Raw genomic sequence first — 54990 nt, 5'->3', positions numbered from 1 at the left:
ACCCGTTCCGCTATGCTTCCCCGATGAAAGTGAACCATGCGACCGTGATCGAGGTCAGTTGCTGTGATAATCAGGGGAAGTTGTAGCTCTTCCAGATTTTTTGCTTTTAAGTTAGTCCGGAGAAAATCAATAAATTCACAGAGGTCAAATAGTCCCTTCTTGGGAATCACCAGTTTGGTTAAATCCTGGAATTTATGTCCGGAGAAATAATCAAGTACTTTGTGCGGCTCGTTGCCGTCCGCGTAAAAGACACCTGCAAGTGCCCCTGCACTTACTCCAGAGATGATTTCCGGTTTAATATCATGTTCCAAAAGAGCTTGCATGACTCCCAAATGGGCAAATCCTTTAATAAATCCTCCGCTTAGTGCATAGCCAATCTGATATTTCCGGCTATTCCAGTTATTTGTGAATACCTCCATGAATTGCTTTCTTTAGTTCGCCACGAATTTAGTGAATTTATTGAAAGTAGGAGGAATATAATGGATAGTTTTTTTAAATCCATACCATCTGTCTTGTTCACATTTGAAATAAACCGTCATAGAACATAAAACACGGATGGAAACTCTGCTCCGGCACCATGTCGGTCAGAATCCGAAATCGTCTATCTCAACTTTGTGCTCTTCGCTTTCTTTGAATGGTTTTGCTTCTTTTTGTACGGGATTTCCTTCGATATAGATGGCACGGAATGGACGGGCGGGACAAACATATTCACATCCTCCACAACCTACACATATTTCTTTATTTACATGGGGAATTGTCAATCCATCCTTATACGGCACCATTGCCACAGCTTGTGTGGGGCAGTGTTCGGAGCAGGCTCCGCAACTGGTTCCATCAGTATAAACAATGCAATTTTCCTCGATGAAAACAACATATCCCATTTGTGTAAGATGTTTTTGCTCTACATTTATGGGAAGAATTGCTCCATTGGGACAGGCATCTCCACAGACAGTACAGTCAAAGTTACAAAATCCTTTCTCAAAGCTAATAGTAGGTTGCATCATGCCTGCCAAGCCATATTCCATAAAAGCCGGTTTCAAGATATGAGAAGGGCATTTGCTGACACAAAGATGACAGGATGTGCATTGCTGTTGGAAGTGTTCCCGACTGATAGACCCCGGAGGAGTGATCGGATTTTCCTTTTTGTATGCCTTCTTACCTTCCAAGCTTGCTACAGATTCCTTGGCTTGGGAGATGAGTTTGGGGGTTGCTCCGGCAGTAACAAGACCGGCAACCAAAAAACGGCGTTTGGATGAATCCAAATCCGGTGATGATGGTGCAGAAGTTTCTACATCAGACTGTTTTTTTAAAGAAGGGGCGTAAACTAATGCTTTTTGTTTGCATACTCCCAAACAGTTGAAACAATCTACACAACGACTATAATCAATAGCGTGTTCTTTACTATTGATGCAAGCTGCTTTGCATTTGGTGGCACAAAGCCCGCATCCATTACATTTGGCAGTATCAATACGGACTTTGAATAATGAAAATCGGCTCAATAACCCCAATATTGTTCCTACGGGACAAATCGTATTGCACCATGTCCGTCCATGTTTCCATGCCATTACAAAGATGACTGCAAGAGTAATAATAGCGATGAGAAGGGAAGAAATGCTCAAGATGGAGGTGTCTACCTGATAAAATGTATAATTATCAAATCTGGCAAAGAGTGATTCCAGCAGATTATTCCCCAGCATATAGATAGGTTTGAATATGTGCACTACTACACGTCCATACGCACTGTACGGATCGAGCAAACCAACAATAAATGTAAATCCACATAGAAACCCGACCACTGTCAGTCCGAGCACGCCCCAGCGCAATTTGTTTTTTGCAGGACTGTAACTATATCTTTTTTTCTTTTTTCCCGTTGCTTTGGAAATTCGTGCAATCACATCCTGCAAGATACCCATAGGGCAGATTGTAGAACAATATACACGCCCGAATAAAAGCGTTAACACAATGAGAAATAATAAGATACCTATACTTAGTGAAAGGATGGCTGGAATAAATTGTAAATGTGCCAGCCGATGAAAACTGTTCGGTAATATTTCTGCGAAATCGAGAAAAAAGAAAGAAATCAGCACAAATAAAAGTGCTGATATTCCAATACGTAGCCTTCTTAACATGGTTGTTTTACATCTTAATTCGCTTGACATTCAATTTGTCAATGTTCATGGTTCCTATTTTCAATGCTTCCCCATTGGCGAGATGTCCTACTGTATCCAGTGGCATCTCACGTACTTGATTGAAGAACTTGGCAGCAGCCGTATCCACGGCTACAATATCCGGTGAGATAAACAATCCTTTTGCCAGTACAACATCGGATGCAGAGCGTCCCCGGGGACCGTTTGTTTTCATGATCCGGTAGGCGTCTACTACGTTGAGTACAGCTTTCTTCTGTAATGTACAGATATCTGCGATGCATTGTTGCAAATCGTTCTGGTGGAAGAATCCGCGATCCCACACAATCCCCATGTGATTTTTCATGGAGATAGTCAGATTGGCACCTCCGTGATTCTTCAGAATAGGAACATTGATCCATACATCACAATCCAGAATCGCTTCGTGCACTTTGGCTTTCTTCATCTTTTTGCCTTTTGGCAGATCAATTGGTTTGTAATACGACTCCAGATGTGCAGGCATTACTTTGGCTCCGGCTTTTTTGGCAGCAGCTTCAATACCACTGTTTTTGTAGCATTTCTGCCAATCGTCACAAGTATGGTCGAACACGACCACTTCTTTAGCTCCGGCGGCAAAACATTGTCTGACGATTTCTTCAATCAGTTTCGGATTCGTATTTCCTGCCAGTTCCGGCACTTTATCCCAACCGATATTAGGTTTTACAACCACTTTCTGTCCCGGTTTCACGAATTGCTTCATACCCCCCAGTTCGCTTATGGCACGGCGGAACATCTCTTCGGGTTCTCCGCCCATAACGGCCACCAGATCAGGATTGCTTCCGTTTGCTTTATTGATTGTTTGAGTTAACACCTCCATAGCCTCCGAACGCTGTATAGTCAAGGCGGCTCCGGTGATAGCTACTGTTTTTAAAAAATCCCTTCTGTCCATCTTTCTATATTAGTTTAGAGTTTGGCAATTGCTTTCAGGAGGGCGTATCCGCCGAACCATTGCAGTAACATTCCCGGAATACCGATACGGAAGTCCTGTACTGCTTCGTAGAAACTTCCGACGATGGCCCATTCAAATGCAACGCCTATGACCTGATAAGTGAGTACGACACCAAGAATGGCCAGTAATGAAACCGATTTTATAGTACGTGCTGCAAGAGCTGAAGCTCCGGCGAGTAAGGACGATTTGATTAATAGGATGGGAAGTACCGCTTCCGAGGGCATGGCAAACAATAAATGATTGATGACTGGTGAAAGAATAGCAGTCAATAATCCTACAAGAAAACCATATTTATAAGCCGCAATCAGCGTGAAAAAATAAATAGGTAACAGGGTAGGACCACCATAAGGTACAAGATGGCATAATTGTGGAAGTGCAATGTTACCCGCTACGAATAGTAAGGCGAACAGGTAGGTTTTCACATTGCTGTGTTTCAGCGAATAGAGTTTGACGGATGTTTCCATTTTCGTTGATACTTTAATGTTGAATAGAACGATAATATATTAATAATAAGACTTTTCTCCAGATAAAAGGTTTAATCCGACTGATATATTATTTTAATCCTGTAGGAAAATAGGACAGGCAGGGATTGATATTCAGAAAATATCTGTCTTGATAATGAATTGTCAGTATCAAGTGGCAGTTTCTTCCTATAACAACGAAAGAGAAGCCTTGTATGTTCGGAATAAGCATACCTAATGTCCCGATAATTGTATAATAATATGCAATTTCGTTATGGGAGATTATCCGTTCATTCTTTCTTTAATCTTTCCCCATGCATGCGTATCGAATAGACAACTTTGGCGCATCGTCTCATACATCTCTTTAAATCTGGACATAGGTATGGTATAGCTTAGTTTGTCTGCTTCGAAATGAGGGCGAACCGATGGGTCGAAGAAACCGAGGAAAGTGCGTTTGCCTCCTTTACGATTCTCTATCGTGGCTTGCGTCACTACAGCACTACAGCCGGAACCAAAGGTAGAAACGACGCAATCTGCTGCGTTATTATCATAAAAAGCCCAAGTGGTCAAGCCCGAAAGCATATCCGGATTTGCCAGAAATACGACACCTTCTATTTCTTCAAGGCTTTCTACCTTATCTATACGTGCAAAATGAAGATACTTGTTTTCTGTTCGGGGAACTCCGATTTGCTGTATAAAGTCGATGACCATTTCAGGAGTCTGTTTGTATTTCTCTTTGAGCGAAACGAAAGTCGGTACACGTTCTGGCATTTCGGTGAAGCCAGTATAGAATTTACCGCCGCCACAACCGATGTTTTCGGCATTCAGGCTGATAATACCACCATCTCTTACCGTTCTCATACCTTTGAAGAAGCAACCGTTTATCTTTTCTGTTTCTCCTTTTTGTTCGTCCGAGTACCAGAAGACAAGAGGCAATTCAGCATTTTTTCCGAATGCCTCTCTGAAATTTTGAATAAAAGTTTGGATGTCCATAAGCTTATCAATTTTGGTTCTTTATGTAGGTCTTTCTACAAAGTTAGAATAAAAAAGGATAAGCGCAAGTGATTTAAAAGTTAATGTTTGATACACTTTTCTTACACTCTTCCAGCCTCTCCAATCCCTCTTTCGACAGTTTGGGGTAATGTAAATCCAATTGCTGCATCCGGTCACAAATAATTCGTCCTACTGCGTAACGCATGAACCATTTATTATCGGCAGGGATTACATACCATGGAGCCAGTTCCGTTGATGTCTCCGTCAGTACATCGGCATAAGCATTCATATAGTCCTCCCAGAATTGACGCTCTTTGATGTCCGCCGAAGAGAATTTCCAGTTTTTAGATGCATCGTCCAGTCGCTCCATGAATCGATTTTTCTGTTCGGCTTTCGATACATTGAGAAAGAATTTCAGGACAATCGTTCCATTCTCCGTCAGATAGCGTTCAAAATCGTTGATCTGTCGATAACGACGCTTCCAGAAGTCGGGATCAATGTCATTTATGGTTTCGACACCTGGTAACTTGTTGGATAGAATAATTTCCGGATGCACTTTGGCAATCAGCACATCTTCGTAGTGCGAACGGTTGAAAATGCCGATTCGTCCTCTTTCCGGGAGAGAGCGATTGATACGCCAGAGATAATCATGGTCCAGTTCTTCAGCAGACGGTTGTTTGAACGAATACACCTGGCATCCCTGTGGGTTAATGCCGGACATCACATGCTTGATAGTCCCGTCTTTTCCTGCAGCATCCATCGCCTGAAAGATAATCAGGATTGAATACCGGTCTTGTGCATAAAGCATACTTTGCAGCTCCGAAAGCTTCTCAATATCCTTTGCCAGTTGCTCTTTAGCGTCTTGTTTGGATAAATCGCCAGTGAATGACGAGTCAAAATCCGATACCAAATGTTTCTTTCCGGGCTTTGCCAGCAGGTCTTTTAGAATATCCTTTTTCATGTGACGGTAGTTTTAATAGTTCTATTCAAATAAAACAGTTGAGGCAGTCAATTGGTTTTTATAATCAGTATGTTTGAGACATTTCATGAGAAAGAGGCTTCTTGACGGATAATGACCAAAAATGAACGGATATTGCTCTGGTATCATGAAGGAATTTATCCGAAATTTGCAATCGAATTAGTACTATATAATAAAAGAAACAATGAAGTATTTGAATAAAGAAACCAATGGTATCACCCTTTCACGTATCGGACTGGGTGCCATGAGAATGGCTGACGTTCAGCAGGGAGTCGACACGATACATGCCGCGCTGGACAGTGGAATTACGTATCTGAACACAGGGGACTTTTATGGTCACGGAGAAAGTGAACTGGTGATCCGCGAGGCTTTGAAAACCCGGAAGCGCGAAGACATTTTTATCGCCGTCAAGTTTGGTGGAATGCTCACTCCAGATGATCGGTTCTATGGTATTGACGTCCGTCCGCAGAACGTACAAAATTATCTGGCTTACACCTTGAAACGATTAGGCACAGATTATGTTGACCTCTATCAGCCAGCACGTATCAATCCGCACATCCCGGTGGAAGATACTATTGGTGCCGTTGCCGATCTTGTAAAAGCTGGTTATGTGCGTAGTGTCGGGATCACCGAGATAGATGCTGAAACGTTGCGTCGGGCGCATGCCGTTCATCCTATCAGTTTGGTTGAAGTACGATATTCCTTGCTGGATCGTGACATTGAAGAGGGGATTCTACCCACTGCACGAGAATTGGGTATTGATGTGGTTACATTCGCCAACCTCTTTCATGGAGTAATTGGAGGTAGCAATCCTGCCGGAAAAGTTGCGGGATTGAGTCAACGGATGCCACCGCAAGCTGCCGAGAAATTAAAGCAAGCCGTTTCACGGCTCGAACTGTTGAAAGAAATGGCCGATGAGAAGAACGTATCTGTATCGCAACTCGCCATTGCATGGGTATTGGCGCAGGGGGATGACATATTGGCTTTGGTAGGCTCGCGTACTGTCGATCAGCTTCACGATACCGTGAAAGCGATTGATATTAACCTTAGTCCGGAGGATTTGCAACGTATCGAGCAGATAATCCCTAAAGAATATGCTTCCAATTCGGCAATGTTACCGATTAATCTGGACGAGAACGGGCTGTTTAAATTCTAACGCCATTCGTTGTCTTTTCACCTTTCTTGTACTCCAATGGTGAGAGACCTGTATTCCTTTTAAAGAACTTCCCGAATGTAGACTGATCCGGGAAGTTCAATTCTATTGCGATTTGGTTGATCGTCTTGTCCGGTTCACGAAGTAGAATTTTAGCTTCTGTAATCACTGCATTGATAATCCACTTTGCTGCTGACTGCCCATCATATTCTCTGACCACTTTCGATAAATAATCAGAAGTAACACAAAGTTTGTCTGCATAAAAAGTGACTTCTCTGTGCATCCGGCATTCTTCCATAAGTAATTCCCTGAACCGTTGACGGAGGGTTTCACTGCGGGATAGTCCCAGCTCTCCGTCGCCATACCTATGCCAGCGGCAGTTGTCAAGGTCAAAGAATAGATTTATAATCTGATTCTTGATGACGTAAGAGTGGTAGACGTGTTCTTTATCAGGAATATAACTTTTAATGAGTTCAACCTGTTTTCTCAAACGCAGGCTTTCTTCCTCACTCAACTCTTGCCTGGTATGTAATTTCTTCAACTGACCCGCCTGTTGCAGACGGATGCCGGATGTCATAGCCATTATTTCCTTTTTCAATTCAGCAGAATGAATGATGAGATAGCCCTTGAAATCGGCTGAATAAGCTGTGTGCTCTATAATATCATCCGGATACACCTGCATCACCGTGTTCTTTTTCAGTGTATGCGATAAATAGTTTATTCCTATTGTAATTTCTCCGGAAAGAACAAAGATGAGGGAATAGCCTTTCAAACGTATCGGATAGTTTTTGACTTGAACCGGTGAACGACGGGAGTTATCCATATCTATGACGGACAATTGCTCCTGAAAGGTAGCTTCTGCGGATATTCTTTCAAAGTATTCGGGCAAAGCTAAATCTACCACCTGTTCCATAAAAACACTATTATAATTTGTGGAAAACAAAGTTCGTACTATTCTTACAGAAAAAAGAGAGTATAGGCCACTTTGTTTTAGTCAGAATCCGATATTACATATTTTTAAGACGATAGCGTCTTCAATCGGGAGAAAAACAGACATTCAACTTCGTTTTCCATAATAATTACTTATATTTGTCCGGATATGGAATAAGAAAAACCGATATGAAGTATTTGTTAATGTGTGCAGGCTTACTTTTCACAGTCTTTCAGTCATGGGGACAGGAGAGGCTTGCAGATAGAATCGCTCCTCCGTCAGGATATGTTAGAGAGACCTGCTCCGATAATTCGTTTACAACTTATTTGCGCAATTTGTCATTATTGCCTAAAGGCAGTAAAGTGTTACTTTACAATGGAAAAGAAAAAGCCAATCAGGCAGCCGCATTTGCAGTCGTAGATATGGAGATAGGCAATCGTGATTTGCAGCAGTGTGCCGATGCAGTGATACGCCTGCGGGCGGAATATCTGTGGAAACATAAACGGTATACAGATATAAAATTCAACTTCACAAGTGGATTTACTGCCGAATACAAGAAATGGGCGGAGGGAAATCGAATAAAAGTCAGCGGTAATCAGGTTCAATGGTATGCTTCGGGAAAAGGAGTGGATTATTCCTATAAAACTTTCCGTAACTATCTCGATATGGTTTTTATGTATGCCGGAACTGCCTCTTTATCTCGTGAGCTCCCAGCTGTGCTTTATACTTCCTTGCAACCCGGGGATGTCTTTATTAAAGGCGGTTCACCCGGTCATGCTGTGATTGTTATGGATATTGCCATTCATCCGAATACCGGAAAGAAAGTATTCCTTCTGGCGCAAAGCTATATGCCTGCCCAACAGATTCATATCCTGGTCAATCCAACCAGCCGGAACCTTTCTCCCTGGTACGAGCTGACCGAAACGGATACTGGGAAACTATACACTCCGGAATGGATTTTTGAGAAGAAAGACCTGAAGCGTTTTAAATAGGAGAATAGATATAAATGCAACATAACAAAGAAATAATTAAATCTTTTCTTACTTGATTTTCCATCTTTTCCTTATCTTTGGCATTCAACAAACCGTTTTAATCATACAACAACGAAAAACAACCGATTATGAATTATGATTTATCAATGAATGCTAACCAGTTGGTGGCATTCCTTCAAAAACCAACTTCAGAGTTTACAAAAGCTGACATTATCTCATTTATCCAGCAAAAAGATATCCGCATGGTTAATTTTATGTATCCGGCGGGAGACGGGCGTCTGAAAACTCTGAACTTTGTCATCAACAATCAAGCTTATCTGGAAGCTATTCTCACATGTGGAGAACGGGTAGACGGTTCCAGTCTTTTCTCATTTATAGAAGCGGGCAGTAGTGACCTTTATGTAATTCCCCGTTTTTGCACAGCATTCGTTGATCCGTTTGCCGAGATTCCGACGCTGTCTATGCTGTGCTCTTTCTTCAATAAAGACGGCGAACCCCTCGAAAGTGCACCAGAACACACTCTTTACAAAGCAAGCAAGACTTTTACAGAAGTTACCGGAATGGAATTTCAGGCAATGGGCGAATTGGAATATTATGTAATAGCTCCGGACACCGGTATGTTCCAGGCAACCGATCAACGTGGTTATCATGAATCGGGCCCTTATGCTAAATTCAATGAATTCCGTACCCAATGTATGTCTTACATCGCACAGACAGGCGGACAAATAAAGTATGGACACTCCGAAGTAGGTAATTTTACGCTGGATGGTTATATCTATGAGCAGAATGAAATAGAATTCCTGCCGGTTCCCGTATCGCAGGCAGCAGATCAATTAATGATTGCCAAATGGGTGATTCGTAACCTGGGATTTAGATATGGATACAATGTAACTTTTGCTCCAAAGATTACCGCAGGTAAAGCAGGTTCGGGCTTGCATATCCACATGCGTATCATGAAAGACGGAAAGAACCAGATGCTGAAAGACGGTGTTTTGTCGGAAACAGCACGCAAGGCAATTGCCGGAATGATGGTGCTTGCTCCGTCAATTACTGCCTTCGGAAATACCAATCCTACTTCTTATTTCCGTCTCGTTCCTCATCAGGAAGCACCTACCAACGTTTGCTGGGGAGATCGCAACCGTTCCGTATTGGTGCGTGTACCTCTGGGATGGGCTGCAAAAACAGATATGTGTACATTGGCAAATCCGTTGGAAGCTGAAAGTCATTTTGACACCAGTCAGAAGCAGACTGTAGAAATGCGCTCTCCGGATGGTTCGGCAGATTTGTATCAACTGTTGGCTGGTTTGGCTGTTGCCTGCCGTCATGGTTTTGAGATTGAAAATGCGCTGGACATTGCTGAAAAAACTTATGTAAATGTGAATATCCATCAGAAAGAAAACGAAGATAAGCTGAAATCACTGGCGCAACTGCCGGATAGCTGTGAAGCTTCTGCCGATTGTCTGCAACAACAACGGGCAATCTTTGAACAATATAATGTATTCAGCCCGGCAATGATTGACGGTATCATCCGCAGACTTCGTGGTTATGAAGATAAAACATTGCGTGCGGATTTGGAAGGAAAGCCGATGGAGATGTTAGATCTCGTACATAAGTATTTCCATTGTGGATAATTAAAAAATGATATATGAATAAAAGACTATCTTCGGTTGAAAGGTAGTCTTTTATTTTTTTATATAATACATTCAGACCAAACAGGCTACAAATTTACAGGTTTGGTCTACTTAATGCCGGGTTTGGTCTACAAACTCTCTACGCAGATCGGTAAAACTCTACTTTTGTCTCATTCAAACCCTAAAACTGATAAAAGAATGAGGATTATTTTGTTAAGTGCGTTCGCCTTGTTTCTATTACTTCCTGAAAATATACAGGCACAGGTTACTGTGAAAACCGGGTATATATCTTCTTCCCGATATAAAGATGAAAACGGACAGTATCCCGGGAAAGGGGATATGTGCTTTGTGGAAGGGAACGTCAATATTCCCGTATCACAGAAAATGAATGAAAGAAATCAGCCAACTCTTTGGATGATTTCGGCAGGAGGAAGCTATACGGCAATGAATAATAAGAATCTTCAATCTTACATAGACATAGATCAAATTATAAATATGCAGTTGAGCGTAACCAATATTCGCCCTATCAGCAAAAAATGGCTTTTGTTGACGACTGTCGGTGCAGGCGTCTATACCTCTTCTGATGTAAAACTGAAGAATGTTCTGGGACAGGGAGGAGTTATTTTCATCCGGCAGTTCAAGTCCAATTTATCTCTTGGAGCCGGATTGGCTGTGAACAACACATTTGGTTATCCGATGGTATTTCCTGCTATTTATTTTGATTGGAGCACTGAAGGACGTTATCAAATTAAAGTTTCGATGCTGAATGCCATGGAAGTATCGGCAGGAATGAAAATGAATAAATATCTGAATCTAAGGATCGTGGCAGAGATGAACGGGTCATTGGCATTGTTGGAAAGAGAAGGAAAAGATACTATGTTTTCCCAGCAATTCATTATTGTAGGTTTACAACCGGAAGTAAGTATGGGGAATTCTTTTTCAATCACTGCTACTGCCGGTGTGTCGTGTAGCAGAATAGCTTATTACACTACCCGCACTTTAAAGGCTTTCTTCGAAGATATGTCTAAAGATACTGATCCATATTTTAAACCGGCAATGTATGTTTCGGTGGGAATGAAGTATAAGTTCTAAAAAATGGTAACTTTATCGCCTGATGTCAGTTAAGATACTATTATATACGTTACTGAAGCAAATTGGGATATTTCTTGTAGTCTCCTTTTTAGTGTTCAGAGGCACTTTTGTCGAAAGCGATAGTTTAGGGCTAAATCTTTCTACGGGAGTTAGTCTTTTACTTTCTGTCATTCTATGGGGAATCATAAATCTGCATACTTACTGGTTAATTCCCGGTTATCTGTTTCAGCGTAGATATAAAAAGTATATCATATATTTGAGTTGCCTTGTTGGATTTATGCTGACCGCCATGGTTGGTGCTATTTGTTTTCTAGGGCAATATTATGTTATACCCGAACAGATGCAAAGACTAAACAGTGATCTCCCTTTCTTTCTGTTGATAAATGCATTGGCACTGATACTCTATTTCCTGGCTTTTTCTTTTACTATTTTTCTGCATCGTTGGGTGGCCTATCAACAACGATTAAATGAATTGGAGAATATTAGCATACAGACTGATCTAAATCATTTGAAAGATCAACTCCAACCGGAGTTTTTTTCGAGAATATTGAATAAGGTACGAACCTTGCTGGGAGAAGATGGAGAAAAGGCGTCATTGCTTATCTTTAAATTAAGTCGGTTGCTTAGATACCAACTTTATGAAAGTGAACGGCAACAGGTATTGTTGGGAGATGATATCGATTTTATGACTGATTATATGAAGTTGGAGAAACTATGTAATCCGGAGTTTAATTTTGAAGTCAACATCCTGAATGAAGTGCGTTATATACAAGTTCCTCCTTTATTGTTTATGCCTGTGATAGAATATGTGATTCGGACAACTGTATGTGGAGAGAATGGAAAGGGAGAAAATATAAGGATCGATTTTCAAATGGAAGAGAATCAGCTTCGATTCATTTGTACATACTGTCTGCGAAAAAAGGAAAGTCTGCAAGTAGCACCTGCTTTTGACAAGTTACGGCAACGATTGGACTTGTTATATCCGGGAGGTTATCAATTAAAAAGTGGCTATAATGATGAGGCACTGTGTACCATTGGTTTAATGTTGGAATTATGAAAGATACCTGGAATGTATACGATTGGGGGAAGAATCTGGTAAATGACCGTTTCAGGCTTATCAGTAATTTACTATTGCTATTTATTATACTCTTTTTGGGCTTTCAGAATGTATATGGAGATTTTACTAGAGAAGGTTTCCTATATGCATATCCGGTTAGTATATTGGTTTTTGCATTTCCTATCTATCTGAATATATATTGGTTAGTGCCCCGTTTCCTGTATAAGGCCAAGCGCAAGTTATGGTGTTATTGGATTTCGTTTCTCGGAGTCAATTTAGTGAGTGTATTATTAGGATTTATATTTCTGTCTCCATTATATCAACGATACGGTATTCGTGGGTTTTGTATACAGGATAACCACGCTGTTTCTTTTGATAGTATTGCTTATGGAGTATTAGTACTGCTATTAAGTGCAGGTGGCTGTACGAGCTTTGAACTATTCCGCCGTTGGGTTGTCTCCGATAAAAAGATTCTTGAATTGGAGAAGGCGACTAAACAGACAGAATTGCAACAATTAAAGAAACAGATCAATCCGCATTTTCTTTTTAATATGCTGAATAATGCCAATATTTTGGTAAAGGATGCTCCGGATGAGGCTTCACAGATATTGGAGAAACTGGACAATCTACTTCGCTACCAGTTGAATGACAGTACAAGAAGAGAAGTATTTCTTACTGCAGATATACAGTTTCTCACCAGCTTTCTTGAATTGGAGAAGGTGAGAAGGGATCATTTTGAATATACAATCTTTCAAGAGGGAAATATGGAGAATATCTGTATTCCTCCGTTATTGTTTATCCCTTTTGTAGAGAATGCGGTGAAACATAATTTGGATAGCGACAATTTATCTTATGTTCACTTGTATTTTTCTGTGCATAATAAACAGTTGACGTTTCGTTGCGAAAATTCTAAGCCCCGTGTTCCTGTTAAGCGGGAAGGGGGAATAGGGTTGGCCAATGTGAAACGCAGACTGGATTTACTTTATGAATCACGGTATACGCTACAGATAGAAGATAAAGAAACAACTTATAATGTCAACTTACATCTAAACTTATGAATTGTATTATTGTTGATGACGAGCCGGTAGCTCGCAAAGGTATGAAGTCATTGGTGGAGCAGATTCCACAACTGACATTGGTGGGTAGCTTTAATAATGCTATCGCAGCGTCTGCTTATATAAATGAATATACGGTTGATCTGATTTTCCTTGATATTCAGATGCCGGGAATTACCGGAATAGAATTTGCGCAAAGCATTCCCGTGAATACGTTGATTGTCTTTACAACGGCGTATGCGGAATATGCACTCGATAGTTATGAAGTAAGTGCCATTGATTATCTGGTGAAGCCCATTGAAATGAACCGTTTTCTGAAAGCAGTCAATAAGGCAATAGCATATCATAAACTGTTATTGTCGGAAACAGCCGAAAGAGTGGAGGAGATACAGGAAGAATATATCTTCATCAAATCGGAACGACGCTATATCAAGATAAACTTCAGTGATATTCTTTTTATTGAAGGACTAAAGGATTATTCCATTCTCCAATTGGAAGATCAGCGGGTGATTACTAAGATGAATCTGAAAAATATTCATGAGCAACTGCCCGCTAAACAGTTTCTCCGGATAAACAAGTCCTATATTGTCAATACCTCACGGATTGACTCTTTTGATACCAATGATATTTTTATTAAGTCTTATGAGATAGGAATAGGAGGTGGAAACTATAAGAAAACGTTTTTTGAGGAATTTGTAGCGAAGAATTTGCAGAAAGACTAATCCGGTAGTTTACATGGAATGGCTTGGTATAAAAAGAATAAGAACGTTAAGTATTGGCCTATTTTCATAAAAAAGATGTTTTGCAGAAAGAAAAAGGAGAGAATATAGTGCAATATCCCCAAATAATGCTTTCCTTTGTACCAACAACAATAAAGAGGTTTATTACGATTTGATTTTTTTACATGAATCTTCTCATTTATTTGAGCATATCCATCTCTAATTAAGATCTTCCTAAAACTTTCTTATTGAATTATTAATTTTTTATATTTGTATTTTATGAATTTGTACATTGGAAATCTTAGCTATAATGTTAAGGAATCAGATTTGAGACATGTAATGGAAGAGTATGGAACAGTTGCTTCAGTAAAGTTAATCACAGATCGTGAAACTAGAAGATCAAAAGGTTTTGCGTTTATCGAAATGCCGGATGATGCAGAAGCTGCTAAAGCTATCGAACAATTGAACGGTGCAGAATATGTAGGTCGTTCAATGGTAGTAAAAGAAGCATTGCCAAAGAATTAATACTGAATACATATACAGTAATAGAGAAAGGCGCACTAGGTAACTAGCGCGCCTTTCTTCTGTTAATCCTCATTGTTATCTTCTTCATCATCCACCATATTATTGAGTTCCAATTCCAGGTCTACCAGCTCTTGTTCCCATAATTTCAGGATATCCTTCGGTGTATCTTTTGCAGCTTTCTTTATTCTTTCTTGAGCAACAGATACTTCATGCTCTAATTGTCTACGTCTGCTCATAATTCTATTGTTTTGATTATAAAATGATAACAACTCGTGTGGGGAATAGTTCGACGGGATAAAATTAAAAGTAATGGGGTGAACTATTCACAAATAAAGGATGTTTTGTAATCTGAATCTTTAAAAAACATACAGCCATGCTCAATTTAATAGCCGTTTTCTTAGTATGTTCAGGTATCGGAATTGCAGTACATATTGCCATAGACCTGACACATCGTCCGCAATCAATGAAGATAATGAATGCAGTCTGGATATTATCTGCATTATGGGGAAGTTATTTAGCTTTATGGGCGTATAATAAGTTTGGACGGAGTAGTCCGATGAAAGCTGAGGATGATGGGATGAAAATGGATATGTCTGGCATGAAAGATATGTCTGATATGAAGGGAATGGATATGTCCGGTATGAAAGATAATATGGAGATGGATATGGCCATGCAGGGAGAAATGTCGATGCAAGGAATGCAACGTCCTTATTGGCAATCGGTAGCTTTGTCGGCGCTTCATTGTGGTGCAGGATGTACATTGGCAGATATCATAGGAGAGTGGTTTACAAACTATGTTCCTGTAACTGTGGCAGGAAGTCAGCTCTTTGGTAATTGGGTACTTGACTTTATTCTGGCTTTGATGATTGGTGTTTATTTCCAATTCTATGCTATTCGGGAGATGGAAAAAATATCGGTAGGTAATGCCTTGGCTCGTGCTTTCAAAGCGGATTTCTTTTCTCTTTTGTCCTGGCAGGTAGGAATGTATGGCTGGATGGCGATTGTCTATTTTGTATTGTTCATCAATGAACCGTTACCCAAAGACACATGGATATTCTGGTTTATGATGCAGTTGGCTATGCTTTTCGGCTTCTTCTGTGCATATCCTATGAATGCTCTTCTTATAAAATTAGGTATAAAGAAAGGTATGTAAAATAAATGCAGATTTACTCTAAACGATAAGTATGTAATTACTTATTTGAGGGAGTGAATCTGCATCTGTTATGATATGACTACTTTTGTCTTTTCTTTCTCTTTGGGAGTTTATCTTTTCAATAATTTCGGTATATCCGAAGGTTCTTGTGCTACCCGGATACCGGCAGCTTCTAAAGATTTAATCTTCTCTTTTGCCGAACCGGAACTTCCCGAAATGATAGCTCCTGCATGTCCCATCTGCTTTCCCGGAGGAGCTGATTGCCCGGCAATAAATGCTACCACAGGTTTGGTTACATTATTGCGGATATATTCGGCCGCTTGCTCTTCCGCATTTCCTCCAATCTCTCCAATCAGAACGATTGCTTCTGTTTCCGGATCATTTTGGAACATCTCCAGCAGTTGACGGAAATGAAGACCTACAACAGGATCGCCCCCGATGCCGATAGCGGTGGATTGTCCCATACCATTAGCTGTTAAGTGATACACAATCTCGTAAGTAAGTGTTCCGCTACGACTGATAACTCCGACATTCCCTTCTAAAAAGACCTGTCCCGGTAAAATGCCTACCATGCTTTTTCCCGGAGAGATCAGTCCCGGACAGTTGGGGCCGATCAGCATAGCACCTTTTTGTTCGACAAACTGGTGCGCCTTAATTACATCCAGCGTGGGGATTCCTTCCGCAATACAGACAATTAACCGGATGCCCGCATCTGCTGCCTCCATAATGGCATCTGCCGCAAAACGTGCTGGAACGAAAATGATGGAGGTATTAGCCTTTGTCTGCTCGACAGCGTCATACATGGTGTTGAATACGGGGATTCCGTCCACATCTGTTCCTCCTTTGCCCGGAGAAGTACCCCCGACCACTTTGGTTCCATATTCTTTCATCTTCTTGGCATGGAAAAGCCCGTCTCTGCCAGTGATTCCTTGCACAATCAAACGGGTGGATTTATCTATTAGTATGCTCATAATTGCTTTATTTTTTTAGTGATTTGGTACGTATTATGCTTTCAGAGCCATAAGAGCAGCCTCTTTCATCGTTGTGGCTATTTGGAAGCGGCTGTGATTTCGTAACAGTTCCCGTCCGATATGTTCATTGGTGCCTGTAAGCCGGACGATGACGGGGACATTGCTGTTTATCTGCTCGAATGCCTGAAGAAGTCCCATTGCCACATCATCGCAACGAGTGATCCCACCGAAAATATTAATCAGGACCACTTTTACTTTCTCATCCTGCAATAAGAGTTTCATAGCTTCAATAACCTTGACAGGATTGGAGCTGCCACCGATGTCGAGAAAATTAGCAGGCTGACCGCCGTAAAGTTTAATCATGTCCATAGTAGCCATGGCAAGTCCGGCGCCATTTACCATACAACCGATATTGCCGTCCATGTGGACATAACTGAATCCTTTATCTTTGGCATCTGTTTCCACTTTTTCTTCTTCCGTCGGATCAAACAAAGCATGAATCTCCGGATGCCGATAGAGCGCATTGTCATCAAAAACGATCTTTGCGTCAATGGCCATTAATGTACCTTTCTTTGTAAGTGCCAGCGGATTTACTTCCACTAACGACGCGTCATTCTCCACAAAGATTTTATAAAGTTCCTGAAGGATGGCAGCCATTTTACCTGCCTGTTCCATTTGTGGGAAGAGAGCGAAAGCGAAACGCCTTGCCAGATAGTCGGGAAGGCCAATGAATGGATTGATTGAATATCGGATGATTTTCTCCGGTGTCTGACGGGCTACCTCTTCAATATCCATACCACCGGATGCACTCATCATCAGAACGACAGAACGTGTATTCCGGTCGATGGTATAACTGACGTAATATTCTGCAGCAATATCAACCGCTTCGCTGACCAGAACTTGATTGACTGGAAGACCTTTAATGCTCATTCCGAGAATGTTCTTGGCTTCCTGATAAACATCTTCCGTATTGTTTACCAGTTTCACTCCTCCGGCTTTTCCCCGGCCTCCGGTTAGTACTTGTGCTTTTATAACCACTCTGTCTGTTCCCATCCTCCGGTATGCAGCCAGGACGCCTGCGGCAGTACGGCATAAAGTGTGCCTCTCGACAGGTATTCCGTACTTGGAGAAAATCTCTTTCGCTTGATATTCATGTATTTTCATGGCTCATAAATTTGAGTAAATGATTCCTATAATAAAAACAAAAGAAAGATTCGGAAAGTTTGCCGGAAAAGAAAAGTATCAGGGTGTTTTACAACATGTTCGTTTGTATTCCATTTATGGTTTTCATATAAAAAAAAACGTGTTGGCAATAGTTACCAACACGCTCTATATCACTTAAAGATAAAGTCTGCTTACGGATATTTATGCAATACCGTGAGCATTGACAGTACCGTCAATCTTTTTAATCAATCCTTGAAGTACGGCACCCGGGCCACATTCTGTAAAATCAGTAGCACCGTCAGCAACCATATTCTTTACTGATTGTGTCCAACGTACGGAAGCAGTCAATTGGGCAACCAGATTCTTTTTGATTTCTGCAGGGTCAGTGTGAGGAAGCGCATCCACATTCTGATATACCGGACATTTAGGAGTATGTATTTCGGTAGCTTTAATAGCAGCTTCCAGTTCTATTTTAGCAGGATCCATTAATGGAGAATGGAAAGCACCACCCACTTTCAGCGGAAGAGCACGTTTTGCTCCGGCAGCTTTCATCAGTTCGCAAGCCTTTTCGATACCCGGTACAGAGCCGGAGATAACGATTTGTCCCGGGCAGTTGTAGTTGGCCGGTACGCAAACTTCACCTTCTGCATTTACTGCTGCACAGATTTCTTCTACTTTTTCATCCGGCAATGCGATAATAGCAGCCATGGTGGAAGGAGTAGCTTCGCAAGCTTTCTGCATAGCCATTGCACGTGCATACACAAGTTTCAATCCATCTTCAAAACTCAATGCACCGGCAGCAACCAATGCAGAGAACTCACCAAGTGAGTGGCCGGCAGTCATTTCCGGTTTGAAGTCGTCGCCCATGCAAAGAGCAGAAATAACAGAGTGAAGGAAAACGGCAGGTTGAGTAACCTTTGTCTGACGAAGATCTTCATCTGTGCCATCGAACATGATATCTGTAATGCGATATCCGAGGATATCATTTGCTTTTTCAAACAATTCTTTTGCTAAAGCTGAGTTTTCATACAGGTCTTTACCCATTCCTACAAATTGAGCGCCTTGACCGGGAAATACAAATGCTTTCATATTTTTATTATTTAATTGATTTTTAATTGCGGGTGCAAAGTTACGTATTTTTATGATACAACCGCACAAAATGTACACATTTGTGCAACGGTGTCCGGAAAATGCCATAAAGGGCCGTTACCATGGCCGATATTTAATTCTTTTCCTGCGATAATGGCTTGAGTGATATATGTTTTCGCATGCTGGATGGATTCTCGCATGGGGTAGCCTTTGGCTAGATAGGTGGCAATAGCGGAAGAGAGGGTGCATCCCGTTCCATGCAGATTATGGCTTTCTATTTTTTTCTCCTCATATATATGGTAGATAAATTCGGACGTATGCAAAAGGTCGCACATATTGTCTCCTTCCAGATGTCCGCCTTTTAGTAAGACATTAGTCTGATAATCATCCGTCAGCATTTTGGCAGCGGTCTGCATATCCTGAATGTTGTGAATACTTTTACCTGTAAGTACTTTTGCTTCATCAATATTAGGGGTGATTAATGTGACAAGCGGTAAAAGTTCTTTTTTGATTTCTTCTATCGCTTCATCTGTCATAAGTTTCCTTCCGCTGGTAGACACCATTACCGGATCGTAAACGACGTATGCAGGTGAATATTTTTGTAGACAGTCGGAAATTACACGAACGATTTGAATGTCATTTATCATTCCTATTTTGATGGCAACCGGTTGCAGGTCGTCCATCACGGCTTCTATTTGCCCACGAACCATATCCGGAGAGATAGACTGTACGGCGCGTACTCCCAGTGTGTTTTGTACGGTGATGGCAGTGATAGCCGATGCTGCATAGCCTCCTAAAGCCGAGATTGTTTTTATGTCTGCCTGAATACCTGCGCCTCCCGAACAATCGGAGCCGGCAATGGATAAAATGACTGGATGACGTTCCATTTTAGATTTTTTAATATTTACCCGACAAAGATAGAATAAAAAACGATAAGGTACAAAATGACATATCGTTTAAAATACAATAAGTACCTTTCCGGGTGTCTGTTGGAAAAGATATGAAAAGTACTGATAATAAAGCGTCCATCTAGTTTTTGTACTTTATACAATTACTCACCCGTGGAAATACTAAAATACATATTGTAATTCGTAAGATAACACTAACTATTCATATTGTAGAATGTATGATATGTATTTATATGAAAAACAATGTTTTATAGCATAGTTCTTATTTTTGTTTTGATGGTTTTTAGCCTCTATATTTGCATCGTCTTAAAGAAATAGATATGCAAAATTTACAGAAAAATACACCTTTAGCAAACAATCATATATCAGTAGACTGTGTAGTGATTGGTTTTGACGGAGAACAACTGAAAGTGTTGCTTGTAAAACGTGCAGGTGAGGATAATGGAGAAGTATATCATGATATGAAACTTCCCGGAAGTCTTATCTATATGGATGAAGCCCTAGATGAAGCTGCACAACGAGTTTTGTATGAACTGACAGGACTTAAAAATGTGAATCTGATGCAGTTTAAAGCATTTGGTTCTAAAAACAGAACGAGTAATCCGAAAGATGTACGTTGGTTGGAAAGAGCTATGCAGTCAAAAGTGGAGCGTATTGTTACCATTGCATATTTGTCGATGGTGAAGATAGACCGTACATTGGATAAGAATCTGGACGATCACCAGGCTTGCTGGGTCGCTTTGAAAGACGTGAAAACACTGGCTTTCGACCATAATCTGATTATAAAGGAGGCAATGACTTATATTCGTCAGTTCGTAGAATTTAATCCTTCCATGTTGTTCGAACTGCTTCCGCGTAAATTTACAGCCGCACAATTAAGGACTCTTTTTGAATTAGTATACGACAAAGCCGTGGACGTGCGTAACTTCCATAAAAAAATAGCAATGATGGAATATGTAGTTCCTTTGGAAGAAAAACAACAAGGAGTGGCTCACCGTGCTGCCCGTTATTATAAATTTGATAAGAAGATATATAATAAGGTAAGAAGATAGCCCCTGTTCAAGTAAGTATCAAGTATTAAGTATTAGGCGTTGAATGTTAAAGTATTAATAGTCGGGCATTGAGCGTTAAATCGTAAATAGTAAATCGTTTAATCGTAAATAAAATTATGTTTCTATTAGGTTATGACATAGGTAGCTCGTCTGTAAAAGCGAGTTTGGTAAATGCGGAGACTGGTAAATGTGTATCCTCGGCATTTTTTCCGAAAACAGAAGCGAATATTATTGCAGTGAATCCCGGATGGGCGGAACAAGATCCTGAAAGTTGGTGGGAAAACTTAAAGTTGTCCACGCAGGCTATTATGACCGAATCCGGAGTTAGTGCCGCTGAAATTAAAGCCATCGGCATCTCTTATCAGATGCACGGATTGGTTTGTGTTGATAAGAATCAGCATGTATTGCGTCCTGCTATCATCTGGTGTGACTCCCGTGCGGTGCCATACGGTCAGAAAGCGTTTGAGACAATCGGGGAGGAGAGATGTCTTTCTCATTTGTTGAACTCACCGGGAAATTTTACCGCTTCCAAGTTGGCGTGGATTAAAGAAAACGAACCTGCCATCTATGAGCAGATTGATAAGATAATGCTGCCGGGCGATTATATTGCCATGAAGTTGAGTGGAGAAATCTGCACAACTGTTTCCGGACTTTCGGAAGGTATGTTCTGGGATTTCAAGAACAACCGGGTGGCTGATTTCTTAATGAATTATTACGGGTTTGATTTTTCTTTGATTGCAGATATTAAACCGACCTTTGCAGAGCAGGGACGTGTAAATGCAATAGCTGCCAAAGAGCTTGGACTGAAAGAAGGGACACCGATTACTTATCGTGCAGGCGACCAGCCTAACAATGCCCTTTCTTTGAATGTGTTTAATCCGGGAGAGATTGCTTCTACGGCAGGAACATCGGGAGTGGTTTATGGCGTGAACGGTGAAGTGAACTATGATCCGCAGTCACGCGTCAATACCTTTGCGCATGTCAATCATACCATAGATCAGACACGTTTGGGAGTATTGCTTTGCATCAACGGAACGGGTATTCTCAATTCATGGGTAAAACGCAACATTGCTCCCGAAGGAATATCTTATAATGAAATGAATGTATTGGCTTCCAAAGCGCCTATCGGCAGTGCGGGAATCAGTATCCTGCCCTTTGGTAACGGTGCCGAACGTATGCTGAATAATAAAGAAATCGGTTGCAGTATCCGTGGACTGGATTTTAATACGCATGGCAAACACCACATTATCCGTGCCGCTCAAGAAGGTATTGTATTCTCTTTTAAATATGGCATTGATATCATGGAGCAAATGGGAATTCCTGTGAAGATGATCCATGCCGGACACGCTAATATGTTTTTGAGTTCTATCTTCCGCGATACTTTGGCAGGAGTCACAGGAGCCACTATCGAGCTTTACGATACGGATGGTTCCGTAGGCGCTGCGAAAGGTGCGGGCATCGGTGCAGGTATCTACAAGGATAACAATGAGGCATTTGCTACGCTTGACAAACTGGATGTGATTGAGCCTAATGTGGCAAAACGCCAGGAATATGCTGACGCGTATGCAAAATGGAAATACCGTCTTGAAAAGTCGATGACCGGTAACATACCGGCTCCGGTTCTGTCTTCAGATAAATAATTAACAATTTAAATAATAACCATTTTAAAAATAAAAGAATTATGGCAACAAAAGAATTTTTCCCGGGAATTGAAAAGATTAAGTTCGAAGGTAAAGATAGTAAGAATCCGATGGCATTCCGTTACTACGATGCTGAAAAGGTTATCAACGGTAAGAAGATGAAAGATTGGTTGAGATTTGCTATGGCATGGTGGCATACTTTGTGTGCTGAAGGTGGCGACCAATTCGGTGGCGGAACAAAACAATTCCCTTGGAATAGTAATGCTGACGCTATACAAGCTGCAAAAGATAAAATGGATGCAGGTTTCGAATTCATGCAGAAAATGGGTATCGAATACTACTGTTTCCACGATGTAGACTTGGTTTCTGAAGGTGCAAGCATCGAAGAATACGAAGCTAACCTGAAAGCAATCGTAGCTTATGCAAAACAGAAACAAGCAGAAACTGGCATCAAACTGTTGTGGGGTACTGCCAACGTATTTGGCCATGCACGTTATATGAACGGTGCTGCTACTAACCCTGATTTTGACGTAGTAGCTCGTGCTGCTGTTCAGATTAAGAATGCAATCGATGCAACGATCGAACTGGGTGGTCAGAACTATGTATTCTGGGGTGGCCGTGAAGGCTATATGTCTCTTCTGAATACAGATCAGAAACGTGAAAAAGAACACTTGGCAAAAATGCTGACCATCGCTCGTGATTATGCTCGTGCCCGTGGTTTCAAAGGTACTTTCCTGATTGAGCCGAAACCGATGGAACCGACAAAACATCAGTATGATGTAGATACAGAAACAGTAATCGGATTCCTGAAAGCTCATGGCTTGGATAAAGATTTCAAAGTGAACATTGAAGTAAACCACGCAACTTTGGCTGGTCACACTTTCGAACACGAATTGGCAGTAGCAGTAGACAACGGCATGTTGGGTTCTATCGACGCTAACCGTGGTGATTATCAGAATGGTTGGGATACAGACCAATTCCCGATTGACAACTACGAACTGACACAAGCTATGATGCAAATTATCCGCAACGGTGGCTTGGGTAACGGTGGAACAAACTTCGACGCTAAAACTCGTCGTAACTCTACTGACCTGGAAGATATCTTCATCGCTCACATCGCAGGTATGGACGCTATGGCTCGTGCATTGGAAAGCGCAGCTGCTCTGCTGAACGAATCTCCCTATAAGAAAATGCTGGCTGACCGTTACGCTTCATTTGATGGCGGTAAAGGTAAGGAGTTTGAAGATGGCAAGTTGACTTTGGAAGATGTAGTTGCTTATGCAAAAGCAAACGGTGAACCGAAGCAGACTAGCGGTAAACAAGAACTTTATGAAGCAATTCTGAATATGTATTGCTAATTAACCCCACCACAGATTACACGGATTGTCACAGATTGATTTTCTTCTCTCTTATTTTGAATTTTATCTGTGTTAATCTGTGAAATCTGTGGTGATATAAATCCAACTACTACAACACTACTTTATCTACTTATAACCATGATTAATACAACGAACGAGGGTAGTAAACTCTACCTATATTCGATAACCTCTGTCGCCATTTTGGGAGGACTGCTTTTCGGATACGATACAGCGGTTATTTCCGGTGCAGAGAAAGGCTTGGAGGCTTTTTTCCTTTCGGCCTCTGATTTTCAATACAATAAAGTAATGCATGGAATCACATCTTCCAGTGCATTAATTGGCTGTGTACTGGGTGGTGCTTTGTCCGGTATATTTGCTTCCCGTTTGGGACGTCGTAATTCTCTAAGGCTTGCTGCCGTACTCTTTTTCCTTTCAGCATTAGGTTCCTATTATCCGGAAGTCTTATTCTTCGAATATGGAAAGCCGAACATGGATTTGCTGATTGCTTTTAATTTGTATCGTGTTTTGGGCGGTATCGGTGTTGGACTGGCTTCTGCAGTCTGTCCGATGTATATTGCTGAAATTGCTCCTTCTAATATTCGTGGAACGCTTGTATCGTGTAACCAGTTTGCTATCATCTTCGGTATGTTGGTAGTATACTTCGTGAATTTCCTGATTATGGGCGACCATCAAAATCCTATTATTTTGAAAGATGCAGCCGGTGTACTGTCTGTTAGTGCTGAATCTGATATGTGGACTGTTTATGAAGGATGGCGTTACATGTTCGGTTCGGAAGCTTTCCCTGCAGCTTTCTTCGGTCTGTTGTTGTTCTTTGTTCCCAAGACTCCTCGTTATCTTGTATTGATACAGCAGGATGAAAAGGCTTATTCGATTCTTGAAAAGATCAATGGTAAGACAAAAGCACAGGAAATTCTTAATGATATTAAAGCTACTGCTCATGAAAAGACAGAGAAAATCTTTACTTATGGAGTGGCAGTAATTGTGATCGGTATTTTGCTTTCTGTATTTCAACAGGCTATCGGTATTAATGCGGTACTTTATTATGCTCCTCGTATTTTCGAAAATGCAGGTGCAGAAGGAGGTGGCATGATGCAGACAGTTATTATGGGTATTGTAAACATTGTCTTTACATTGGTTGCAATCTTCACAGTAGACCGCTTCGGACGTAAACCACTATTGATAATCGGTTCTATTGGTATGGCTGTAGCTGCATTTGCGGTAGCAATGTGTGATAGCATGGCAATAAAGGGTGTTCTCCCGGTACTTTCAGTGATTGTGTATGCAGCATTCTTTATGATGTCTTGGGGACCGATTTGCTGGGTGTTGATCTCGGAAATATTCCCGAACACCATCCGTGGTAAAGCGGTGGCAATCGCTGTAGCTTTCCAATGGATATTCAATTATATTGTATCTTCTACTTTCCCAGCACTGTATGACTTCAGCCCGATGTTTGCATATAGTTTATATGGCATAATCTGTGTGGCTGCTGCTATCTTCGTTTGGCGTTGGGTACCTGAAACGAAAGGTAAGACACTGGAAGATATGAGCAAACTTTGGAAGAAAAATAAATAAATTAGGTTAGTGTAATTTCATCATGTCATTATGACTTCGGCCTCTTGGCATGGTTCTATTAAGATTATGACATCGTACCAATGGTATGGTGTCATAATTGTTTATATACATATCATTCAGTAAATCAATATTTTATTTTGCATTAATTGTTTTATCGTTGGTGTTACAATTAGTGTTTTTGCATTTTTGAGTAAATATGTTCTCCAATGATACGCTTATCTTTGCATTATAAAAATTGAAGTATGATAACAGAGCAATATAAAGATACTGTTTATTTTTCGAACCTTTTTGTACGTCACTACCCTAAAGTTTATGAAGAATTATCTAATATTCTTTCTCGCCATCATATAGCGCATGGGACTTTGATGCACACTAAAGATTATTGGTGCCGAGATTATATGCCAATACAGTGGGGAGTTAATACTTATATTCAATTTCGCTATGAACCTGATTATTTGACGGATAAACCACAGTATAAAACTAATATTATTCCCGTACTTAAAGCCACGAGTATCAAGATAGATATTATTCAATCGCCACTTATAGTTGATGGAGGGAATGTTGTTGTGTGTGAGGGAAATTCTAAGTGGGTGGGATCATGTATAAGAGAACGGAAACCAATTATTATCATGACAGAAAAGGTGTTCCAAGAAAATTCGCAGATTGATCAAGGAGAAGTACTGGCAATATTAAAGGCAAACTTTTATGGAGCAGATATTATATTTCTACCATGGGATAGATATGATATCTGTGGTCATACAGATGGAATTGTTCACAATATTGGCGATGGTAAGATTTTGGTCAACTTGAAAGTGTATCCTCAAAAGATAGAACGGGAGATGAGACGTAGATTGAATGACGTTTTTGTAGTTGTGGATTTGAAACTTAGTAAGTATTATGAGAATAGTTGGGCATACATAAATATGCTTCAGACACGTGATATAATCATTGTTCCCGGACTTGGATTATCTACAGATGGAGAGGCTTTAGAACAGATAAAAGAGTTATATCCTTCCTATGAGGGACGAATTTACCAAGTTAATATAGCTCCGATTGTAAAGAAATGGGGAGGTGCATTGAATTGTTTGTCTTGGACTGTGAGTAAATTATAGAAATTATATGATATCAGCATTACCGATTTCCAAACCTATACTTTATATTGATATGGATAATGTTCTGGTTGACTTTCAATCAGGTATTAACAACTTGAGTGAATACGAAAAGAGAGAATATGAAGGACGATATGATGAGGTACCTAATATTTTTGCAAGAATGAGTCCGTATGAAGGAGCAATTAATGCCTACCATCATTTAGTGCGTTTTTATGATGTATATATTCTTTCCACGGCACCTTGGAATAATCCTTCTGCCTGGTCAGATAAACTAATATGGGTGAGAAAATGGTTAGGTACAGATGGTTATAAACGATTAATTCTTAGTCATCATAAAAATTTGAACAAAGGAGACTTTTTGATAGATGATCGCCTCAAAAATGGTGCTGAAAATTTTGGTGGTGAATTAATCTTATTTGGTTCGGAACTGTATCCGAATTGGGACTCTGTTGTTGACTATTTGATATCATCTAAGTGAGAAATAAAAAAGTTGATATATTCGGAACAACTCTTTACTAAAAAGATTATCTTTACCCAAAGAAATATTAATACTATAATAATTATGGATACTTTGAAAAAGGAAATTGCAGTTTTAATGCAATGTATTGATTTTAAGGAAATAGAGAAACAGCTTCAAGTAATTAATAAGCTAATAGTCACAAACTATATGTTTGAACTAAGTAATGGGCTACGAATTTACCCTATTGAAGTAGAAGCTTATTTTAAAGATGCAAAATTTAATGATGAGTTTGTGCATGGAAATGAACTGCAAAAAAATAATTATGGAAGATTTTATGTTCATCGTACAGGTATAACAAAGAATTCAAAATTTAAAGGTGGAACAAGAGGAGGTATTGATATTTGTTTATCTGATGACGTTAATGCATATTATGGCATCTTAATAAGAAGTGCTAAGTTTGATGATGGCACAATTAAATTTGGACCGAATAATGTTTTAAAATTTATTGTTGAGGATAAGAATGTAGATTATGATACTTTGGAAAAAGAATCTGTTTTAAAAGAAGCTGTTAAAGATTGCCGTGATGGAGAAAGTAAATCAATCATCATGCATTCTACACGTGTTGGTCTAAGTGACAAGCAAAGTGACGATTTTAAAAACTTGCAATTACGAACGATCATAGGGCCGCTGCTTTCATCTTATGCATATAAAGAAAAGGAAAAGGTATTTAGGAACTATATCGTTAGTGATAACATCTCAAAAGAAGAAGCCGAGAAAATTTCTATTGACATCCTCGGATATTGTCCTAAGTCTTTGATAGAAAGTGTATATCAGGCATGATAGCTACTAATTTTGTATAAGGGTGCAATATCGCCCTTATACAAAATTATTTAACGATTGGAATCCAAACTTCAGTAAGAAGCTCTTTCACATCTGTGTCAGTGGGAGAGTTCAAGTAATGTTCCAGGATTGGAGTTTCTCCTAAGCTATAAAATTGCGGTAATTGTTTCAATATTGTCTCATAAAAGGCATCTAACAATGCATAATCTCCTTGATGGACATAAACTGCGTATGTACCTTGAGGTAAATCCATGTGTTTTATTGGACTAGTAAGAGGGGGATTGGTTCCTATTCCTTTTTGAATAGCTATACAAGCGTAAAAACGGCATTTTTCTAATGAGGTAATGTCCGTATCATCATAAGCTATCCCCCAATAATCTTCTTTATCTGGCAATAAAGAGTTTTCTTTTGCATATTCATATAGGCAGTCCCAAGTGTATGTCTCAAAAGCAACTGTGCTACAAGTGTCATAATTGCCAATATAAGATAAAAATAAGACAGGTATTGTTTCTGATTCCACTATGCGGTAAGGAGAAATATATGAAGGATAAGTATGACTTGTTTCCAATAATTTCTTTTGTAGTTCTCGAGGAGTGAGATTGTATTTTTTTTGAAGTGTATTATTTAAAGCTGACTGGTTAGCAAATCCAATATATTCATATATTTCAGCTATACTTTTTTTATTATCTTTGAGTAATTGCTGGGCGTATTCCATGCGTGTACGAATGATATATTGATGTAATGTTTCGCTAGTGTAAGCTTTAAACATCAGCTGAAGATTACGAACAGACATGCATGCCATTTTAGCTAATTCAGGTATGGATATCAAACGATTGAACTCATCGGCAGTTTTACCTGTCCAATTCTTTTGTATCATGGAATTTAGATAATGAAGAATTGTCTCGATTTGTCCTTGATAGGAGGATTTGTTGGAATTCATATATTTTCTTTACCTTTTGGGGTACTCTTTTATTTATGATTGATATTCGCAAAGATAGTATTTATATACGCATCCTATATGAAAATGATTCAAAAGTTGATTCTATGACTTCTCATATCGGTTTCTGGCTTAAAAAAAATCCTTTGGAAAATCTAATTGTTTTGCCTTTAGAATTTTCCAGACTAGAGAGAAGTGGATAGAAGAAGCAGAATCAAATAAAAGCAGCTATTTTCCGCAGCTAAAGCATTGCTTTAGCCTACTTAAAGCACCGCTTTCCTTCTCTTAAAACACTGCTTTTTCTCTTTCTGTTTAAGCAGCATTCTCTATATATAAGAAACGTTTTTTTCTACTCCTTCATCTTTCTTCTGAATTATCTGTGAGTAAGAATTTTGTGGGTGAAGGAGTGCTTCTTCACCTTTGGAATTTGCAGAAAAAGAATGCATAAAATAGATAGTATTGTTAATTATTTCTTGGTTTGAAAACACAATTAAAGGAATAGCTATACCTTTGCATTATCTTTTATAAAACACATATTGTTATGGAACAACATCCGATTAAAATTAATAAAGTGCAGATACGTAATCTGCAAATAGAAGATTATGTACAACTATCCCAATCGTTTACCCGTGTTTATTCTGACGGCAGCGATGTGTTTTGGACTCGTGAGCAGATACAAAAGTTAATAAAGATTTTTCCGGAAGGTCAGATCGTCACAGTAGTTGACGATAAAATCGTTGGTTGTGCCCTTTCTATCATTGTTGATTATGATAAAGTAAAGAATGACCATACGTATGCACAGGTTACAGGTAAGGAAACATTCAATACACATAATCCCAAAGGAAATATCCTGTATGGCATTGAAGTGTTTATCCACCCGGGGTATCGTGGTTTGCGTCTCGCACGTCGTATGTATGAATATCGTAAGGAGCTTTGCGAAACATTGAACCTGAAAGCGATCATGTTTGGCGGACGTATCCCGAATTATCATAAATATGCTGACAAAATGCGTCCGAAAGAATATATCGAACGGGTACGTCAACGCGAGATTTATGATCCGGTACTTACTTTCCAGTTGTCGAATGATTTTCACGTTCGTAAGGTAATGACTAATTATCTGCCAAATGATGAAGAATCAAAACATTATGCTTGTTTGCTGCAGTGGGATAATATCTATTATCAGCCACCTACACAAGAATATATCAGTCCCAAAACTACGGTTCGCGTAGGATTGGTGCAATGGCAGATGCGTAGTTATAAAACGTTGGATGACCTGTTCGAACAAGTAGAATTCTTTGTGGATGCAGTCTCCGATTATAAAAGTGATTTTGTTCTTTTCCCGGAATATTTCAATGCTCCTTTGATGTCGAAGTATAACGATAAAGGAGAATCGCAGGCTATTCGCGGATTGGCGAAATATACGGATGAAATTCGGGAACGGTTTATGAATCTGGCTATTAGCTATAATATCAACATTATAACCGGAAGTATGCCATACGTAAAAGAGGATGGGCTACTTTATAATGTAGGTTTTCTTTGCCGACGGGATGGAACCTACGAAATGTACGAGAAATTACACGTCACTCCCGATGAAATAAAAAGTTGGGGACTTAATGGTGGCAAACTTCTGAATACTTTTGACACGGACTGTGCAAAGATTGGAGTTTTGATTTGCTATGATGTCGAGTTCCCCGAACTTTCCCGCCTGATGGCAGATCAGGGAATGCAGATATTATTTGTTCCTTTCCTGACAGATACCCAGAATGCCTATTCCCGTGTTCGTGTTTGTGCGCAGGCACGTGCCATCGAGAATGAATGTTTTGTAGTCATTGCCGGAAGTGTAGGAAATCTTCCCCGTGTGCACAATATGGATATTCAATATGCTCAATCGGGGGTATTTACCCCATGCGACTTTGCTTTTCCAACAGACGGAAAGAGGGCAGAGGCAACTCCTAACACCGAAATGATTTTGGTATCGGATGTTGACCTGGATTTGCTGAACGAGCTGCATACTTATGGTAGTGTACGCAACTTGAAAGACCGCAGGAATGACCTGTATGAGGTGAGATACAAGAAATAAAAAGAGTGACGCTATGCTGTCCGGATAGCGTCACTATATGCCTTGGATAGCGTCACTATCCGGGGCATATAGTGACGCCCTTTTGATAGAATACTTTTTTATTTGGAAGACGTGCCACTCTCCAATATACTAACGATAGAAAACAGCGTAAAGCAAATAGCTCCGAGACCTACCAAAACACGTGCCGGAATGAAATAATCAGCATGTGTAGTAGCAAGCTCGAATACAAAAGCCGCCAGGAACAGACAAGTTAATGCCGTTAATACCGGAATCATAGGAATACGGTTGGCTAATTTGAACTCTTGCCTCCATATCTTAGCCAGCAGGATTACTTTGCTGGAAATACTGTAACATACTAATCCCAACCCGAGCATAATATATCCGGTGGTACCGTTTGCACTTCCGGAATCTGCCAAAATAACGAATAATCCCCATACAAAAGAGATAGATCCCATTAATAAAACCAGTTTCGGCCATTTATTCCGTTCTTTTTCTGAATAATCATTACGTATCTGACGTGCTATGGTAGCTACCAGCGCAATCAAACTGGTACAAATACATGCCAGACCGACCATTACATGCCCCGCCACAAAATAAGCAGGATGAGAATGACTGTTGCCTAATAATACAAATGCCCATATCCATGCGATCAGCGAGACGATGATGGCAACAATGACCAATGCCCGTCTCTGATTAAGGGAAAAAGCTCCTTCCGGAACTTCATTACTTGTCGCTTTTGAATTTCCCGGAATTAAAGAGAATCGGGTAGAAGAGGTGGCGGCGGTAGCTACACAAGTGGTAATAAATCCAACGCCGGTGATAACGTGTCCTGCAACAAATGCAGAGGTGGAAGTGGCATTACTGAAAATGCAGATGCCTCCAATAATAGTAATGATGGCTGCCAGATAGCCTATAACCGGCAAAATGTATTTGGCCGATTTATTATAAGTATGTATGATTTGCCGGATGATAGTGGCAGCCGTGCAAAACAGTGCAATGCATATCATACCGAGTGAAAACACAACAGGACCGGCCACAACACGACTCCCGTCATCTCCATAACCATAAATAAACGCTCCGTATCCGAAGCAAAAAATAGCCATCGCCAAAGGGATTGCTCTGAATAAAATGCTAATACCGTAATTCATAAGTTAAAGTGCTTTTAGGTTTCCCACTAAAACAAGGAGATACCTGTTTTGTTTAGGCTGTAGGCGGTTTATAATCGTTAACTTCACACGAATCCGATTAAAAGTCCTAGCTTTTTGCTCAACTAAACAAATGTTTTTGTAAATTTGCACCCTTAAAAATGGGGATACCCCTCAAATTGTAAATTGTAAATAGTAAAATCGTAGACAGCTATGGGTAAGAGATTTACTGAATATTCGCAGTTTGACCTTTCGCAGGTGAACAAAGATGTGCTGAAGAAATGGGACGAGAACCAGGTTTTCGCCAAGAGTATGACAGAACGTGATGGCTGTCCTTCGTTCGTGTTTTCGTAAGGACCTCCCTCGGCTAATGGTATGCCGGGTATTCACCATGTAATGGCTCGTACCATTAAGGACATTTTCTGTCGCTACAAAACGATGAAGGGTTATCAGGTGAAGCGTAAAGCCGGATGGGATACGCACGGACTGCCTGTGGAACTAAGTGTAGAAAAGGCATTAGGTATCACAAAAGAAGATATTGGTAAGAAAATCTCTGTTGCCGACTACAATGCGGCTTGTCGGAAAGACGTGATGAAATATACCAAGGAGTGGGAAGACCTGACTCATCGGATGGGATATTGGGTGGATATGAAGCACCCTTATATCACGTATGATAATCGCTATATTGAGACATTATGGTGGCTATTGAAGCAACTGCATAAAAAAGGATTGTTGTATAAAGGATATACGATCCAACCATATTCACCGGCTGCAGGAACAGGATTGAGCTCACATGAGTTGAATCAACCAGGCTGTTATCGGGATGTAAAAGATACAACGGCCGTTGCCCAATTTAAAATGAAGAATCCTAAACCGGAAATGACGGAATGGGGAACTCCTTATTTTATCGCTTGGACAACTACTCCATGGACATTGCCTTCAAATACGGCTCTTTGTGTGGGACCCAAAATTGACTATGTGGCTGTACAGTCTTACAACGCTTATACCGGAGAACCTATCACGGTTGTTCTGGCAAAAGCTTTATTGAATGTACACTTCAATGCAAAAGCTGCTGATCTGAAATTGGAGGACTACAAAGCCGGAGATAAACTTGTACCATTTAAAGTGATTGCCGAATACAAAGGTACTGATCTTGTCGGTATGGAATATGAGCAGTTGATTCCTTGGGTAAAACCGGTTGAGGTATCCGAAAATGGCAACTGGAAGCCTAGTGATAAGGCTTTCCGTGTAATACCGGGTGATTATGTTACTACAGAAGATGGTACAGGTATCGTTCACATTGCACCTACATTTGGTGCGGATGATGCGAATGTGGCACGTGCTGCAGGAATCCCGTCACTGTTCATGATTAATAAGAAAGGCGAAACTCGTCCGATGGTGGATTTAACTGGTAAATTCTATCTGTTGAATGAGCTGGATGAGAATTTCGTAAAAGAATGTGTTGATGTAGATAAATACAAAGAATATCAGGGTGCATGGGTGAAAAATGCTTATGATCCTCAATTTATGGTGGATGGCAAATACGATGAGAAAGCTGCGCAAGCAGCCGAATCTTTGGATATTGTCATTGCCATGATGATGAAAGCAGACAACAAGGCTTTCAAGATAGAAAAGCATGTCCACAATTATCCGCACTGCTGGCGTACAGACAAACCGGTGCTTTATTATCCATTGGATAGCTGGTTTATCCGTTCTACCGCTTGCAAGGAGCGAATGATGGAATTGAATAAAACCATCAACTGGAAACCGGAATCTACCGGAACCGGCCGTTTCGGCAAGTGGCTGGAAAATCTGAATGACTGGAACCTTAGCCGTTCTCGTTATTGGGGTACTCCATTGCCTATCTGGCGTACAGAAGATAATACGGATGAGATATGTATCGAATCTGTAGAAGAACTTTATAATGAAATCGAGAAATCGGTAGCTGCCGGATTTATGAAATCCAATCCATACAAGGATAAAGGTTTCGTGCCGGGTCAATATTCGGAAGAAAATTATGATAAGATTGATCTTCACCGTCCTTATGTAGACGACGTCATATTGGTATCGAAAGACGGCAAACCGATGAAGCGTGAATCAGACTTGATTGATGTATGGTTCGATTCGGGTGCTATGCCATACGCGCAGATCCATTATCCGTTCGAAAATAAAGAACTGTTGGATAACCGTCAGGTATATCCGGCTGACTTTATCGCAGAAGGAGTAGACCAGACTCGTGGTTGGTTCTTTACCTTGCATGCTATCGCTACCATGGTATTTGACAGCGTGTCCTACAAAGCTGTTATCTCTAACGGTTTGGTACTCGATAAGAACGGTAACAAGATGTCCAAGCGTTTGAATAACGCTGTCGATCCGTTTACTACGATTGAAAAGTATGGTTCCGACCCGTTGCGTTGGTACATGATTACCAATTCTTCTCCGTGGGATAACCTGAAATTTGACGTTGAAGGAGTGGAAGAGGTTCGCCGTAAATTCTTCGGTACCTTATATAATACGTATTCATTCTTTGCGCTTTATGCGAATGTAGACGGATTTGAGTATAAAGAAGCGGATGTACCGATGGCAGAACGTCCGGAGATCGACCGCTGGATCTTGTCTGTATTGAATACATTGATAAAGGAGGTAGATACATGCTATAATGAATATGAACCGACAAAGGCAGGACGTTTGATTTCTGATTTTGTGAATGATAATTTGTCCAACTGGTATGTTCGCCTGAATCGTAAACGTTTCTGGGGTGGTGAATTTACACAGGATAAATTGTCTGCTTATCAGACATTGTACACTTGTCTCGAAACAGTTGCCAAACTGATGGCTCCTGTATCTCCGTTCTATGCAGACCGGTTGTATACTGACTTGATTACAGCAACAGGACGTGACAATGTAGTTTCTGTCCATCTTGCCGAATTCCCGAAATATCAGGAAGAAATGATAGACAAGGAACTGGAAGCCCGCATGCAAATGGCACAGGATGTTACATCTATGGTGTTGGCATTGCGCCGCAAGGTGAATATCAAGGTACGCCAACCGCTGCAGTGTATCATGGTTCCGGTGGTAGATGAAGAGCAGAAAGCTCATATCGAAGCTGTGAAGAACCTGATTATGAATGAAGTGAACGTAAAAGAAGTCAGATTCGTTGATGGTGCAGCCGGTGTATTGGTGAAAAAAGTGAAATGTGACTTTAAGAAACTGGGACCGAAATTTGGCAAGCAAATGAAAGCAGTAGCTGCTGCTGTTGCAGAAATGTCACAGGAGGCTATCGGTGAATTGGAGAAAAACGGAAAGTATACATTAAATCTGGATGGTGCGGAAGCTGTTATTGAAGCATCAGATGTCGAGATCTTTAGTGAAGATATTCCGGGATGGTTGGTTGCCAATGAAGGCAAACTGACAGTAGCGCTTGAAGTGACCATTACCGAAGAACTGCGTCGCGAGGGTATTGCTCGTGAACTGGTGAACCGTATTCAGAATATACGTAAGTCAAGCGGCTTCGAGATTACAGACAAAATAAAAATAACAATCTCGAAAAATACGCAAACAGATGATGCGGTAAATGAATATAATACTTATATTTGTAACCAGGTTTTAGGCACATCTCTTGAACTTGTAGATGAAGTGAAAGACGGAACAATGTTGGAGTTTGACGATTTCTCATTGTTTGTGAACGTGATAAAAGACTAATACTATATTGATTAACCTTTTAAAATTGTAAAGTTATGGCAGAAAAGACTAGATATTCGGATGCGGAACTCGAGGAATTCCGTGCCATTATTATGGAGAAACTGGAATTGGCACAACGTGACTATGAACAGTTGAAGAAAAGTTTGATGGGACTGGACGGTAATGATACCGACGATACATCTCCTACGTATAAAGTATTGGAAGAAGGAGCTAATACGCTCTCCAAGGAAGAAACGACCCGACTGGCACAACGTCAGCTGAAGTTTATCCAAGGATTACAAGCTGCTTTGGTACGTATTGAGAATAAAACGTACGGCATTTGCCGTGAAACCGGAAAGTTGATTCCGGCAGAGCGTCTGCGTGCTGTTCCTCATGCTACATTAAGCATTGAAGCAAAGAACAGTGGTAAAAAATAACAGATAGCAAGTAGGCTACAGGTAACGAGCTACAAGTAGCTGCGCAAAGTTTACGCACGGCACTTGTAGCTCGTTATGTTTAACTTATAATAAACACATGAAGAAACTATTCACGAAGGGGAGAATTGCCCTTCTCGTTATCTTTTCCGTATTGATTATTGACCAGATCATCAAGGTCTGGATTAAAACTCACATGTACTGGCATGAAAGTATACGTGTGACCGATTGGTTTTATATCTATTTCACCGAAAACAACGGGATGGCTTTCGGTATGGAAATCTTCGGCAAGTTATTCCTGACAACATTCCGCATTGTTGCGGTAGCATTGATAGGGTGGTATCTCTATAAAATCATAAAGAAAGGGTTTAAAACAGGTTATATCGTCTGTGTGGCTCTTATCCTGACCGGTGCTTTGGGGAACATCATAGATAGCGTGTTCTATGGAGTTATTTTCAATGAAAGCACTCATTCGCAGATTGCCAGTTTCATGCCCGAAGGTGGTGGATATTCTACTTGGTTTTACGGAAAAGTAGTGGATATGTTTTACTTTCCGATTATAGATACAAACTGGCCTACATGGATGCCGTTTGTAGGTGGAGAGCATTTTATATTCTTTAGTCCGATCTTTAATTTTGCGGATGCCGCTATCAGTTGCGGTATCATTGCCTTGTTACTCTTTTATAGTAAATATTTGAATGAGTCTTATCATTCGCTGGATAAAGATAAAAAGGAAGCTACGGATCATGAAAAATAAATTTCGGTTTCATCTGTGTCTCATCTGCATGTTCGTGTTTGCGGTAGCCGGGTGTAAAGTGAAAAGACCCAGTGATGTAATCTCGGAATCGAAGATGGAGAATTTGCTGTATGATTATCATGTGGCAAAGTCTATGGGAGATAATTTGCCTTATAGTGAGAACTATAAGAAAGCATTGTATATCGACGCCGTTTTCAAGAAATACGGGACTACACAAGCTGCATTTGACTCATCCATGGTTTGGTATACCCGTAACACAGAGATTTTATCGAAAATTTATGATAAGGTGAAAAAACGCTTGAAAGACGAACAGGAACTTGTTGGTGACCTGATAGCCAAGCGTGATAAGAAACCGAAAATGACCAAGCAAGGTGATAGCATCGATGTCTGGCCGTGGCAGCGTATGGTACGTCTGACCGGTGAAATGATGGATAATCAATATGTATTTACTTTGCCGACTGACTCTAACTACAAAGACCGGGATACACTGGTATGGGAAGTGCGGTATCGTTTCCTGGAGCCGATGCTTGCCGACTCTTTAAGAGGTGTCACTATGGCTATGCAGGTGATTTACGAAAAAGATACGATCAATCATTGGAAAACGGTGACTGAACCGGGTGTGCAACAAATTCGTTTGTTTGCAGACACATTAGGTTCGATGAAAGAAATAAAAGGTTTCATTTATTATCCGATGGATAGCCAGGAAAAAGGCGGGGCAGTATTGGCCGACCGCTTCATGATGACTCGTTATCATTGTACGGATACGCTCGCATTTGCCGTACGCGATTCTTTGAATAAGATAGAAGCATTGAAAGCGGATTCTTTGAAGAAGATAGCTACTAAAGAAAATGCCGACTCTTTACATAAGGTCATAGACAAGAATAAAGATGACATTCAGCGTCTGACACCGGAAGAGATGAACCGTCGTCGTACGGGAACTCATCGTGAGAAGAAGCCGGAGCAGATTCAGGTGGAACAGCATATCCAAAAGGAACGGATAGAGCAAAGAAAAGAACGCCAGATGAATCAACGCAGGAAGCAACAACAAAGACGTTCAAACAACTGATTGTAATGAAACGCTTTGCTTCTCATTATTTGCTGATACCTGCCGTCGGATATATGAAGCAGCAGGTAGTGGAGATCACTGACGAAGGAGTTGTCCGAGGTGTGTTCCCATTGACCGAAGAGATTGAGTCGGTTGAATGGATGCCGGGAGTGATTGTGCTGCTTTCTGAAAGTCAGATGGAAGAAATAAAAAACACTGGGATGATTTTAAAAAACATCCCAGTGTTTCAAATCAATCTTCCCAGTGTTTCGAATCAATCTTCCCAATGTTTTAATGAGTATCTGCAGGAAGCAGAAAAGAAGGGGGAAGCTTTATTTCCTTATTTGTTTTATCCTTTTGATTTTACTTCCATGCAGCCTGTCGACGGAACTCGGCACAGATTACTGCGGTAGCAATGGCTACATTCAGAGACTCGGATGTCTCTTGGCCTGCCGGGTAATTGGGGATATATAATTTTCGGTTGATTAATGTGGCTACCTCTTTCCCTATGCCATTCCCTTCATTTCCCATTACGATCAAGCCATTGGCCGACAATGGTTGTTCATACATGTTTTTTCCATCCAGGAACGTACCGAACACAGGAGTATCTCCGAGCGACCGGATAAAATCGGGGAGGGAAGTATAATGTACTTTCACCCGGGCAATTCCACCCATAGTGGCTTGTATGGTCTTAGGGTTATATACATCTACCGTATTCTGCGAGCAGATAATATGTTCGATGCCAAACCAGTCGGCCAAACGGATAATGGTACCCAGATTTCCGGGATCTTGTACATCGTCCAATGCAAGGCAAAGTGATGAACGAACTGCCTCCGGATCCAAAGTATATTGTGGTTGTTCGAAAATGGCAAGTACCTGTTGGGGAGTTTTCAATAAACTGGCCCGTGAAAGATCTTCCTGTGAAACTTCTACCAGTTCACTTGCGTCAATACCCGGATGCTCCTGAAACCAGGAGGGAGTGGCAGCTAAAAAACGACAGGGAAAATGTCCGAGTAAATCGCCTACCAATTTAGGACCTTCAGCCAGAAATACCCGCTCTTCTTTACGTATTTTCTTCAGTTCCAGCGAGTGGATAAACTTTATTTTGTTTTTACTTAATGATGCCATAGATTTGATATTCTTTTGCAAAGCTATAAAGATATTTCCAATCTATCCTTACTTTCCTCTCTTTTTCTTAAATTATTTTCCCCGTCAGAAAATATAATTTATCTTTGTAAGCGCATTTTTCATGCTATCGATGTAAAACCGTATGAGGAGAAATTTTCTTTATTTGCTTGCTTCTGCTGCTGTCTTGTCACTTGCTTCGTGTACTACCACTAAGTTTGTGCCGGATGGATCTTATTTGCTGGATGAAGTCAAAATTCGTACGGACCAAAAAAATATACGGCCTTCTTCCTTGCGCATGTATGTTCGCCAAAATCCTAATGCCAAGTGGTTCAGTCTGATAAAGACCCAACTTTATGTATATAATCTGTCGGGGCGTGATTCGACCAAATGGGGAAACAAATTTTTAAGAAGGATAGGGGATGCTCCTGTAATATATAGCGAGGACGAAGCGAAACGCTCTGAAGAAGAGATCACTAAGGCTGTGCACAATATGGGATATATGGCGGCAACCGTGAAGCGTTCGACTAAAATAAAAAAGAAAAAGATTAAGCTGTATTATGATGTAACGACCGGCAAACCCTACGTTGTTCAATCTATCAAATATGATATTTATGATCCTAAAATAGCCTCTCTTCTCAAACAGGATTCTGCCAGAAGCTTGTTGAAGGAAGGAATGTATTTGGATGTGAATGTATTGGATGCGGACAGACAACGTATCACGAATAAGTTGCTTCGGAATGGCTATTATAAATTTAATAAGGATTATATCGGATATACGGCCGATACGGTTCGTAATACTTATAATGTAGATCTGACTCAACATTTGCAGATGTATAAAGCGCATGCGAGTGATTCGGCAAGGGCACATCAGCAATATTGGATCAATAAGATTAATTTTATTACGGATTATGACGTTTTGCAGTCTTCTGCCTTGAGCAGTGTGGATATTAATGATTCGGTTCATTATAAGGGATATCCGATTTACTATAAGGATAAGCTCTATTTACGTCCTAAAGTGCTTACGGATAACCTCCGGTTTGCTTCCGGCGATTTGTTTAATGAGCGTGATGTGCAGCAAACTTATTCCAGTTTCGGGCGTTTGTCTGCATTGAAATATACGAATATCCGTTTTATCGAGACTCAAGTTGGAGATTCAACAATGCTCGATTGTTACGTGATGTTGACTAAGAGCAAGCATAAATCGGTATCCTTTGAGGTAGAGGGAACCAATTCTGCCGGTGACTTGGGAGCGGCAGCTTCCGTTTCTTTCCAGAATAGGAATCTCTTTCGCGGGTCGGAAACGTTTATGATAAAATTCCGTGGAGCGTATGAGGTTATTTCCGGGCTTCAGGCAGGCTATTCAAATAATAACTATACGGAGTATGGAGTGGAAACGAGTATCAACTTTCCTAATTTCCTGTTCCCATTCATTTCCTCTGATTTTAAACGGAAAATCAGGGCTACAACAGAGTTTGGTTTACAGTATAATTATCAGTTGCGACCGGAGTTCTTGCGTACGATGGCTTCTGCTAACTGGAGTTACAAGTGGACACAACGTCAGAAGATACAACACCGTATTGATTTGATAAATATTGCTTTCCTTTATTTGCCCCGTATCTCTGAAAGGTTTAAAGAAGACTATATAAATAAAGGACAGAACCATATATTCCAGTATAATTATCAGGATCGACTGATTATAAATATGGGATATAGCTATAATTATAATAGCGTGGGAGGATCGATTATCAATAATACGATTGCTTCTAATTCATACTCCATCCGTTTTAATTTCGAATCGGCGGGAAATGTAATGTATGCTCTGTCAAAGGCTGCAAACATTCGGAAGAACAGTAATGGTGAATACGCTATTCTGGGAATTCCTTATGCTCAATATCTGAAAGGGGAGTTTGATTTTGCTAAGAATATCAGAATCGATTATCGTAACTCTTTTGCGTTTCATGCTGGTGTGGGAATAGCTGTACCTTATGGAAATGCGAAGACTATTCCGTTTGAGAAACAATATTTCTCTGGTGGAGCCAATAGTGTCCGCGGATGGAGTGTTCGCGATTTGGGACCGGGCTCTTTTGCAGGAAATGGGAATTTGCTCGATCAATCCGGAGATATTAAACTGGATGCCAGTATTGAATACCGAAGCAAGTTATTCTGGAAGTTTCAGGGGGCGGTATTTATTGATGCTGGTAATATCTGGACCATCCGGAGTTATGCCAATCAACCGGGAGGGGTTTTCAAGTTTGATAGGTTTTATAAGCAAATAGCAGTGGCCTACGGATTAGGTCTCCGCCTGGATTTGGATTTCTTTATTTTGCGTTTTGACGGAGGTATGAAAGCTGTCAATCCTGCCTATGAAACGAGGAAAGAGCATTTCCCCATCATTCATCCTAAATTCAGTCGTGACTTTGCTTTCCATTTTGCTGTGGGATATCCTTTCTAATCAGCCATTTATTATTTACTCTTACTAATTCGAGCGTATCTTGCAGGGAACTTACGTATTCCATTTTTCCTCCGATGGGATGAATGACGAATGCATTTTTGATTTGGCAGACAACCGACGCTTCTTCTAAATTAGCATCTATCTCACTTGAAATAACAGAAACTTTTGCAGCGCCTCGTGTCTTAAGTTGCTCCAGATGGGGTTGCCCGACATTAGATGCTAAGAAACTAAGATAAGATTGAGAAGAAGGCGTGCTCCATTCTTTGGCGACCGGATAATTGAAATTATAAAAGGCTTCACAAAAATCTATGGCTGTCTGTTCTATTTGAGTTTGAGGAGTCTGTTGCTGACAAGATAGACAGGTGAAGATTAGAACAGAATAGATAAGTGTATGTAGTTTATTCATAGTACAAAAGATTCTTGATAGAAGAAGATAAGATTGAAAAAGGAGATGAAACTCCTATATGATGTTTCATCTCCTTCGTATTTGTTTTTATTTTTAGCGGGCGGCAAACATAAAATTGCTCATTGTAGCCTGGCGTGCTGCCAGCATGCCTTGAGCATCCAGCGTTACATTCATCTTTTCGCCATTTGGCAAGAACAAATCAGCAGTGCCATCATTGTTCATTTTTACTAATTCAGCGCTTTCACCGTTTGCAACGACATTCCATGTGTTGGCTTCTTTGTTGTAGATCAGGTCCATTGAAGCAGTTTCGCCCTCTTTAGTAATGGAATATCCATTCTCAAGAGTTTTCACCATGTAGTTGCCGTTTTCTCCTTTTACTTTCTTTACGTCACCTACATTAGCCATCGGATTGGAGCCACTCCAGAATTCGATTGAGTTGATAACTAAAGCATCAGCCAGGTAAGCTACACCATAAACCGGAACAATGTTGAAAGCAAGGAATACGAGTTCGTTTACAAACTTGTTTCCAACTGATTGATTCCAGGAAGACAGGCGGTTGAATAAACCAAATGATCCTACACAAGAACTGAATAATAAGCTACCACTAAGTACTACTGCGACTAAAGTCAGTTTTCCTCTTTTCATGTTAAAATGTTTTTGATTAATAAAAAATATTGATAATTTCTCTCTTATGTGTATGCAAATATAATATTTTTTAATTAATCGGGGCTGTTATTTCTAATTTTTGTATACTCTTGACTTCCGCCGTGACAATTCGTTTCCTATGATATGGTCTATTGAAAATTTACCGGGACCGGCAATATACATCAATATAAATACAACTAAATAGATGAAAGCTAGCTCTTTAACCGCAAATACGTCATTAGCATGAACAACAAAGAAGGCTACTATCATTGTGAAAATCATCGGGATCATTGCCAAGCGATACAGGAATCCGATGATAAATGCCATCGAACATACGAGTTCGCCAAAAATTGCTAATCCGAGAGATAGGGGACTTCCTATTCCAAGCGGATCAGGAAATACTGCTGACATCTCCTGGAAGTTACTCCATTTCTGGATACCGTGGTTCATTAATAATATACCGAAGATGATCCGGACAGCCAATAGCAACAAAGATACTTTCGTTGTATTCGATTTTGTGGGAAATAAAAAACTATAAATCATAAGTTGTTCTATTTTTAAGTTTATATCTATTTATATAAACATAAAAAATATTGAATTTGTTCTCTATTGATAGCAAAATTTGTTTGGACCTTATTCCTTATTTAAAACATAATGGTCTGCAAGTTCTCCGGTTATTTCTTGTTTATCCATTGTTAGTTTGCGTAAATGATTTTCTTCTACTTTATAATAAGAAAGTTCTCCGCCTTCTTCATTAAGAGTCAATAGGTTGTCTTTTAAAGTATATGTACCTTTTTCGTCAAATGAGCTGTCTCTATCGATATATACGGAATGGAGGCTGAATGTTTTGTCCGGATTTAATGTCAGGGTTGTTTCAATACCCGGACAATCGGCAGCGGGGAAAACTCCTTTATAAGTTCCTTCGTAATCAAGTGAATTTTCCGCATTATGGATATCGGTTACTTCGATTGAAGTACTGTCTGCACCGGCACTCTTGTTTGTTTTCGCGCTATTGTTGCATGCTGCCAAAAGAGCACATGAACATACTAAAATGAAAATTTTCTTCATAATTATTGTTTCTATTAGTTAGTCTAATTGAGTATATTGGACGTAAAGGTATAAATTTAAAATGGAATCTTTATAGTAAAAAGAAACGAACAACTTTATTTATGAATAAATAAACTTTGTATCTTTGCGGAAAATTCTAAAGATATGGCACAACATACTTATGACAATGAAGCTGTTCAGGAATTATTGAACTGGGCAAAAAAGATGATTGAGACAAAGAATTATCCAACAGAAAGATATCAGGTCAATAAATGTACTACCATTATTGATGGTAAATCGTATTTGGAATCTTTGATTGCAATGATTTCCAGAAACTGGGAGAATCCGACTTTTCATCCCACTATTGAGCAATTATGGGAGTTTAGGGAAAAGTGGGAAAATAAAGAAGCGTAGCAAATTGCGATTCAATGTTGAATGATAAATCATTTATGAATATAGAAATGCACTCTAATCATGTCAGATAAGAGTGCATTTCTATTTTATTAGTTTGATATTTATCAGCTTCCTAAAAAGGCAGCCATCTTTTCTTCTTTTTCAGGGATGTTTTTTCTTCTTCTCCGTTTTGGCTATAGATATCTGCAAACGTCTTTTTCTCTTTAATCATTTCGTAAATGACTCCCCAGTCTGGTAAACCACCCAGATTTCGATCGTCAATGAACATGTCGGCTTTCAACTTTCGAGAGAATCCCTGATGGCCTTTCTGCTCTTCAGGATAATCCTTATTAACGGCATAAAATTCTAAACCTCTGGCTTTACACCATTCGACAGCTTCGTCCAGAAGTGCTCCTTCACGCACACTCCACAGTATTAAACGATGCTTTTCTTGTTGCAATAACTTCAATGTGTCAACAGCGAATGGAATCTCTTCACCAATGCGTGGATAACGATGTTCTACAATCGTTCCGTCAAAATCAACAGCTATAATCATAGTTTTTAATTACCTAATTTGGAACAAAGATACGGACAGTAAGCCAAAAAAACGTATCTTTGTCTCAAATTAACATTTTAATAAAAATATAAATACATGAACAATTCCCCTCAGCGTGCTGCTAAAGGCTTTACGAGAGCATTTTGGGTCAGCAACACAGTCGAACTGTTTGAGCGTATGGCATATTATGCCGTTTTTATCGTTCTCACTATTTATCTATCTTCCATTTTAGGTTTTAATGATTTCGAAGCAAGTATGATTTCCGGGCTTTTTTCCGGTGGATTGTATCTGCTTCCTATTTTTTCCGGTGCTTATGCTGACAAGATCGGTTTCCGGAAATCAATGATTATAGCATTTTCCTTATTATCCATCGGATATTTAGGGTTGGGTGTACTGCCCACTTTACTGGAAGCTGCCGGTTTGGTTAGTTATGGTGCCACTACTCAATTTAATGGTTTGCCTGATAGCTATACCCGGTGGATCATCGTGCCGGTTTTGTTTGTACTTATGGTGGGAGGTTCTTTCATTAAGTCCATTATCTCCGCTTCTGTGGCTAAAGAAACAACGGAAGCAACCCGTGCCCGTGGTTATTCCATATTTTATATGATGGTAAATGTGGGTGCTTTCACCGGTAAAACGATTATCGATCCTTTGCGTAATGTCATTGGTGAACAAGCGTATATCTATATTAATTATTTCTCCGGTGCGATGACAATAGTTGCTTTACTTGCTGTTATTCTTCTTTATAAATCGACGCATACGGCAGGTGAAGGAAAAAGTCTCCATGAGATTGGACAGGGATTTATGCGAATCATCACAAACTGGCGTTTATTGATTCTTATTTTGATTGTTACAGGTTTCTGGATGGTGCAACAGCAGCTTTATGCCACTATGCCTAAATATGTGATTCGTATGGCTGGAGAGACGGCAAAACCGGGTTGGATTGCCAACGTGAATCCGTTTGTGGTGGTTTGCTGCGTTAGTTTTATCACTCGTTTGATGTCCAAACGCAGTGCGATTACTTCGATGAATGTGGGAATGTTTTTGATTCCTATTTCGGCATTACTGATGGCATGTGGAAATTTGTTGGGTAATGATCTTATTACAGGTATGAGCAATATTACTCTGATGATGATTGCGGGTATAGTTGTGCAGGCGCTTGCCGAATGTTTCATTTCACCGCGTTATCTGGAATATTTCTCTTTACAGGCTCCTAAAGGAGAAGAAGGAATGTATTTAGGATTCAGTCATTTGCATTCATTCCTTTCTTCCATTTTCGGTTTTGGTCTGGCGGGAATTCTGCTCACTAAATATTGTCCGGATCCGGCTTTGTTCGAGACGCGGGAAGCATGGGAGGCAGCTAGTGGAAATGCCCATTATATATGGTATTACTTTGCTGCTATAGGCCTGATTGCCGCTGTAGCGCTACTATTATTTGCAAAAATCACCGAATCCATCGACAAAAAGAAGGAGGCTTCTCGGTAATTCTCTGCTTTTTTATGTATATTTGCCGTCACTTTGCTGTAAAAGTTGACGGCATTTTGCATTTTAATAAAGAGGATAAAACATGAAAGTAAAATTTATAAGCCTGGCGAGTGGCAGTAGCGGGAACTGTTATTATCTGGGCACTGAAACCTATGGGATACTGATAGATGCCGGAATCGGCATACGTACTATCAAAAAATCACTGAAAGATTATAATATCTTGATGGATAGTATTCGTGCGGTATTTATAACGCACGATCATGCTGACCATATTAAAGCAGTGGGTAATCTGGGAGAAAAAATGAATATTCCTGTTTATACAACCGCACGTATTCATGCTGGAATTAATCGTAGCTATTGTATGACGGAGAAACTTAGCTCGTCAGTTCGTTATCTGGAAAAGCAAGAGCCTATGACGCTGGAAGATTTTCACATCGAATCTTTTGAAGTGCCACACGATGGAACGGACAATGTGGGGTATTGCATTGAAATTGATGGCAAAGTCTTTTCTTTCTTAACCGACCTTGGAGAGATTACTCCTACAGCTGCTCATTATATCAGTAAAGCCCATTATCTGATACTTGAAGCCAACTACGATGAGGAAATGCTCAAAATGGGGCCTTATCCTCAATATCTGAAAGAACGGATTGCAAGTAAAACCGGACACATGAGTAACTCTGATACTGCAGAGTTTCTGGCGGAAAATATTACTGAACATTTGCGATATATCTGGTTATGCCATTTAAGTAAAGACAATAATCACCCGGAGCTGGCTTATAAAACGGTGGAATGGAAATTAAAGAACAAAGGTGTTATTGTAGGCAAAGATGTGCAACTACTTGCTTTAAAGCGAAATACGCCTTCCGAGCTTTATGTGTTCGAATAAAGACGAAAAAAAGATAGTAAAAAAGCTGCATGATTGTTTGGTCAAATAAAATAAAAGACCTACTTTTGCAACCGCAAACGAGGAATTAAGCACTCTTAGCTCAGTTGGTAGAGCAACTGACTCTTAATCAGTGGGTCCAGGGTTCGAATCCCTGAGGGTGTACAAATTCGACGTTGCAATAAAAATAAAATGTTGCACTCTTAGCTCAGCTGGTAGAGCAATTGACTCTTAATCAATGGGTCCAGGGTTCGAGTCCCTGAGGGTGTACAAAGATTATTAAAAGGAGAACTTAAAAGGTTCTCCTTTTTTGTTAAGAGTCTTTGTTGTTACAGTTCAGCTATAGGAATAAAAAATACCGCTACTCAAAGCTATATTCGACTTTGGTAGCGGTATTTTTTTATAGTGTAACTACTATCTATTAGAACTTGAAGAAGTTCTTGGCATTGTTGTAGCTGATATCTTCAATCATTTGGTTTACACGATCCATTTCAGATGCCGGAATTTCTCCGTTTTCTACGTCACGTCCTACCAGGTTACACAATGTACGGCGGAAATATTCATGACGCGGGTAGGATAGGAATGAACGAGAGTCGGTCAACATACCTACGAAGCGGCTCAAAAGACCGAGTACTGACAAAGCATTCATTTGTTTTTCCATACCATCCTTTTGATCGAGGAACCACCATCCGGAACCAAATTGGATTTTTCCCGGGATAGAACCATCCTGGAAGTTACCCAGCATTGTTGCAATTACTTCGTTGGCGCATGGGTTCAAGTTGTAGAGGATTGTTTTAGTCAATTTGCCATTAGTGTTTAGGCGATCAAGGAATTTAGCCATTGCTTTGGCAGTTGTGAATTCACCGATAGAGTCGAAACCTGTATCAGCACCCAGTAATTTAAACATCTTCGTGTTATTGTTACGAATAGCGCCGTAATGGAATTGTTGAGTCCATCCTTTTTCCCAGTCCATTTCACCGAAGATCACAAGCATTGCTGATTTGAATTTCAGAATTTCTTCCTTGGTCAATTCTGCGCCACCATATACCTTATTAAAGATGGCTTTGATTTCAGCATCTGTATAATCTTCTGCGTAGAATTCTTCAATACCATGGTCAGACAGACGGCAGCCTTGTTCTGCGAAGAAGTCATGACGTTTGCGCAAAGCAGCGATCATATCATCAAAGTTGGAGATGATAACGCCACTTACCTCTGCCAGTTTTTCTACATAACTGCGGAAATCTGCAGGGACTTCTACAGCCATAGCCTTATCAGGACGCCATGTTGGTAACATCTTGATTTCAAATCCGCTTTCGCGTGTTTTGATATGATATTCCAATGAATCGATAGGATCATCCGTTGTGCAAACGGCTTCTACATGATAACGACGCATCATTCCACGAGCTGAATATTCGGGTTGAGACAGTTTCTCGTTACATTCATCGTAAATTTCACGTGCGGTTTGTGGATTCAATATTTTATTGATACCAAATGCCGTTTTCAGTTCAAGGTGAGTCCAGTGGTACAATGGGTTGCGGAAAGTGTAAGGTACTGTTTCCGCCCATTTTTCAAATTTTTCCCAGTCTGTGGTATCTTTTCCCGTACAGAAACGTTCGTCTACACCGTTTGTACGCATTGCACGCCATTTGTAGTGGTCACCGCCCAACCAGATTTCAGTCAGTGATTTAAACTTGTAGTCGTCAGCTACCATTTGAGGGATAAGGTGACAGTGATAGTCGATGATCGGCATTTTAGCCGCATGCTCGTGATACAACTTTTGCGCAGTTTCTGTTTGCAGCAAGAAGTTTTCGTCCATGAAGTTCTTCATTATTACTGTGTTTTAAGTATATAAAATTATTACTTTCTATATTTATACCTATATAGTATTGATTTTAAAGCTAATAGGCGTAAATCTTGTTTTAGTTTTATTAACCGTTATCGAACACAAAAATAGAAAATTTACTTGGAGTAACAAAATAATTCGTATATTTGCAGCGATTATTTATAATATTTAAGTTTTAGCACTATGGAGGACCAGAACTATACCATTAAAGACATTGCCCGTATGGCCGGTGTTTCCGCCGGAACGGTTGACAGGGTGTTGCACAATCGCGGTGACGTGTCTCCCAAAAGCAAAGCCAAAGTACAAAAGGTGTTGGATGAGATTCATTATCAGCCCAATGTGTTTGCTATCGGTTTGGCTGCTAAAAAGAAATATTCTTTCCTCTGTTTGATACCTTATTATATAGAGCATGATTATTGGCATTCGGTAGTAGGGGGGATTGAGCGTGCCCGGCAAGAATTACGTCCTTTTAATGTGAGTATAGATTATTTGTGCTATCACCATGGGGATGAGAAGAGTTATCAGGAAGCCTGCCTTTCTATAAAAGAAAAGAATGTGGATGCGGTATTGATTTCTCCGAATTTTCGGGAAGAGACACTGGCGCTGACAGCCTATTTACAGGAAAATAAGATTGCTTATGCTTTTGTCGATTTCAATATGGAAGAAGCGAAAGCGTTGACGTATATCGGGCAGGATTCATATAAGAGCGGATATATCGCAGCGAAAATATTGATGCGCAATTATTCGGCAGGAGAAGGCCAGGAGTTGGTTTTGTTTTTAAGTAACAATAAAGATAATCCGGCTGAAATACAGATGCAACGCCGTTTGGATGGTTTTATGAGTTACATTGCCGAAGAATATAATAACTTGGTAATCCATGAGGTAGTACTTAATAAATCCGATCAGGAAAGTAACCAACAGACATTGGATGAGTTTTTTCAGGCGCATCCGAAGGCTTTACTGGGAGTTGTATTTAATTCCAGAGTGTATCAGTTGGGAGAGTATCTTCGTCATGCGGGACGTAGCATGAAAGGACTGATAGGATATGACCTTCTGAAAGCAAACGTAGATTTATTAAAATCCGGTGATGTGCATTATTTAATCGGGCAACGTCCGGGTTTGCAAGGATATTGTGGGGTGAAGGCGTTGTGCGACCATGTCGTGTTTAAGAAGTCTGTTGAACCTGTAAAATACATGCCTATTGATATCCTGATAAAGGAAAACATTGATTTTTATTTTGAATTTGTATAATATCAACTTTATAAATTACAACTAACATGAAAGCATTAAACAAAGAAACTGCTCCTAAAACACAACGTCCGGAGCGTATTATCCAATTTGGCGAAGGTAACTTTTTGCGTGCATTTGTAGATTGGATTATTTATAACATGAACCAGAAAGCTGATTTCAACAGCAGTGTAGTAGTGGTTCAACCGATTGATAAAGGTATGGTCGATATGCTGAATGCACAGGATGATCTTTATCATGTAAACCTTCAAGGATTGGATAAAGGAGAGGCTGTTAACAGCTTGACAATGATTGATGTAATCAGCCGCGCTTTAAACCCATATACTCAAAATGACGAGTTTATGAAGTTGGCAGAGCAACCTGAAATGCGTTTTGTTATTTCAAACACTACAGAGGCTGGTATTGCTTTTGATCCGGCTTGTAAACTTGAGGATGCTCCTGCTTCATCTTATCCGGGTAAGCTGACTCAATTACTCTATCATCGTTTTAAAACATTCAATGGTGATAAGACAAAAGGTTTGATTATTTTCCCTTGCGAGCTTATTTTCCTGAATGGTCATAAGTTGAAAGAAACAATTTATCAATATATTGAATTGTGGAACCTGGGTAATGAGTTTAAAACTTGGTTTGAAGAAGCTTGTGGTGTATATGCAACATTGGTAGACCGTATTGTTCCGGGATTCCCGCGCAAGGATATTGCTGCTATCAAAGAAAAACTGCAATATGATGATAATCTGGTTGTTCAGGCTGAAGTTTTCCATTTGTGGGTTATTGAAGCTCCGCAGGAAGTTGCAAAAGAGTTCCCGGCTGACAAGGCAGGCTTGAATGTATTATTTGTACCGTCAGAAGCTCCTTATCACGAACGTAAGGTTACTTTGTTGAATGGCCCGCATACTGTTCTTTCTCCGGTTGCCTATCTCTCGGGAGTGAATATTGTACGTGATGCTTGCCAGCACGAAGTGATTGGCAAATATATCCACAAGGTAATGTTTGACGAACTGATGGAAACTTTGAACTTGCCGAAGGATGAGTTGGAGAAATTTGCAAATGATGTATTGGAACGCTTCAACAATCCGTTCGTGGATCATGCAGTAACCAGCATCATGCTGAATTCTTTCCCTAAATACGAAACTCGTGATTTGCCGGGATTGAAGACTTATCTGGAACGTAAAGGTGAACTTCCTAAAGGACTGGTACTTGGTTTAGCCGCTATCATTACTTATTATAAAGGTGGTGTACGTGCTGATGGTGCTGAAATTGTTCCGAATGATGCTCCTGAAATCATGAACCTGCTGAAAGAACTTTGGGCAACAGGTTGCACAAAGAAAGTTGCCGAAGGTGTTCTGGCTGCAGATTTTATCTGGGGAGAAGATTTGAATAAGATTCCGGGATTGACAGAAGCCGTAAAAGCTGATTTGGATTCTATCCAGGAAAAAGGAATGCTTGAGACCGTTAAAGGTATTCTGTAATTAGAAGACTAAATAAAAAAATAGCGCCACTGTCCTCTGAACAAGTGGCGCTATTTTTTATTATCAAGTTATTTATTATTCTTGTTCAGCCGTATGCAAAATAAATGTAGTAGCTCCAATTGTCACAATAGCGCCATCTTCAATGCGTACACGGTCTTTATCTCCCAGAATTTCATTCATAAGGAAAGTACCTGTGAGACTAGGAGCATCTCGTAATGTGTAGACTAGCTTTCCTTGCTTATTACGCTTTATATTGATGATGCAATGGCGTCGATCCATGCTCATATCACCACTTTCAATGGGAGTATTAATGTTTGTTCCTACACAACGGCGGCCTATGACATTGTCACCTTCCTGCAAGGGAAGTAACTGTTTAAAACCAAATACATTTTCGATAACAGTGATATATCCGAATTCTTCTTTATGAGATTCAGCTTCTTCTTCCAGGTTTTCTTCTTTTCTAAGAGCCTTAACTTTACTTTTTCCTAACCGGATACTGAATTGCTTGCCACAATGTTCGCATTCAAATACCAGTGATTGGCCTTCGCTATACTTGGTTTCATCAAATAAAGATAATTCTCACATTTAGGACAAAGAACTCGTTTCATGCTTTTAAAAGGGTTTTTTATTTAGCCAGTAACCAGGCATTCTTATAAGTTTCGTTTTTTCTTAGCTCAAGTAATTGCTTGGTCGCTTCATCACGGTTGTTGAATGAACTGATACTGACACGTACTTTGTCATCAGTGTTCAGAGCTTTTGCATCAGCAAATCCTTTTGATTTTAATTGGGTTGCAATAGCTTCTGCATCTTTCAGGCTGATTCCTCCTGCCACAATGATATGAAAAGGATGATTTGCACTTTCTTGAGATTTCACCGCAGGAGCAGGAGCCGCTGTTTCCTGTTTTACCACTTTCACTTCTCTTACTGCAATCGGTTTGGAAGTCTTGGCTTTATCCGTTGTATGCTTTTTAGCAGATGAAGTTTTGGTTGAAGCGGAAGAAGCAGAAAACTTCTTTGCTTGTTGCGCAGCATCGTTCTTAACATAAACAGGAGTTATTGCAACCGATTGCTTTTCTATTTGCTCAAAAAGCTCGCTGGGCAATAACTGTGCATAATTGTTCTTTTGAACATCGGTATTCTCTACCGGAGTTGAAAAGGCAAAGAACAGTACGATGGCAGCAATCATTGCTGCAGCATTGCGGAGATACGCACGGTTGATACTAATTTCAAAAGTCTTCTTTTCCTTTTCCGGATAAGTCGGTATCAATACTTTTTCTTTCTGCTGCAGAGCCGAAAGTTCATGTATTTCAAAAGAGTCGAGACCATATAATGAAGGAGTTGTTATCTTATAATCATAAGGAACGAACTCGTAGTTGCCATAAATGTTAGATTGAATCTCGCCTATATTATCCAGATGGGCTTTCCCTTCCTCATGAAGGAGACCGATAAATTCGTTTACTTCTTTTTCTACTATACGGCTGGCGTCAGCAAAACTTGTGTCGTATGCTGACATATAAGATTGCACCAGTACGCCGTCATTCAGTTTTAATTGAGGATTAAAACCGATTGTACGGGTAGGAGGTAAAAATATATTTTCTTCCTTTACGCGGGTTGCGGGCGAATAATGCGCTACAAAACCACCAAATCCCGGAACAATGACGCAGTCGTTTTCCAGTAGTAAAGTCTCTATATGTTGTGCCAATTCAATCATGTCTGCAAAATTAAGAGATAAATTGAATATATCCCAGAAAACTTCGAAAAATTCACTACTTTTGCATCGTTTTATTTATCACTATCAATAATGAACTATATACAGACAGAAATAGACGGAGTATGGCTGATCGAGCCTAGAGTTTTCTCCGATGAACGGGGCTATTTTATGGAAGCCTATAAGAAAGAAGAGTTTGAAGCCAATATTGGTCCCGTAAACTTTATACAGGACAACGAGTCGAAATCATCTTTTGGTGTATTGCGTGGATTGCACTATCAAAAAGGAGAACATAGTCAGGCGAAACTAGTTCGTGTTCTTAAAGGAGAAGTGCTCGACGTTGCCGTTGATTTGCGTAAATCATCGCCTACGTTTGGAAAGCATGTTTGTGTATTGCTTAGTGAAGAAAATAAGAGACAATTTTTTATTCCCCGTGGTTTTGCTCATGGCTTTGCTGTCTTGAGTGAAGAAGCTGTTTTTACATATAAGGTAGATAACAAGTATGCTCCGCAAGCGGAAGCCTCTATTTTATATAATGACGAAACATTGGGGATCGACTGGCCGTTGGCAGAGTCGCAAATGTTATTATCTGCGAAAGACAGAGAGGGAACTGCCTTTAAAGATGCCGCTTATTTTGAATGAATTTCTAAACAAACAATAGATTAAGTATGAAAATTGCAATCGTGGGAACAGGGTATGTGGGGCTGGTATCAGGTACATGCTTTGCCGAAATTGGCGTGAATGTAACGTGCGTAGACACGAATAAGGAGAAAATCGAATCTTTGCAAAAGGGGAATATGCCGATTTATGAGAATGGATTGGAAGAGATGGTGCTCCGTAATATGAAAGCAAAGCGATTGAAGTTTACTACCTCATTGGAAAGTTGTCTGGATGAAGTGGAAGTTATATTCAGTGCAGTTGGAACTCCTCCGGATGAAGATGGCAGCGCTGATTTGAAATACGTATTGGAGGTGGCCCGTACCATTGGTCGCAATATGAAACAGTATAAATTGGTAGTTACCAAAAGTACCGTTCCGGTAGGCACTGCCAGTAAGGTTCGTGCGGTTATTCAGGAAGAACTGGATAAGAGAGGCGTGACGGTTGATTTTGATGTGGCTTCTAATCCGGAATTCCTTAAAGAAGGAAATGCTATCAGTGACTTTATGAGCCCGGACCGCGTGGTAGTGGGAGTGGAGTCGGCACGTGCGGAGAAATTGATGTCCAAACTATATAAACCATTCTTATTGAATAATTTCCGTGTGATTTTCATGGATATTCCGTCTGCGGAAATGACTAAATATGCGGCAAATTCGATGCTGGCAACCCGTATAAGCTTTATGAATGATATTGCAAACTTGTGCGAGATTGTTGGTGCGGATGTGAATATGGTGCGTAGTGGGATCGGTTCGGATACTCGTATCGGACGTAAGTTTCTGTACCCGGGTATCGGATATGGTGGTTCCTGCTTCCCCAAAGATGTGAAGGCATTGATTAAAACAGCAGAACAGAATGGTTATACCATGCGGGTACTTACGGCTGTGGAAGAAGTGAATGAGAACCAAAAAAGCGTCTTGTTCGAAAAGTTAAT

At 40.2% G+C, this 54990-nt stretch carries 51 protein-coding genes, 2 tRNA genes and 2 pseudogenes; 32 read left to right on the top strand and 23 right to left on the bottom strand.

The genetic code is table 11. The features are described from left to right. From BSCG_RS30600 to BSCG_RS05260, 6 genes are all read right to left on the bottom strand, one after another. A partial coding sequence (locus BSCG_RS30600) for a patatin-like phospholipase family protein (RefSeq protein ID WP_008777010.1) occupies positions 1–419 on the bottom strand: 419 nt, incomplete at its 3' end. Between the two features lie 165 nt (positions 420–584). Beyond that, on the bottom strand, positions 585–2129 hold the full coding sequence (locus BSCG_RS05240; RefSeq protein WP_008777009.1) for a 4Fe-4S binding protein: 1545 nt from the start codon (positions 2127–2129) through the stop codon (positions 585–587). A gap of 7 nt (positions 2130–2136) precedes the next feature. Continuing rightward, a complete protein-coding gene (locus tag BSCG_RS05245) occupies positions 2137–3072 on the bottom strand; it encodes a DUF362 domain-containing protein (protein WP_004295850.1) in 936 nt (311 codons plus the stop codon). A gap of 14 nt (positions 3073–3086) precedes the next feature. Continuing rightward, positions 3087–3596, bottom strand: coding sequence for a hypothetical protein (locus tag BSCG_RS05250; RefSeq protein WP_004295851.1), 510 nt, complete (start codon positions 3594–3596; stop codon positions 3087–3089). A 279-nt stretch (positions 3597–3875) separates the two neighbouring features. After that, the gene (locus BSCG_RS05255; RefSeq protein WP_008777008.1) at positions 3876–4586 is read right to left on the bottom strand and encodes a DUF169 domain-containing protein; all 711 of its coding nucleotides are present in this window, start codon (positions 4584–4586) and stop codon (positions 3876–3878) included. Positions 4587–4659: 73 nt separating this feature from the next. Continuing rightward, on the bottom strand, positions 4660–5547 hold the full coding sequence (locus tag BSCG_RS05260; RefSeq protein ID WP_008777007.1) for a polyphosphate kinase 2 family protein: 888 nt from the start codon (positions 5545–5547) through the stop codon (positions 4660–4662). A 202-nt stretch (positions 5548–5749) separates the two neighbouring features. Between BSCG_RS05260 and BSCG_RS05270 the strand changes: the two genes are divergently transcribed. Beyond that, complete coding sequence (locus BSCG_RS05270; protein WP_008777006.1) at positions 5750–6721, top strand: aldo/keto reductase; 972 nt, start codon at positions 5750–5752, stop codon at positions 6719–6721. On the opposite strand, the gene BSCG_RS05275 is transcribed toward BSCG_RS05270, so the two are convergent. Continuing rightward, the gene (locus tag BSCG_RS05275; protein WP_008777005.1) at positions 6711–7631 is read right to left on the bottom strand and encodes a helix-turn-helix domain-containing protein; all 921 of its coding nucleotides are present in this window, start codon (positions 7629–7631) and stop codon (positions 6711–6713) included. The two genes, BSCG_RS05270 and BSCG_RS05275, sit on opposite strands and share 11 nt — an antisense overlap. Positions 7632–7837: 206 nt before the next feature. Between BSCG_RS05275 and BSCG_RS05280 the strand changes: the two genes are divergently transcribed. The 7 genes from BSCG_RS05280 (at position 7838) to BSCG_RS05310 (ending at position 14720) form a co-directional block, all read left to right on the top strand. Next, positions 7838–8641 (top strand): DUF4846 domain-containing protein, encoded by an 804-nt coding sequence (locus tag BSCG_RS05280; RefSeq protein ID WP_008647969.1) that lies wholly within the window; start codon positions 7838–7840, stop codon positions 8639–8641. Positions 8642–8769: 128 nt separating this feature from the next. Then, on the top strand, positions 8770–10272 hold the full coding sequence (locus BSCG_RS05285) for a glutamine synthetase family protein (protein ID WP_004309333.1): 1503 nt from the start codon (positions 8770–8772) through the stop codon (positions 10270–10272). A 198-nt stretch (positions 10273–10470) separates the two neighbouring features. Beyond that, entirely contained in the window at positions 10471–11364 is an 894-nt protein-coding gene (locus BSCG_RS05290; RefSeq protein WP_004303320.1) for a DUF6268 family outer membrane beta-barrel protein, read from the top strand. 256 nt (positions 11365–11620) lie between these two features. Next, on the top strand, positions 11621–12421 hold the full coding sequence (locus tag BSCG_RS05295; RefSeq protein WP_229077606.1) for a sensor histidine kinase: 801 nt from the start codon (positions 11621–11623) through the stop codon (positions 12419–12421). After that, the gene (locus BSCG_RS05300) at positions 12418–13479 is read left to right on the top strand and encodes a sensor histidine kinase (RefSeq protein ID WP_008647965.1); all 1062 of its coding nucleotides are present in this window, start codon (positions 12418–12420) and stop codon (positions 13477–13479) included. The genes BSCG_RS05295 and BSCG_RS05300 overlap by 4 nt, the downstream gene beginning before the upstream one ends. Then, entirely contained in the window at positions 13476–14198 is a 723-nt protein-coding gene (locus BSCG_RS05305) for a LytR/AlgR family response regulator transcription factor (protein ID WP_008777003.1), read from the top strand. Before BSCG_RS05300 ends, BSCG_RS05305 begins: the two co-directional genes overlap by 4 nt. Positions 14199–14474: 276 nt before the next feature. Continuing rightward, positions 14475–14720 (top strand): RNA recognition motif domain-containing protein, encoded by a 246-nt coding sequence (locus tag BSCG_RS05310; RefSeq protein WP_004295865.1) that lies wholly within the window; start codon positions 14475–14477, stop codon positions 14718–14720. A gap of 62 nt (positions 14721–14782) precedes the next feature. Here the strand turns inward: BSCG_RS05310 and BSCG_RS30110 are convergent, their stop codons facing one another. Beyond that, on the bottom strand, positions 14783–14956 hold the full coding sequence (locus tag BSCG_RS30110; protein ID WP_004303314.1) for a hypothetical protein: 174 nt from the start codon (positions 14954–14956) through the stop codon (positions 14783–14785). Positions 14957–15093: 137 nt separating this feature from the next. Here BSCG_RS30110 and BSCG_RS05315 point away from each other — a divergent pair, with 137 nt between their 5' ends. Continuing rightward, entirely contained in the window at positions 15094–15873 is a 780-nt protein-coding gene (locus BSCG_RS05315) for a DUF4396 domain-containing protein (RefSeq protein WP_004303313.1), read from the top strand. A 110-nt stretch (positions 15874–15983) separates the two neighbouring features. Here the strand turns inward: BSCG_RS05315 and sucD are convergent, their stop codons facing one another. From sucD to thiD, 4 genes are all read right to left on the bottom strand, one after another. Further along, on the bottom strand, positions 15984–16844 hold the full coding sequence (sucD, locus tag BSCG_RS05320; RefSeq protein WP_008777001.1) for a succinate--CoA ligase subunit alpha: 861 nt from the start codon (positions 16842–16844) through the stop codon (positions 15984–15986). A 33-nt stretch (positions 16845–16877) separates the two neighbouring features. After that, on the bottom strand, positions 16878–18008 hold the full coding sequence (gene sucC, locus BSCG_RS05325) for an ADP-forming succinate--CoA ligase subunit beta (RefSeq protein ID WP_008777000.1): 1131 nt from the start codon (positions 18006–18008) through the stop codon (positions 16878–16880). A 201-nt stretch (positions 18009–18209) separates the two neighbouring features. Continuing rightward, positions 18210–19097: an ACP S-malonyltransferase gene (fabD, locus tag BSCG_RS05330; protein WP_004316407.1), complete on the bottom strand. Its 888-nt coding sequence runs from the start codon at positions 19095–19097 to the stop codon at positions 18210–18212. 50 nt (positions 19098–19147) lie between these two features. Beyond that, entirely contained in the window at positions 19148–19984 is an 837-nt protein-coding gene (thiD, locus tag BSCG_RS05335) for a bifunctional hydroxymethylpyrimidine kinase/phosphomethylpyrimidine kinase (protein WP_008776998.1), read from the bottom strand. 341 nt (positions 19985–20325) lie between these two features. Here thiD and BSCG_RS05340 point away from each other — a divergent pair, with 341 nt between their 5' ends. From BSCG_RS05340 to BSCG_RS05370, 7 genes are all read left to right on the top strand, one after another. Continuing rightward, the gene (locus BSCG_RS05340) at positions 20326–21057 is read left to right on the top strand and encodes an NUDIX hydrolase (RefSeq protein ID WP_004295874.1); all 732 of its coding nucleotides are present in this window, start codon (positions 20326–20328) and stop codon (positions 21055–21057) included. A gap of 116 nt (positions 21058–21173) precedes the next feature. Further along, entirely contained in the window at positions 21174–22697 is a 1524-nt protein-coding gene (locus BSCG_RS05345; RefSeq protein ID WP_008776996.1) for a xylulokinase, read from the top strand. A gap of 41 nt (positions 22698–22738) precedes the next feature. Next, positions 22739–24055: a xylose isomerase gene (gene xylA / locus BSCG_RS05350; RefSeq protein WP_004295876.1), complete on the top strand. Its 1317-nt coding sequence runs from the start codon at positions 22739–22741 to the stop codon at positions 24053–24055. Positions 24056–24193: 138 nt separating this feature from the next. After that, on the top strand, positions 24194–25648 hold the full coding sequence (gene xylE / locus BSCG_RS05355; protein WP_008776995.1) for a D-xylose transporter XylE: 1455 nt from the start codon (positions 24194–24196) through the stop codon (positions 25646–25648). A gap of 242 nt (positions 25649–25890) precedes the next feature. Continuing rightward, positions 25891–26760, top strand: a complete 870-nt coding sequence (locus tag BSCG_RS05360) for an agmatine deiminase family protein (RefSeq protein ID WP_004309347.1) — start codon at positions 25891–25893, stop codon at positions 26758–26760. A gap of 7 nt (positions 26761–26767) precedes the next feature. Next, complete coding sequence (locus BSCG_RS05365) at positions 26768–27238, top strand: 5' nucleotidase, NT5C type (protein WP_004309348.1); 471 nt, start codon at positions 26768–26770, stop codon at positions 27236–27238. 84 nt (positions 27239–27322) lie between these two features. After that, positions 27323–28060, top strand: coding sequence for a hypothetical protein (locus BSCG_RS05370; protein ID WP_008022456.1), 738 nt, complete (start codon positions 27323–27325; stop codon positions 28058–28060). A 46-nt stretch (positions 28061–28106) separates the two neighbouring features. On the opposite strand, the gene BSCG_RS05375 is transcribed toward BSCG_RS05370, so the two are convergent. Next, the gene (locus BSCG_RS05375) at positions 28107–28937 is read right to left on the bottom strand and encodes a GyrI-like domain-containing protein (RefSeq protein ID WP_224262705.1); all 831 of its coding nucleotides are present in this window, start codon (positions 28935–28937) and stop codon (positions 28107–28109) included. 601 nt (positions 28938–29538) lie between these two features. On the opposite strand from BSCG_RS05375, the gene BSCG_RS05380 reads away from it, so the two are divergent. Continuing rightward, a complete protein-coding gene (locus BSCG_RS05380; RefSeq protein ID WP_004295880.1) occupies positions 29539–31077 on the top strand; it encodes a carbon-nitrogen hydrolase family protein in 1539 nt (512 codons plus the stop codon). A gap of 98 nt (positions 31078–31175) precedes the next feature. Here the strand turns inward: BSCG_RS05380 and BSCG_RS05385 are convergent, their stop codons facing one another. After that, complete coding sequence (locus BSCG_RS05385; protein WP_008776992.1) at positions 31176–32225, bottom strand: DUF2776 domain-containing protein; 1050 nt, start codon at positions 32223–32225, stop codon at positions 31176–31178. A 210-nt stretch (positions 32226–32435) separates the two neighbouring features. Here BSCG_RS05385 and ileS point away from each other — a divergent pair. From ileS to BSCG_RS05410, 5 genes and pseudogenes are all read left to right on the top strand, one after another. Then, positions 32436–35924, top strand: a pseudogene (gene ileS / locus BSCG_RS05390) (isoleucine--tRNA ligase). A 35-nt stretch (positions 35925–35959) separates the two neighbouring features. Next, complete coding sequence (locus BSCG_RS05395; RefSeq protein WP_004295883.1) at positions 35960–36340, top strand: TraR/DksA family transcriptional regulator; 381 nt, start codon at positions 35960–35962, stop codon at positions 36338–36340. Between the two features lie 97 nt (positions 36341–36437). Continuing rightward, complete coding sequence (locus BSCG_RS05400; RefSeq protein WP_004295884.1) at positions 36438–37094, top strand: lipoprotein signal peptidase; 657 nt, start codon at positions 36438–36440, stop codon at positions 37092–37094. Further along, a complete protein-coding gene (locus BSCG_RS05405) occupies positions 37084–38160 on the top strand; it encodes a DUF4296 domain-containing protein (RefSeq protein ID WP_008640156.1) in 1077 nt (358 codons plus the stop codon). Before BSCG_RS05400 ends, BSCG_RS05405 begins: the two co-directional genes overlap by 11 nt. A gap of 5 nt (positions 38161–38165) precedes the next feature. Continuing rightward, positions 38166–38552: a hypothetical protein gene (locus BSCG_RS05410; RefSeq protein WP_004303301.1), complete on the top strand. Its 387-nt coding sequence runs from the start codon at positions 38166–38168 to the stop codon at positions 38550–38552. On the opposite strand, the gene BSCG_RS05415 is transcribed toward BSCG_RS05410, so the two are convergent. Beyond that, positions 38503–39267: a TrmH family RNA methyltransferase gene (locus tag BSCG_RS05415; protein WP_008776990.1), complete on the bottom strand. Its 765-nt coding sequence runs from the start codon at positions 39265–39267 to the stop codon at positions 38503–38505. The two genes, BSCG_RS05410 and BSCG_RS05415, sit on opposite strands and share 50 nt — an antisense overlap. Positions 39268–39409: 142 nt before the next feature. On the opposite strand from BSCG_RS05415, the gene BSCG_RS05420 reads away from it, so the two are divergent. After that, positions 39410–41719, top strand: coding sequence for a BamA/TamA family outer membrane protein (locus tag BSCG_RS05420; protein ID WP_004295889.1), 2310 nt, complete (start codon positions 39410–39412; stop codon positions 41717–41719). On the opposite strand, the gene BSCG_RS05425 is transcribed toward BSCG_RS05420, so the two are convergent. From BSCG_RS05425 to BSCG_RS05440, 4 genes are all read right to left on the bottom strand, one after another. Further along, the gene (locus BSCG_RS05425) at positions 41673–42125 is read right to left on the bottom strand and encodes a hypothetical protein (protein WP_004295890.1); all 453 of its coding nucleotides are present in this window, start codon (positions 42123–42125) and stop codon (positions 41673–41675) included. The genes BSCG_RS05420 and BSCG_RS05425 overlap by 47 nt on opposite strands. A 93-nt stretch (positions 42126–42218) precedes the next feature. Further along, positions 42219–42770 carry a DUF3332 domain-containing protein gene (locus BSCG_RS05430; protein WP_004295891.1) on the bottom strand — a complete coding sequence of 184 codons (552 nt, stop codon included), beginning with the start codon at positions 42768–42770 and terminating at the stop codon, positions 42219–42221. 93 nt (positions 42771–42863) lie between these two features. Continuing rightward, on the bottom strand, positions 42864–43313 hold the full coding sequence (locus BSCG_RS05435) for a DoxX family protein (protein ID WP_004295892.1): 450 nt from the start codon (positions 43311–43313) through the stop codon (positions 42864–42866). Between the two features lie 90 nt (positions 43314–43403). Further along, positions 43404–43838: a copper resistance protein NlpE gene (locus BSCG_RS05440; RefSeq protein ID WP_004295893.1), complete on the bottom strand. Its 435-nt coding sequence runs from the start codon at positions 43836–43838 to the stop codon at positions 43404–43406. 144 nt (positions 43839–43982) lie between these two features. Here BSCG_RS05440 and BSCG_RS05445 point away from each other — a divergent pair, with 144 nt between their 5' ends. Further along, the gene (locus BSCG_RS05445; RefSeq protein WP_004295894.1) at positions 43983–44231 is read left to right on the top strand and encodes a DUF6965 family protein; all 249 of its coding nucleotides are present in this window, start codon (positions 43983–43985) and stop codon (positions 44229–44231) included. Positions 44232–44343: 112 nt separating this feature from the next. Here the strand turns inward: BSCG_RS05445 and BSCG_RS05450 are convergent, their stop codons facing one another. Then, positions 44344–44766, bottom strand: coding sequence for a BT0820 family HAD-type phosphatase (locus BSCG_RS05450; protein WP_004295895.1), 423 nt, complete (start codon positions 44764–44766; stop codon positions 44344–44346). A 96-nt stretch (positions 44767–44862) separates the two neighbouring features. Between BSCG_RS05450 and BSCG_RS05455 the strand changes: the two genes are divergently transcribed. The 4 genes from BSCG_RS05455 (at position 44863) to BSCG_RS05470 (ending at position 47404) form a co-directional block, all read left to right on the top strand. Next, the gene (locus BSCG_RS05455) at positions 44863–46251 is read left to right on the top strand and encodes a peptide MFS transporter (RefSeq protein ID WP_004311677.1); all 1389 of its coding nucleotides are present in this window, start codon (positions 44863–44865) and stop codon (positions 46249–46251) included. A gap of 82 nt (positions 46252–46333) precedes the next feature. After that, the gene (locus BSCG_RS05460; protein WP_004295897.1) at positions 46334–47137 is read left to right on the top strand and encodes an MBL fold metallo-hydrolase; all 804 of its coding nucleotides are present in this window, start codon (positions 46334–46336) and stop codon (positions 47135–47137) included. Between the two features lie 89 nt (positions 47138–47226). Further along, positions 47227–47299, top strand: a tRNA-Lys gene (locus tag BSCG_RS05465). A 32-nt stretch (positions 47300–47331) separates the two neighbouring features. After that, positions 47332–47404, top strand: a tRNA-Lys gene (locus BSCG_RS05470). Positions 47405–47555: 151 nt separating this feature from the next. Here the strand turns inward: BSCG_RS05470 and uxaC are convergent. Beyond that, entirely contained in the window at positions 47556–48962 is a 1407-nt protein-coding gene (gene uxaC / locus BSCG_RS05475) for a glucuronate isomerase (RefSeq protein ID WP_004303152.1), read from the bottom strand. Positions 48963–49160: 198 nt separating this feature from the next. Between uxaC and BSCG_RS05480 the strand changes: the two genes are divergently transcribed. Then, positions 49161–50228, top strand: coding sequence for a substrate-binding domain-containing protein (locus tag BSCG_RS05480; protein ID WP_004303151.1), 1068 nt, complete (start codon positions 49161–49163; stop codon positions 50226–50228). Between the two features lie 26 nt (positions 50229–50254). Then, entirely contained in the window at positions 50255–51694 is a 1440-nt protein-coding gene (locus BSCG_RS05485; protein WP_004295900.1) for a tagaturonate reductase, read from the top strand. Positions 51695–51769: 75 nt separating this feature from the next. Here the strand turns inward: BSCG_RS05485 and BSCG_RS05490 are convergent. Both BSCG_RS05490 and BSCG_RS05495 read right to left on the bottom strand, forming a co-directional pair. Next, a pseudogene (locus BSCG_RS05490) lies at positions 51770–52302 on the bottom strand (FHA domain-containing protein). A gap of 17 nt (positions 52303–52319) precedes the next feature. After that, complete coding sequence (locus BSCG_RS05495) at positions 52320–53405, bottom strand: SPOR domain-containing protein (protein WP_008776988.1); 1086 nt, start codon at positions 53403–53405, stop codon at positions 52320–52322. A gap of 90 nt (positions 53406–53495) precedes the next feature. Here BSCG_RS05495 and rfbC point away from each other — a divergent pair, with 90 nt between their 5' ends. Further along, positions 53496–54044, top strand: a complete 549-nt coding sequence (rfbC, locus tag BSCG_RS05500; RefSeq protein WP_008776987.1) for a dTDP-4-dehydrorhamnose 3,5-epimerase — start codon at positions 53496–53498, stop codon at positions 54042–54044. A gap of 26 nt (positions 54045–54070) precedes the next feature. Further along, the coding region (locus BSCG_RS05505; RefSeq protein WP_008776986.1) for a UDP-glucose dehydrogenase family protein at positions 54071–54990 on the top strand (920 nt) is incomplete at its 3' end.

Origin of the sequence: Bacteroides sp. 2_2_4 (assembly GCF_000157055.1) — a bacterium.
GTDB lineage: Bacteria > Bacteroidota > Bacteroidia > Bacteroidales > Bacteroidaceae > Bacteroides > Bacteroides ovatus.
The sequence above is the reverse complement of the archived record's forward strand: the minus strand, read 5'-3'. Positions and strand labels throughout refer to the sequence as shown.

Coding starts and splice junctions, on each gene's coding strand:
- BSCG_RS05240 (WP_008777009.1), bottom strand. CDS start 2,129: ATGTTAAGAAGGCTACGTATTGGAATATCAGCACTTTTATTTGTGCTG.
- BSCG_RS05245 (WP_004295850.1), bottom strand. CDS start 3,072: ATGGACAGAAGGGATTTTTTAAAAACAGTAGCTATCACCGGAGCCGCC.
- BSCG_RS05250 (WP_004295851.1), bottom strand. CDS start 3,596: ATGGAAACATCCGTCAAACTCTATTCGCTGAAACACAGCAATGTGAAA.
- BSCG_RS05255 (WP_008777008.1), bottom strand. CDS start 4,586: ATGGACATCCAAACTTTTATTCAAAATTTCAGAGAGGCATTCGGAAAA.
- BSCG_RS05260 (WP_008777007.1), bottom strand. CDS start 5,547: ATGAAAAAGGATATTCTAAAAGACCTGCTGGCAAAGCCCGGAAAGAAA.
- BSCG_RS05270 (WP_008777006.1), top strand. CDS start 5,750: ATGAAGTATTTGAATAAAGAAACCAATGGTATCACCCTTTCACGTATC.
- BSCG_RS05275 (WP_008777005.1), bottom strand. CDS start 7,631: ATGGAACAGGTGGTAGATTTAGCTTTGCCCGAATACTTTGAAAGAATA.
- BSCG_RS05280 (WP_008647969.1), top strand. CDS start 7,838: ATGAAGTATTTGTTAATGTGTGCAGGCTTACTTTTCACAGTCTTTCAG.
- BSCG_RS05285 (WP_004309333.1), top strand. CDS start 8,770: ATGAATTATGATTTATCAATGAATGCTAACCAGTTGGTGGCATTCCTT.
- BSCG_RS05290 (WP_004303320.1), top strand. CDS start 10,471: ATGAGGATTATTTTGTTAAGTGCGTTCGCCTTGTTTCTATTACTTCCT.
- BSCG_RS05300 (WP_008647965.1), top strand. CDS start 12,418: ATGAAAGATACCTGGAATGTATACGATTGGGGGAAGAATCTGGTAAAT.
- BSCG_RS05305 (WP_008777003.1), top strand. CDS start 13,476: ATGAATTGTATTATTGTTGATGACGAGCCGGTAGCTCGCAAAGGTATG.
- BSCG_RS05310 (WP_004295865.1), top strand. CDS start 14,475: ATGAATTTGTACATTGGAAATCTTAGCTATAATGTTAAGGAATCAGAT.
- BSCG_RS30110 (WP_004303314.1), bottom strand. CDS start 14,956: ATGAGCAGACGTAGACAATTAGAGCATGAAGTATCTGTTGCTCAAGAA.
- BSCG_RS05315 (WP_004303313.1), top strand. CDS start 15,094: ATGCTCAATTTAATAGCCGTTTTCTTAGTATGTTCAGGTATCGGAATT.
- sucD (WP_008777001.1), bottom strand. CDS start 16,844: ATGAGCATACTAATAGATAAATCCACCCGTTTGATTGTGCAAGGAATC.
- sucC (WP_008777000.1), bottom strand. CDS start 18,008: ATGAAAATACATGAATATCAAGCGAAAGAGATTTTCTCCAAGTACGGA.
- fabD (WP_004316407.1), bottom strand. CDS start 19,097: ATGAAAGCATTTGTATTTCCCGGTCAAGGCGCTCAATTTGTAGGAATG.
- thiD (WP_008776998.1), bottom strand. CDS start 19,984: ATGGAACGTCATCCAGTCATTTTATCCATTGCCGGCTCCGATTGTTCG.
- BSCG_RS05340 (WP_004295874.1), top strand. CDS start 20,326: ATGCAAAATTTACAGAAAAATACACCTTTAGCAAACAATCATATATCA.
- BSCG_RS05345 (WP_008776996.1), top strand. CDS start 21,174: ATGTTTCTATTAGGTTATGACATAGGTAGCTCGTCTGTAAAAGCGAGT.
- xylA (WP_004295876.1), top strand. CDS start 22,739: ATGGCAACAAAAGAATTTTTCCCGGGAATTGAAAAGATTAAGTTCGAA.
- xylE (WP_008776995.1), top strand. CDS start 24,194: ATGATTAATACAACGAACGAGGGTAGTAAACTCTACCTATATTCGATA.
- BSCG_RS05360 (WP_004309347.1), top strand. CDS start 25,891: ATGATAACAGAGCAATATAAAGATACTGTTTATTTTTCGAACCTTTTT.
- BSCG_RS05365 (WP_004309348.1), top strand. CDS start 26,768: ATGATATCAGCATTACCGATTTCCAAACCTATACTTTATATTGATATG.
- BSCG_RS05370 (WP_008022456.1), top strand. CDS start 27,323: ATGGATACTTTGAAAAAGGAAATTGCAGTTTTAATGCAATGTATTGAT.
- BSCG_RS05375 (WP_224262705.1), bottom strand. CDS start 28,937: ATGATACAAAAGAATTGGACAGGTAAAACTGCCGATGAGTTCAATCGT.
- BSCG_RS05380 (WP_004295880.1), top strand. CDS start 29,539: ATGGAACAACATCCGATTAAAATTAATAAAGTGCAGATACGTAATCTG.
- BSCG_RS05385 (WP_008776992.1), bottom strand. CDS start 32,225: ATGAATTACGGTATTAGCATTTTATTCAGAGCAATCCCTTTGGCGATG.
- BSCG_RS05395 (WP_004295883.1), top strand. CDS start 35,960: ATGGCAGAAAAGACTAGATATTCGGATGCGGAACTCGAGGAATTCCGT.
- BSCG_RS05400 (WP_004295884.1), top strand. CDS start 36,438: ATGAAGAAACTATTCACGAAGGGGAGAATTGCCCTTCTCGTTATCTTT.
- BSCG_RS05405 (WP_008640156.1), top strand. CDS start 37,084: ATGAAAAATAAATTTCGGTTTCATCTGTGTCTCATCTGCATGTTCGTG.
- BSCG_RS05410 (WP_004303301.1), top strand. CDS start 38,166: ATGAAACGCTTTGCTTCTCATTATTTGCTGATACCTGCCGTCGGATAT.
- BSCG_RS05415 (WP_008776990.1), bottom strand. CDS start 39,267: ATGGCATCATTAAGTAAAAACAAAATAAAGTTTATCCACTCGCTGGAA.
- BSCG_RS05420 (WP_004295889.1), top strand. CDS start 39,410: ATGAGGAGAAATTTTCTTTATTTGCTTGCTTCTGCTGCTGTCTTGTCA.
- BSCG_RS05425 (WP_004295890.1), bottom strand. CDS start 42,125: ATGAATAAACTACATACACTTATCTATTCTGTTCTAATCTTCACCTGT.
- BSCG_RS05430 (WP_004295891.1), bottom strand. CDS start 42,770: ATGAAAAGAGGAAAACTGACTTTAGTCGCAGTAGTACTTAGTGGTAGC.
- BSCG_RS05435 (WP_004295892.1), bottom strand. CDS start 43,313: ATGATTTATAGTTTTTTATTTCCCACAAAATCGAATACAACGAAAGTA.
- BSCG_RS05440 (WP_004295893.1), bottom strand. CDS start 43,838: ATGAAGAAAATTTTCATTTTAGTATGTTCATGTGCTCTTTTGGCAGCA.
- BSCG_RS05445 (WP_004295894.1), top strand. CDS start 43,983: ATGGCACAACATACTTATGACAATGAAGCTGTTCAGGAATTATTGAAC.
- BSCG_RS05450 (WP_004295895.1), bottom strand. CDS start 44,766: ATGATTATAGCTGTTGATTTTGACGGAACGATTGTAGAACATCGTTAT.
- BSCG_RS05455 (WP_004311677.1), top strand. CDS start 44,863: ATGAACAATTCCCCTCAGCGTGCTGCTAAAGGCTTTACGAGAGCATTT.
- BSCG_RS05460 (WP_004295897.1), top strand. CDS start 46,334: ATGAAAGTAAAATTTATAAGCCTGGCGAGTGGCAGTAGCGGGAACTGT.
- uxaC (WP_004303152.1), bottom strand. CDS start 48,962: ATGAAGAACTTCATGGACGAAAACTTCTTGCTGCAAACAGAAACTGCG.
- BSCG_RS05480 (WP_004303151.1), top strand. CDS start 49,161: ATGGAGGACCAGAACTATACCATTAAAGACATTGCCCGTATGGCCGGT.
- BSCG_RS05485 (WP_004295900.1), top strand. CDS start 50,255: ATGAAAGCATTAAACAAAGAAACTGCTCCTAAAACACAACGTCCGGAG.
- BSCG_RS05495 (WP_008776988.1), bottom strand. CDS start 53,405: ATGATTGAATTGGCACAACATATAGAGACTTTACTACTGGAAAACGAC.
- rfbC (WP_008776987.1), top strand. CDS start 53,496: ATGAACTATATACAGACAGAAATAGACGGAGTATGGCTGATCGAGCCT.